Genomic DNA, 57,671 nt, shown 5'->3' on the forward strand with positions numbered 1-57,671 from the left:
TTGCTCCGCCTTTCATTACCTCCCCATGCGGCAAGGTAAATTATCCGGTATTAGCTACCGTTTCCGGTAGTTATCCCAGTCTTACGGGCAGGTTGCCTACGTGTTACTCACCCGTCCGCCGCTAACTATCAGGAGTGCAAGCACTCCATCAAGTCCGCTCGACTTGCATGTATTAGGCACGCCGCCAGCGTTCGTCCTGAGCCAGGATCAAACTCTCCAATAAAGTGTTTGACTTGCTCATTTCAAAACTGACGAGAAAATTATTTTCTCTATTTAATACTCACTCGTTGTTCAGTTTTCAAAGATCAACTTTGCGATGTTATTCGCTTTTTCGCATCACTGCGCTGTCTCAGCAGCGACCTTTATAATATAACATGTTCGCCTCTTTTAAGTCAAGAACTTTTTTTCAAGCCTTTCAAACCAAGTTCGAAACCGCTATTTTGAAGCACCTTGCCTTTTAGGGGCGAGATATAATTTATCATAGAATGAACCAGCCAGTCAACACCTTTCGCTGCAATTTTTCCGCTGGAAAAACATACCTGAAAATATAGAGCTACAGCCAGTAGCGAATTTCGCGTCCTTCCCCCAATCGTTCTTCAGCACGGGCAGAGGTCTGTCTGACGAATGAACGGTATACCAGCTTTCTGATCAATAAAGGGATGTCCTCACGAATGTACTTTAATTCAGGGTGTTCTGTCAGCTCTTGAATTCTCCACGGTTCCTTCCGGCTGCCAATAATGTGCAGCAACGCCTGACAGCACTCCTTCATTCTGGACGTCACAAAAAAATCGCACGCAATCAAGACAAGCTCAATCCGCTGTTCCAGACTCTCCTTGCTGTCTGTCAACTCATCGAAAAGCTTATACACTTCCGTGTTAAGCTCCCGGATTTGCTCCCATATACTGTTCTCCGGTATAATTCCCCGGCTGATCAATTCAATGCGTGCGTAATGCTTCAAGGATTGCAGCATGTTATAGTAGGCATCCATGTAGTCGTGTTCCCGAGCATACTGCTTTGCTTGAACATAGGTTCTTAAAAATCCGGAAAACTCCTTCAGTTTCCGATGGTCCCACATGTCCGCTTCCAAGGCGATCATGCGGCTGCGCAATTCTGTCACCTTGCCATGCTCCTCCCAAAAGATTTCACCGTGCAGAAAGTATCGGATAAGCTCCCGGCTTTCCCCCGAAATGCTCCACTGGAGTAAATCTTGCTGAGCAATATATTTAATCTGATAACGAATGCTTCCGCTGATACAATGCTCGATCTGGACGGAATCAGGATCCATTCTGTCGCAGATCACCAATACGATCAACTCAAAGTCATGAAGCAAGGGCCCATTAAAGCTAGAGCCCTGCTGTCGGTACCCCACAGCTCCAATAACCTGATGATTGCTCGTCTCTCTATCTGGAATTGAAAAAACGCTCTGCTTCACAGCACCCTCCTGCCTTGGCGTACAACCGCCAATTCGTTATAATATAGTTCTACACAGCCAGAACGTTTCCTTCTTCATTGGCGATATGAAATTTCATAGAGAATTGAGGTTGTTATGGATGCTCTTTAAATCCAGCAAAATCAACGAATTTCGTCTGTGGGGACTGCTGCTTACCATGGGCGGAATGGGACTGATGATCTTGGGAACAGCAGGAATTGTATTTTGGGGACAAGCTGGCAAGGTGGCAGCCGGTATTGGTCTTGTCATCGGCTTGATCCTCATGCTTGGGAGTCTAGCCATCTATTTCTGGGCCGGGATGCTGTCTACTTCCGCAGTCCAGCTGGACTGCCCGGAATGTGGAAAGCTCACCAAAATGCTGGGTAAGACAGACCGCTGCATGTTCTGCAAAACCATCCTTACCCTGGATCGGGAACAAGCTACTGTGACAGCCGATGAGTTGGAGCAGAACCACCTCCAGCAGAATTCCACAGCTTCAACTCCGAAATAAGGAATACATTGAAGCCACGGGGAATTTAACCGCAAAAATAACCGCAAAAAGGCAGACCGTTCATTCGGTCTGCCTTTTTGATTACTCTATAATTTGCTTAAGCACATCCCATGCTTCAGCTGATGCAAAGCTGCGGGTCCATGTAGCGACTCCGGCAAGGCCCAGCGATTTCGCCAGATCCACTCTGCTTTGCAGCGAAACGGCATCCTCCAGCCATATCCGGTTCAGGACATCTCCCTCTTTATACTCCACATAATTTTGGCCCGTATCTGCTGAAAATTCCGGTGTAAGCTTATAAGTTTCAATGATTTCTTTCGCCTTTTTCATCCCGATCGCTTTGGACTTCACTTTAGTCTTTCCGTCCACTTTGGTCTCGCTCCAGACCCGGGTATACAACGGGATTCCGAGAATCATCTGATCCGGATCGACCCCATCCTCCTGTAAAATGCGATTGACAGATGCTTCCACCCATGGCAGAGAGGCTACCGAGCCTGATACCGGGCTAGCAGCCCAATGCTCGTCATAAGCCATCAGAATCAAATAGTCAACCACAGGAGCCAGTGCTCGGCGGTCCAGAAAGGCCGACCACATCTCACTATTTGATTTTGGGGTTACATCAATGGATACAACAAGACCATATTCGGATGCCAACGGACGCAATTCTCTCATAAATTGAGTCAAATTCGGTCCATCCTTCGTATAGACATTTTCATAGTCGATATTAATTCCATCCAGGTCGTATAACTTGGCATAATGGAGCATCTGCAAAATCGTGGTCATTCTTTTATCAAAACTGGACAGCGCCTCAGTGGTTAGATCGGGCTCAAAGCTGTTGCTGAACAGCCCCCACACCTGCATGCCCTGGTTATGGGCCCAGTTCACATAAGCAGAATCAGCCTTCGATTTGACATTCCCTTCCCCGTCAATCAGCGAGAACCAGGTTGGGCTCACCACATTTACACCAGGTAATTCACCGATCGAAGCAGGCTTTGGCGCGACCTGGTATACGGCCTCCCAGGTTAAATTCACTTTCTTGGATTTCCATTTTTCTTTTCCTGGAGACAAGGCTTGTTCCAACTCCGGCACCTGGCGGCTGTCGCCTTCCACGGTAGAGGCCTTCTTCACAAACCCTGTGTATCCATTATATAGCTGCACATAATACCATTCTTCCTGTTCTCCCAGAATACGCAGCTTCGTCCCTGATTTCATATCTTGAAGAATCGGAGCATGAATGCTTCCTTCTTCCCTTAAAGCAACCGTAAAATCCTTCTTGCTCGACTCTTTGACCGTCACATGATTCAACTGCTCTCCCGGCGTCATAAGCAATACCGCTCCAGATGCGCTATCCTCATGGACTTCGGCCCCGTAAAGCTCGGTCAACAGGTCAGCAGGAAGATAAATCACCTCGTCTTGCTTCTCGGGGGCAAACCGCAATTCTACGGGCTTATTATTGATTTGGCCGGTTTTTTCATCGGTTTTTAGAAGAACCAGCTTGCGCGGAGTCGTAATAATGACAGATTGTGTCTCTTCTTCATAGAGAATCGTATCGTCAATAATCTGCTGAATGACCGGAAGCGGCAGCTTGAGACTCTCTCCTTGGCCGATCGCTGATCCCTCCAACAGCTTCCCATCAGAAAAAATCGGCTTTTCATATTTCCCCAGCCATTCCGGATCCGTATGTTCCCGGTTAGGCAGCACCTCCGTGGATACCCACCACAATCCTGCAATCATTAAAACCAGGAACAGAAGCCAGCCTTTCTTGCTTTTTCGCCTCGCCTTCCCGTGTTTCATCCTTCTTGTATCCAAATGTGTTACCTCCGTCACGAGTAATCTATTTCATCTCTGATGCCTAATAATCTAACGGATGAAGCCAGATGATAGTTTCATATATTATAGCATACTAGTAATCGGCTCCAGGGCAGCCAACACAAAGAGACCTCCCTTGCCCATGAACCCGGGTAGAGAGGTCTTATGAAAGAGAAATCAGGCCTGCTCCTGGCAGGATTTACATATACCATGCAGTTCGAGCCGGTGTCCATGAACGACGAACCCGGTTTCCTCTTCTGCACTCCGCTCAATATCCTCTAGAGAAGGATAAGAGAAATCCTTGATTTTGCCGCATTTTTCACACACGATATGATAATGATCCGATACATCCGCATCAAATCTGCTGGAGTTATCGCCGTAAGTCAATTCATGTACCATACCTGCTTCAATTAGCATCTTCAAATTATTATAGACCGTAGCCACACTCATATTAGGAAAACGAGGCTCCAAGGCACGGTAAATTTCATCTGCCGTAGGGTGGTTCATCGTCTCCATCAAATAGGAAAGAATAGCGTGACGCTGGGGCGTAATCCGTACACCAGTATTTTTCAGCTGATCTAATGCATGCTGTACGCGAGTAGCCATAAAGTCCACCGCCTTTAAAAAATGTAAATTAGAATGTTTATAATTTCATTTTACGTTTACCCATTTATTTTTGTCAACGAATGAACGAGCCTTGATCCGGTCCATTCATGACAATCATAAGAATTTTAACGATAATTCACGATAAGGTTACTATTCCCGTCTACTTTTATCATATGCTCTCCATTACCTTGAATACCAGTTATTACTTTATCTTCGATAGGGAAGGGCAAATCAGATTGAATATCGCCATAGCCGCTCGAGCCCTCAAGTGTATAATCACCCGTCACAGGGATTTCCAGCTTGACTTCCCCTACGCCGCTGTACACATCCCAGTCTCCTCCAACCAAATTGCTTGATACCCGGATCTTTCCGTTCAGGGACTCTGCTTGCAACACTTGCGGTACGCCGTCGATGACAATATTGCCGTTTCTCGTTCCGGCCGTGATCTCCCCTTCGGCATTCACCAGTGAAATATCTCCTACCTTCGTAGACAAGGCAGCATCTCCGTCAATCCCGTTCGCCTTAAGATTCCCTCCCTGGGTATCGATGGTCAAATTCCCAAAGATGCGATAGAATTCAGCGTCCCCGTTCAGCACCTTGGCTGTCACATCGCCGCCGATCTCCCAAAGCCTCAGATTACCGTTGGCCGTCTGCAGCTTAATCTGCTTCAGAGCCTGCACATTGGTCAGCTTAATCGAACCCTCTGTCGTACTGATATCCAGATCGAGGAAGCGGTTCTCCGGTAATAATATGGTAAGATTCACCCTTGGATGCCGCTTGCCGGAAGCTCCGTAAAGTTGATTTTTCACAGTTAAAGTCAGAGATTTCCCCACCGTTGCAGCAATTTCCGTCTTCTCCGCAATAGGTGCAGCCTCCTCCTCAGACAGCTCATCCACCCAGACCATTCCCTGAATCTGAATTTCCTCCGTCGTGGCACGCTTTATATCGATATCCCCATTCACGCCGTTAATGACTACTTGCTCCGTATCCAGCTCAATAGGCACCCGGACAACCGGCATTTTCAGGTGATACCCTTCCGCCTGGCTGAATTCTGCGGCTGAGGATGCCAAGTCAAGACTCACGCGGTTCCAAAGGTGCATGTAATGATCCTGCTGGGTCACAGCAAATACTGAAAGTGCAATCGCTACCGATAAAATAATGCCTTTAATATCGACTCGAATCCGATATGTTCGCCGCCCGGACGTTTTAAGATACCAGAATAGAACTCCGATATAATCCACGCCGAGCAGTATTAGCAGCAACGGCCACCATTTGGGAAGCTGGAAGAGATGATTCTGACCCGTTATTCGGTCCGATAACAGTACGAGCCCTACTGCAGCAATCAATGCCGCAGCTGTAAAGCGGCCAGATCGGACGAACCGGCGCCTTCCCTCTCTCCCGATCATAAGCAAGCCGCCAATAGTCAAAACGGCCGAGGCTAAGTAGCCGGAGAACCAATACAAAAAGGACTCCAGCCAAAACGGGTCCATGCGAAGCAAAAATATGACGGCTCCGCTGCCGATCAGCATCAGTCCAGCGATTACCCCTTCACGCACATTTGCATCCTGGGGCTGAGAAGCAGGAGCGTCGATGGACGCTTCTCCTTCTTCCCTGTGCGCCTCTTCATAACGAATTCTGGCATTGATCAGATCAACCGCCTGAAGAACGGTATATATACTATAGAAATAAATGATCGGGATCATCAGCCCAAGCAATACAAGCAACGGGAGGTTCAAGGCAGCTCTGACCGAGGAAAAATAAATGAGAGACGATATATCCAGCAAAAACAAGCTGATCAAAGCCGTGCCTTGTACAGGAAGCTTCAAATATAGATGTCCAAGTCCAGGAAATCCCGCCGCAAGCAGGCAGGCAACAACCTTCCGCTTCCTGCGTCTGGGACGGAATCCCCGGTTAGCTGCGCCGCCGGATCGAATAGACGCTTGACGTGGCTCTTTGCTCACAGAAATTTTCAGCGTCACCCTCTCCTCTCTGAAGTAAACATGTATACCTATATCATACCCTAATCCGGACCTACTGTAATGTGGGATCGTTTGGAGAAAGGTCTCATCATGGCTTGAAAACCCCGCAAAAAAAGGCGTGATCTCTGCACAATACAGAGAATCACACCTTTCTTCGAATATAAATACCTTCAGTCAGGTCTGCGATAGTGGAACACAGTAAGCTGCGCACCTGCAACAGAACTAACCGTCTCACCCGGCTCAAAGCCGAATTTACGATACAGCTGCACAGCAGGAATATTCCCGGTTCCAGCAGTCACAGAAAAAGCATCTACATCAGGAAAGCTCCTCAAGACATGCTCAACTAATCGAGAGCCAATACCTTGACGCAGGCAATCCTGCCGGATCATAAGTCTGGTAATCTCCACTTGAGCCGGAGAGCCGGAGAGAAATACAGCGATTGCACCTAGCAGCTCCTCCTCTTCCGAGATCATTCCGAAAAAAAGATCACCGCTGGATCGCAGCGAGCCGAAGGTTTCAGGGAGCGGGGGAACATTTTTCAGTCCCATCGCAGACGCCTCCATACGATAAGCCGTATGCTGAAGACTCCAAATCTGTTCAACGATATTCGGATCCTGCAAGGACAGGCTTGCGATCATTTCGGGCTCCCCCCTTTCCTGACCAGCGAATCAAGGCTTAATTCTTGAGCACATCCAGCAGTAGCTTATTGACCAACCCAGGGTTAGCCTTGCCCTTGCTCTGCTTCATGACCTGCCCGACGAGGAAGCCGATCGCCTTATCCTTACCGGCCTTGTAATCCTGTACCGAAGCCGGATTATTCGCCACAACCTCTTGCACGATCGCCAGAATAGCACCCTCATCGCTGATTTGAACCAGACCCTGCTCCTCCACAATCTGCTGAGGGAGCTTGCCGCTTTGAAGCATTTCCTTAAATACGGTCTTGGCAATCTTGGAGCTGATCGTTCCTTGTGCAATCAGATTCACCATCTCACCCAAGCCCTGCCCGGTCAACTTAATCTGGGATACTTCAAGGCTGTTCGTATTCAGATATCCAAGCAGCTCACCCATCACCCAGTTGGAGACTGACTTGGCATCACTCGTAAATTTCAAGCTCTCCTCGAACAGATCCGCCAGCGCCTTGGATGACGTAATCACACCCGCATCATATTCAGGCAAGCCGTACTCTGAGGCATAACGTGCTTTACGGGCATCCGGGAGCTCAGGGATCGTGGCGCGAACGGCATCCTTCCATTCCTGGCTAATTTGAATTTTGACCAGATCTGGATCCGGGAAGTAGCGATAATCATGCGCTTCTTCCTTCCCGCGCATGGAGAAGGTCTTCCCTTGCGCTTCATCCCAGCGACGGGTCTCCTGCACAACAACCCCGCCGTCATCAAGAATCTCGGCCTGCCGGATCTCTTCATATTCCAGACCGCGCAGCACACCGCGGAACGAGTTCATATTCTTGAGCTCGGCACGGATGCCAAATTCCTTCTGTCCGCGAGGACGAAGACTAATGTTAGCGTCACAGCGCATCGAGCCCTCTTCCATCTTCACATCGGACACGTCGCAATATTGCATGATCGCCCGCATCTTTTCCAGATAAGCGCGAGCTTCTTCCGGAGAGGAGATGTCAGGCTCCGACACAATCTCAATCAACGGAGTTCCCACGCGGTTAAAATCGACAAGGGAAGCGTAGCCGCCGTCGACATGCGTCAGCTTGCCGGCATCCTCTTCCAGATGCACACGTGTAATTCCGATTCTTTTCGTCACTCCGTCTACTTCAATGTCGATATAGCCGTGTTCCCCGATCGGCTGGTCAAATTGTGAAATCTGATAAGCCTTTGGCGAATCCGGATAGAAGTAGTTCTTCCGGTCGAATTTGCTCACATCGCCGATCTGGCAGTTGAGCGCCATCGCCGCCTTCATTGCATATTCTACCGCCTGGCGGTTCAGCACAGGCAGCACGCCAGGGTGCCCGAGACACACCGGGCAAGTATGACTGTTCGGAGGAGCGCCGAATTCCGTGGAGCAGCCGCAAAAGATCTTTGATTTCGTATGCAGCTCCACATGCACTTCCAGTCCGATTACTGTTTCATAATTGGATGTTGACATGTTGACCCTCCTGATTAGCCCGTCTTACAGCACCGGGCGTTGTTTATGGTGGTCCGTATGAGCTTCAAACGCATGGGCTACACGGAGAATGGTGCTCTCATCGAACGCTTTGCCGATCAATTGCAGCCCGACCGGAAGTCCCTCGGCAAAGCCGCACGGAATGCTGATTGCAGGTACACCGGCAAGGTTGACAGGAATCGTCAAAATATCGTTCAGATACATCGTAAGCGGATCATCCACTTGAGATCCCAACGCAAAGGCCGTGGTAGGAGCTGTAGGCCCCAGAATAATGTCGAATTTATCGAAGGTCTGATCAAAGTCCTGCTTGATCAAGGTCCGCACCTTTTGCGCCTTCAAATAGTAGGCGTCATAATAACCCGAGCTTAGCGCATAGGTTCCCAGCATAATCCGGCGCTTCACTTCCGGCCCAAAGCCTTGGCTGCGAGATTCCAGATACAGATCAAGCAAGCCTCCGGCATGGTCGGCACGCACACCGTAGCGGACGCCGTCGAACCGGGACAGGTTGGAAGAGGCCTCCGATGAAGCAAGCAGATAGTAAGCAGCCACAGCATATTCCGTATGCGGCAGCGAGACTTCCTCCCAGACGGCACCCAGCCCTTCCAGCACGCGAAGCGATTCCATAATGGCATCCTTAACCAGCGGATCTACACCATTCAGGTATTCCTTAGGAACGGCAATTCGGAGTCCCTTAATATCACCGGTCAGAGCTTGTACATAATTAGACGTATCCACATTGGCGGAAGTCGAATCTCTGTGATCATGTCCGGCAATCGCCTGCAGAACATAAGCGGCGTCTTCCACATTTTTTGTCACCGGACCGATCTGATCCAGGGAAGAGGCAAACGCCACCAGCCCGTAACGGGACACCCGTCCATAGGTTGGTTTGAGTCCGACAACGCCGCAATAAGAAGCAGGCTGGCGAATCGAGCCGCCGGTATCCGAACCGAGAGCAAAATAAGCTTCGCCCGCCGCAACAGCCGCTGCCGAGCCGCCGCTCGAGCCGCCCGGAACCCGGGTCAGGTCCCAAGGGTTGCGAACCGGCCGGTACGCCGAATTCTCGTTGGAGCCGCCCATGGCGAATTCATCCATATTGAGCTTGCCGACAGTTACGGCCTCGGCCTCCTTCAGCTTCGAGACGACCGTTGCATCATAAATCGGATTATAGTTGTCCAAAAAACGGCTGGCACAGGTGGTCCGAAGCCCCTCTGTTACCATGTTGTCCTTGATTCCGACAGGCAACCCGAAGAGCAGCCCCTTGCCGCCTCCCTGAACCAGTTTGTTATCCAGCTTTGCCGCCTCTTGACGGGCTGCTTCCTCATTAAGCGTTAAATAGGCGCCGATGCGCTCATCACGCTCTGAAATTTTGGCGAACGCCTCACCCACCAAATCGGTCACCGACAGTTCCTTCTTGTCCAGCCGATTATGTATCTCCTGCAAACGCAAATCAAACAGCGTCACTCACGCGTCCTCCTTCCAAATTCACCAATATCTATATAAGTTGAACTAAAGATTGTACACTGGGGGCAACGTGTGAAGTGTTCTTGCGATCGCTGTTGTTCACGGATTTCTTTGACTGAACTAAGCCATCATAGAGTAGAAATCCGCTCACAAAGGCGAACGCTATCCGAGCCTATGCTCCCGAAGTAGCTTTCTTTCAGAAAGCTTTCACTTCAGAAAACTCCTCACTTATGCCCTTTCCGTGTACTTTTCTAGTTCAACTTATATAATTCCGGCCATCGTTATTGCATTATTGCATGCTGCTTAATCCAATACCGCCGGCACTTTAAATTGTCCGTCTTCCTCCTCCGGCGCATTCCGGAATACCTTCTCCTGCGGCAGGCTCTCTCTGACCTCATCCTCACGCATCACATTGCTGAGATGAAGCACATGAGTCGTCGGCTCCACTTGATCCGTATCGAGCTCGTTCAATTTTTCGGCATATTGTAAAATCGCATTCAGCTGTTCCGTAAAAGTCTCACGTTCTTCTTCGGTGAGATTTAGTCTGGCCAGCTTGGCTACATGCTCCACATCATTCACCTGGATACTCATTTCACGCTTCCTCCCTCTTCTTTACATGAATAAAATTATATTGTAGATTAAGGCGGAGTTCAATCCGTTAAAGCACGAAAAAAGAAGAACGGCGCCATCCCAAAAGGAATATGTTTCCTTAGGGGACCGATCCTTTTGTAGTGAAAAACTAAAAACAGATAAACGTTTCAGTTTATCTGCAGCTGGAATCCTTAGCGGGATGGAGTACATTTGCCATATTTTAGTGCCAAAAGGCATTAAAATTCGTTGCTGGGGCTGGGCCGAGCACATTTTAGTGCCAAAAGGCATTAAAATAAGCTGCTGGGGCCGGGCTGAGCATATTTTAGTGCCAAAAGGCATTAAAATCCGCTGCTGGAGCCGGGCTGAGCACATTTTAGTGCCAAAAGGCATTAAAATCCGCTGCTGGAGCCGGGCTGAGCACATTTTAGTGCCAAAAGGCATTAAAATTCACTGCTCGGGCCGGGCTGAGCACATTTTAGTGACAAAAGGCATTAAAATTCGCTGCTGAGGCCGGGCTGAGCACATTTTAGTGCCAAAAGGCATTAAAATTCACTGCTCGGGCCGGGCTGAGCACATTTTAGTGCCAAAAGGCATTAAAATCCGCTGCTGGAGCCGGGCTGAGCACATTTTAGTGCCAAAAGGCATTAAAATTCACTGCTCGGGCCGGGCTGAGCACATTTTAGTGCCAAAAAGCATTAAAATTCGTTGCTGGAGCCGGGACGAGCACATTTTAGTGCCAAAAGGCATTAAAATTGCGCCGACGTGGCTGGGTGGAGCAATTATAGGTAAAAGAATAGGGGCCCCTTCATCATCCATGTGACTTTTGAAAGGGCCCCATTCATATTTAGAAGATTCGATTCTATATCCAGGCCCGCAGATTTACTTGCTTAATAAACTCTGCCGTAGACATGGCTTCCTTTGTTGGTTCCTTCTGCTCATCCACATCATGGTCCTCGCCATTTAGCACATGCAGAAACAGCTTCTCGTTATGCGTAGCCAATGCGTAATCAATCAACGCCTCCTGCAGCGCCCGTTCTGCTTCCCATTCTATCAGCACTGCTTCCGATTCGACATCTTCGGCAGGAACATAATAGTTCCGTCCTGTCTTCGGAGAGCGGATCACATAATCAAAAGCATTATCCGGATTACGGTCATAAGCAATCACGTAACCATATTCCCCAACAGGAAGATTCTGCTCAAAGGCATCACCGACGAATACAATCTTTTCTCCCAACTGCAGCATCGTCTTCCTCCCTGAAATTAAAATGAGTGTTCAAAAAGTCAAATTTTCAGCACCGAGAAGATTGGATAAAGCCAGGGACTGAGTAGCGGAGCTACACGGTTTCGAAGAAATTGACTTCGAAAGCATGTGCTTGACAAAGCCACGCGAGTCAAATGCTCCCCAAGGAAGCATGCCTCGTAAGCAATTGCTCGGAAGTCCCGGCTGAACTCAAGACTCGACATCGAGTCTGCTTCATGATCTACTTCGTGATCAAAAGATGACCTTTAGAACTACCTCTTAAAGTTATTATATAATCCTACTAAAAAAAATAAAGAAGGGCAACTATACCAAGTTGAACTAATGTTTGAACGTTGGAGCAACGTGTGTTTGAACGATGGGGCAACGTGCGAAGTGTCCTTACGATTGTTGTTGTTCGCGGATTCCTTTAACCGAACTAAACTATCACATGTAGAAATCCGCTCTTAAAGGCGCACACTAACGATCAATGCCTCCAAAGCAGCTTTCGAAGCAGCTTTCTTACAGAAAGCTATTAACATTTTACACTTATGCTCTTTCCACGCTGTCTCTTCAGTTCAATTTATATAGTTAAAAAGTAAAAAAAGAACGCAAACCGGGACAGGCCGCAGCTTGCGTGCTTCGCAAAGGTTACAATTAATTAATGATTAAATATTAGCAAAGCGCTGACAGCTTGTCCAGCCTTTTTGCATTTTTCGCACAGAAATTTGTTGTAAATGCAGAATACCCGTCGAGAAAGCTTAAGATACATACGGATTGTTCTGCTTTTCAAACCCGATCGTCGTTGCTGGGCCGTGGCCGGGATAGACCTTCGTACCCTCAGGAAACTGGAACAATGTGCCTCTGATAGAGTTATACAGATCCGCCTCTCTGCCTCCGGGCAAATCGGTACGGCCGATGCTCATTTTGAACAGGCAGTCCCCCGAGAATAAATGCTCTCCGCACAAGAAGCTTACACCGCCCGGGGAATGTCCCGGTGTATGGAATACTGTAAACTCATGCCCCGCCAGCTTCAGCTTCTGACCTTGCGCCAGATCATACTCGGCTTCAGCCGTCGCGATCGGACCGGTCACATTCGGCCAGAGCAGGGAGCCATTAAGCTTAGGGTTTGTAAGCCATTCCGCTTCCGAAGGATGGAGGTAAACCGGGCAGCCCTTCAGCTTCCGGATTTCGTCCACCCCTCCAATATGGTCGAAGTGGGCGTGTGTCAGTAAAATGGCTTCGATCTCCACATCCTTGATCCGCTTAATCAGGGCACCGGGGTTCATGCCAGGATCGATAATAATCGCCTTCTGCTTATCCTCACCATAGATCAGATAGGCATTGGTCTGCAGCGGGCCAAGCGAAAAGCTCTCTACGTTCAACATGCTAGATTAACCCGGAGATCAATTTACGCAACTCGGTCACGACCGATCCGTTCACTCCGGCTCCTTCCTCATATTTCACGGCCATCGCTTTACGAACTTCGCCGATCTTCTCTTCGTAATCCGGTGCCTCTCGGTCGGGATTCTGACGCTTGAACTCGATCATCAGCGCCTGCACATGCTCCGGTCTTGGTCCCCATTGCCCCAGCACCTGACCCTGATCGTCGGCGAAAATGATGATCGGAACGGAGCGTCCTCCGTTGGTCAGAAAATGCTCCATGAGGTCCTGATGCTGCTCTAAGATAAATACTTCCGCCGTTAAGCCCGAAGCTTCAAGCGCTTGAAAGACAACGGGTACACTGCGCACCACATCCCCGCACCAATCCGCGGCAAGAATCAGTACGCGCAGATTACTCTTGCCTTGCAGACCCTCGAAAAAGGCACGGTCCTCTTCGCTCTGCCAGGCAAATTTGTCATAATTGGCTTGAAAAGCCTCCTTATTCTTCTGCATGCCCTCCATAAATTGAAGAGGCGTTATTCCAGCTCCGAACTTATACGCAACATTTACGCTCATCTTAGGCATCCCCTTTCTTTTTTGAAGCTCCATACCATTTTACGAGAATATACACAATGAACAATGCGGCGGCAACCAGCAAAATCGGAATAACAAGCGGGCCGGCCTTTTCGTCTACATGCTGCCAGCCTTCGCCCAGCTTGAGTCCCAGATAGACAAACAGCACGGACCAAGGAATGACCGCGAGCGTTGTCAGGCCGACAAATTTGCCTAAAGGCATTTTGGCCATACCGGCGGGAATCGAGATCGCATGTCTGGCCACCGGAATGAATCGAGCCGTAAAGATCACGCCAGGGCCGTATTTTTCAAACCATGCCTCCGAGACATCGATATGCTTCTTTTGAATCAAAATATATTTCCCGTAGCGCTCCAAAATGGGCCTTCCCCCATAACGGCCGATCCAGTAAATAAATAATTGAGCAATCACGCCGCCGATAACACCAAAGATGACAGCTCCTATAAAATTAATATACCCGCCGTATACCAAATAACCGCCATAAGCCAAGACAATTTCGCTCGGAATGACTTCAATCATCAATCCGAACATAATTCCGAAATACCCCATCTGCTGAATCCACTCCAGCAGCACGCTAATCAATTGATTAATCCATTCCACTGCGTTTGCCCCGCTCCCTGATTTCCTTTTCCACCAGTCTATTCTATCACAGCCCGGGACATGCATTCTACTTAAGCAAACAGATCCATTTAGCTTCAGGGAATGTGCCCTTTCATCATTCGAAGGCATATGCTGGAGAGAAGGAGGGAAGCAAGATGATGCCCAAACCCGGGAAACACACTTCACCGCTGCCCACGCCTAGAAAAATCCGCCGCAGCTGCAGCAAGGAGCTGTATCGTACAATCAAGCGGCTGGACACCTATATTCCGGAGGAGCGCATTCGGCAGGGAGAAGACCTATATTACCGCAAGGTCATCGGGAATCTGCTATGGATCGCGGAAAATATAAGTAATCGGCGGCTGCTCTCCGATTGGTGGGATGAAGCAGTTAGTGCAGAGCTCGCCGAGCTGTGGCAGGTGGATCGAGAGACTCTGTCCAAGGCCTTCCGGGCCGCATTTGGCGGTTAACGGCTAATACGGATCAGGCTGGCAGGAGGATTCTGAAACGGGATTCATTCGTAAAGCCGGCAGCGACTCTCTCATTCTCCGAAGCTGTTCGCCAAGCCGAATCACTGTCTCCTCCCCTCCAAAATTCAGATCATTTCTCCGCCAGGGCCCTCCCGCTGTTAATTCCGTATAACGAGCGTAAAACTCCGCTCCGGCGGCGAGCGTTTGCCAGGCTGCCTGCTGCTGCAATTCACGTTCTGCCTCCCGGTCCGCCATCTTCATCGCTGCCAGCCGGGAGGCTTCCGACATCGCGGTAACCCACGTCATGTTACTGTAGCGATTCAGCTCGGTTGCCCGCCGCAAATGCTCCAGAGCGGCCAAATCTTCCCGCTCGGCAAGCAGCTTGCCAAGCGCCAGTTCCAGCTCCGGCCGCGCTCGCTCATAGCTAAGTCCGCGCTGCAGCCAGACGGCAGCCTCCTCGGCATCGGAGCGCGCAGCAAGAGCAAGGTACAGCCGGTGCCTTGCAGGTGCCAAGGTGCTTGCCTGCCGGAGCAGCTTTTCGGCTTCCTGTGGATACTGAGCCTCTACGGCAAGGGCCAGACGCTCCCGCCGCAGGCTCTCTGCCTGCCCCAAACACAAGACGGCGGCGCAGAGCAACGCCAGCGCAGCAGTGCCAGGCAGCAGAACACGAAAGAAGCGGATGCTTCGGCAGTAAGCGAGCAGGACAAGCCAACGCCGGAATAGAGGTTCAGACGGTGGCGCCAATTTTGCCGGCAGAGATAATGGAACCTTACCATCTGCTGCAGCGGCCTCCGCCTTGGCCCAGCGGAACAGCCAGATGAGGAGCAGCCAGACCAGACCATAGCTAAGATCAAAGTCGATGAGGCTGTGAAGCAGGAGAAGCAGGACGCTGGGCAGCAGCCGGCAGCGGCTCTGGAAGGCGGAGCGCAGGGCCGGGATGATCCAGGCGAGCAGCACAAGTACGCCCGCGAGCCCGAGATCCATCAGCAGGTCGAGATAGCCGCTGTGCACCTCGCTGCCCGTATAAGGGCTGCTCTGCACACTGCGATAGACGCTGCGCCAGGTGTCGCCGCCCTGACCGAGCCAGGGCGCACCGCCGATGACCCGCAGGGCATCGGCATACATATCGCCGCGCGCGAGCAGCGTCGCGGCGCCCGTAAGCCGCTGCGGCAGCGCCAGCAGCGCGCCGGGCCATGCCGCCGCCAGCGCCAGCAGGCCTGCGGCCGCGGCGAGGGCGGCAACACCGGCAGCGCAGCGCTTGCCGGTGATAAGGCGCAGCGCGCGCGGGCCCGCGGCGGCGAGCGCTGCAGTGGCCGCGGCCCAGCCGCCGAGGACGGCGGCAAGGGCCGCATGGCCCTGGAGTGCGGGCGGGGCCAAGCCCGCACGCATGAGCGGCGCCGCCAGCAGGGCGCCGGCGCCAAGGGCGGCTGCGCTGTGCAACGCGAAGCGCAGCCGCTCCCCGCGGCGCAGCAGGAGGGCGGCGATGGCCCAGGCCGCCGCAAGCGCCGCAAAGGCGCCGCGCGACTCCGTCAGCAGCAGGCACAGCGCAAAGACCGGCGCCAGGGCACCGGCCTGCTGCCCCTGCCAGCGTCCCGCGCGGGTGAAGGCCTGCCGGGGCAAGGCCGCAAGGGCGGTCAACCGCTCCAGCAGTGCAGCTCCCATCACGGCTCCGAACGTGTTCGGATACTGGAGCAGACCGCCAAGCCTTGCCCCGGCAGCAGCTACCTCGCGATCCGCTGTGCGCAGGATCGCGCCAGGCCACGGCAGGCAGCCGTAGACGACGGCCAGTGACGCAAGCGCCAACAGGCCTGTGGTCAGCAGCCAGCCGGACTCCAGAAAGCGGACAGCCGTTCCTCCGCAAGAGGCTGCCTGCAGCGCGGCTGCATAACCCGCCGCAAACAGCCAGAATACCGCGGACAAAATAGTCGCTTGGACAGAAGCAGGCCCGAGACCCAAATGCAGGATATACAGACAGGCTAGAATAGCTGGAGCCAGGGCTGCCTGAAGCGAGGGATGCATCCATGCGTCCGCTTGAAGGACTGTTCGAGGAGATATTCCTGAGCTTTTCCGGATCAGCCCATGCCCCAGAACTAACGCGATGCCCGTCAGCCAGAAGGCAACAAGCAGAAGGGTTCCAATATTTTCAAGAAAGAACATCCCGCCCAATGCGCAGGTGACAAGCAGAGTAAATACGAGTGCGGATTTTAACCCCGCAACAGCCCACCCACGCACCCCCGTCTTCATCTTCATTTCCCTCCCTGTTTCTTCTGCTTTATTGTGAAACCCTGCAATCATGACCACCATTGGGCGGGTGGCTTGCTCTTGGGACATAACTTCTGCTGAATGGTTCGACTGTTGGTTGCTTCACCACATTTGTACCTATTGTCACTGATCGCTGGATAAACTTCATAATAATTGCAAAAATGCAACTGAAACCTCAACATTTCCAAAGTTCAAAGGTTTAAGTGTACCTCATTCAGCTAAGAGTCTGCTCTTTTTTAGAATGGCTGAGTTTTTGCGAATCCAGCTGTACTCCATACAGTTATTTTTGATTTCGGAGCCAAAGCTCAGAATTTAAGTGTCTCATGTACAATTAAACCGGCACCATAGGTTGAATATACATTGGAGCATTGATCCTGTTGGCTTAAGTCCCGTCCTCTCAACCGCATAGCAGGAGGTTTTATGTCGGATGTTTTCTTCAGATGGTTTCAAAATCGGGTGGTTTCTATCAGGTCGTTACTGTCGGGTCGTTTTCTGTTTCGAACACCTCGCATGCTCAGTTGGCTGAAATCATGCAAAAAAAGCCAACACGATTAAGAGGTTGTTCAAAAAGTCCCCTTTTGATCACGAAGTGTTTCAAGAGGATAACTTGACGCCGAATCTTGCGTTCATCCTTCTCTGGATTCTCGCAACTTTCTCGGTGCTGATAAGTTGATTTTCTGAACTCGCTCTATAAGTGTTGACTTCCTTCACCCGGAACAAACCGGAAACGCTCTAATGTTTCAGGATCACTCTATTGATTGCAGGATCACTCTAAATGTTTGCAGGTGCCGGCACGAACCGGCGTCCTAGGAACGATTACCTTAGCCAGCGTCCTATAATCTATGACGATTACATCATGGGAAGCAAATCACGGCAGGCTCGTTCCAAATAAGGGGAAGCCCCGAGGAAATCCCGGAACACCATGTATTCCTGCCATAATCTGTCGCGGTCTCCGCTTTCCGATCGAACCGCACGGATCAATATATTTTTCGGGGTATGCTCCATATCAATGAACTCCAGCAGCTGTGTCTTGTAGCCCATCAGATCAAGCAGCTTGGCCCGAATCGCATCGGTTGCCAGCGCCGAGAAGCGTTCCTTGAGAATGCCATGCCCCAGCAACGGATCCAATACAGGCTGCTGAATCTGTTCAAACAACTCATGCTGACAGCATGGCACCGAGAGAATGACGGAGGCGTCCCAGCGGATTGCCTTTTCCAGTGCCGCATCGGTTGCCGTATCACAGGCATGCAGCGTAACTACCATATCCACCCGCTCTAATTCATCATAGTCCGCAATGTCGCCGACAAGAAACTTCAGGTTTTGATAATCCAGCTTTTTCGCCAGCAATCCGCAATGTTCGATGACATCCGCTTTCAAGTCGAGTCCGACAATATTCAACGCTCTATTCAGCTCGATCGACAAATAATGATATAAGGCGAAGGTCAGGTAGGACTTGCCGCAGCCGAAATCAATGATGGTTAGCGGGCGGTCGGCAGGTAAATGAGGGAGCACATCCTGAACCATTTCTAAAAAGCGATTGATTTGTCGGAACTTGTCATATTTCTTGGCCAGCACTTTACCTTCCGCGTTCATAATTCCCAATTCTACAAGAAAGGGTACAGGTGTGCCGTCATCCAGGATATACCTCTTGGTCCGGTTATGAGTAAGCTCCCCGGGCTTTTTAGTAGCTTGCTTTTTCAGAATGGACACCTTGAACTTTTTGCTGATCAGGATCTGATAATCAGCTTCAGACGTATAGATTTGCGCTTGGCGGAAGGTTTGCTCAAACAACGGCATGACCTGTCTGCAGAGCGAGCCCGCCGGAACATTCTCATGTGTGACCTTGTTTTTATAATGATAAGTCAATTGGTAATTCAGCTTCTGCTTCAGCAGGACGGGCTTAATGACGACTTTGGTGTAGCTCTCCTCGTCAGCTTTGCGCTGCTGGCTTAATATAGCCGTAATCAAATTTTCCTGCCGGTCCGTATGCTCCAACAGTTCAATCAGCTTGTCCAATCCTATCACGCTCGCTTTCTATTACACTTCATGCTCCCAAGCGGCCAGCCAGGCCAGTTCTCCCTCTTGCACCTCTTCGGGCGACAGCCCTCCGCGGATCAGTTCTTCCGGAGAGAGGAGCGACAAACGCCGGTAAAAGAGGATGCCTTCTTCCCTGGTTATAGCCTGGCTCTTCAACAACCGAAAGAGTGTATCCTCCGCCTGGTCATACCTGCGAAGCTCCTCCTGATAGTCCAGAAGCAGCCGTTCGGTATCGGCAGGAAGCACATAAGGCTTCAGCAGGGTGCGCAGCTCTTCTACAGAAGCCTCCAGATTCCATAATTCACGTTGGGTGCCGTACTGGCTGGCCGCCAGGAAAAGATGCAGGGCTTTGATCTGTCTGCGAATTCCCTGATCAGGGTCTCCGGAGGAAAGAAGAATATCCCCCTCCTCCTTGACCAGCTTGGCCAAGCTTTGCAGCTTATCGGATTCGACGGCTCCTCCCGATCTCATCAGTTCCACAAGATCTCGGGCAGACAGTCCTCCGATCAGATCCGAGTTAAGCCTGAACAAACGCCGGTACAGATCATCGATCTGCCAGAGGGCGTCGATCCATTTACGCTGCTGCTTCAGGTCAAATATCTTTCCGATCATTTCCGTCATTTCTTCAATCATACGAACCAGATAATCCTTGCGCAGCATAAGCTGTCCATCCTCCCAAATCCGGCGCTTACTGAAGCCCGCTCACAAACTCCTTGATGATATCGGCGAGCCGCTGCGGCTCCTCATACATACTCATATGTCCAGCCCCATGAATAACTGCCTTGGCAACATGCTCTTTATCTGTTGTGAACGTTCTTTCCGGAGGGATAACCCCGTCTTTCTCCCCGGCGACAAGAAGTACCGGAATCGGAGCAGAGGAGAGCACATCTCTGCGGTCTTCCCGCTCACGCATCGCCATCGCCGCTCCAATGGCTCCTTGCGGTGGTGTTTTATAGCCGAGTTCCTTCACCCGGTCGACAGCCGCGGACAGCTTATCCAGCGACTTCGGAGCGAACAAACCGGGAACCAGCCCGTCAATAAAGGAGGTAATCCCTTCGGAGTTAATGGTCGCTACGGCCTTTAGGCGTTTTTCTTTAGCCTCATCACTGTCCGGATAAGCGGTAGAATGGACAAGGCCAAAGCCGCTGAGGCGGCTGTTGTACCGTTGCGCTAAAGAAAGAGCGATATATCCGCCCATGGAATGGCCGAGCACCGCATATTTCTCCACGCCAAGCGCTTCCAGCAGCAGGGCGACATCGTCCGCCATTTGTTCTATAGTATACGCGCCCAGCGGCGCATCCGAAGCCCCATGTCCGCGAAGATCCGGCATAATAACACGGAAGGAATCCGCCAACAGCGGAGCGACATTCTCCCAGTAGGCCGAGCTTCCGCAGAAGCCGTGCAACAGGACGAGAACCTCTCCTTCTCCTTGCTCTTCATAAGCGATCGTCAAGCTGCCAACTGTCACTTTCTCCATTTCAAGCCCTTCTTTCCGTTTAATTACTATTCATCTCGGATCAAACTTGCACGATTAAAAGTAAGTGTTCAAAAAGTCAGCTTTTCAGCACCGAGAAGGTTTATGGTTCTTTTCCATATCATTAAGCTTGATTAGCCTCTTTGAAACCCTTCGGCGGCTGCGAGCGCAATCTGCTCCGCCATTTGCATTACCAAATGAAGAGATGTCATCTGCAGCGTCCAGTAAGGCTTAGGACTATTGACATTAACTACGGCAGCCACACTATAGTTGCCTACCGCCGGGAGCTTTATCCCCACGGATCTCGCAGGGTGCAGCGGCTGCTCCGACACAAGGAAGGAGCCTACCGAGGCTGAGGCTCCGAGGCAAGCGTCGATAGCAATAATAATACTATCCGGCGGAATGTCGAGAATAAGACGCTCCAGATTGGCCGCATCGCATGGTTTTGGCATGGTCCCTATTACATATTTGAAGCCAAGCTCCATAAGCCGCGAGCCTACCAGCGGACCCAGCGCATCGCCGGAGGAGCGGTCGGTTCCCACACACAGAAACACGATATGCTCCCCGTGATGGCGCCGTCTTATTCCTCGAAAGAAGTCCGCCAGTTCGTCTCCGGACATTCTCTTGTAATCCGAGCCGGATGCGGACAGTTTGCGGTTATCTTCGAGCAGCATATTCTCCCCCTTCTCCTCAAGCCTTTTCCAATATCCAAGATAGTATGATTGTATCGCAAGAGTTCAGGGACCGCAAAGCATTCGGTTGTGCGATTCAGTCCATAACATGGTACAATAGCCGGGATAACACGATGAAGGGAAGAAGTGAGGAATGGATCTAAGCCAGAGAAGCCAAGAAAATGTGGAGTATATGATTGAAGCCATTAAGACCAAGCTGAAAATGGCAACCGGTGCCGCAATGAACGCTTCCGCCTTCCACGTTGGCCAATATGATGACATTATGGATATTTACGAGCTCGTTATGAACAAAGAAAGGCTCAGCATCTCCGAGGTGGAGGCGCTGGCCCAGGAACTTGGTCATCTTCGAAATAACAGCAAAGCTTAAGAGGTCGAAATCCCGGTCAGGGCATCTCGATAATCAATAGTTCAGCCGGGTCTTCACCTGTTTTGCTGATACTGATTGTTTCCTTACTTTGAATGCGGGCCGCATCTCCAGGATGCAGAGAAAATGTCTGTTTGCCGCAACTGAAGTCTGCGTGTCCCGCTATCAAAAACAGGTGTATCCGGCGTCCGTCCGGTGACAGATGAACCGGCTTCCGGTCCGTTAGAACCGGAGCATAGATCATGACGTCCTGACGGATTTGCAGCTTCTCTCCTGTACCAGCATCGCTGCTGATGACAGGCTCCATTCTGCCAACCCGCTGCTCCTTCGGAAAGCATCTATGGCTTAATTTCGGCTCCAGGCCCCGATCCTCCGGCAAAAACCACATCTGCAGATATCGCACAGGCTTATCGCCAACCGGAGCATGCTCCGAGTGGGTCACGCCCGTCCCTGCACTCAGCACCTGAAAGCTTCCTTCCTCCAGCAATTCCTCGCTGCCTGCGGACTCCAGCTTATGCAGCAGTTGTCCGGAAAGCACACAGGTTACGATTTCCAGATCCTGATGAGAGTGAGACTCCAGGCTATGTCCGGGAGCCATCCTATGATCATTCAGAACCAGCAGACAGCCAAAATGGGCATTTCCCGGGTCGTCATAGTCGGCGAAGGAAAAGCTGTATTCACTATGGACAGGGCCTTCTTTGGCCGTATGGCGCTCTGCGGAAGTTACAACTTTTATCATCCTGATCCTCCTACCTCTCTTTTAACCTCTGACTGGGATTTATATGTTTTTACCCCTATCGCCGTTCGGTTAATCAAGGAACACAAGACCGGACTAACTATCTATTCCAACACGAATGCCGCTTCCGAGCTCCCGACTTCCCATCCTTCATCATTATGAATGATCCCGCCAAACGATTCTTTCAGGCGCTGAAGCGTATCGGTATTTTGATACCCCAGCTGCCGCAGGATTTCCTGCACGATCAGGCCCCATTCCTCCTCCGAACCGTCCATGATTTTAAAGGCAATTCCAAGACGTTCTTTGCGCAAGCTGAAGGCATAGACCCCTTTGAATCCGCCCTTGGCCACGATGTTGTCGTCCTCCAGCAGCAGCGTATCAATACGGCCGCTACCGCCTACCATCTCAGGATGCTTGTTCATCGCCGCTGCAATCGACCGGGCTGCCTCAGCCGTCTGCGGATCTTCAATTCGGTCCGGGCAGGCAAGCTTCATATATGCGGTTGCCAGCGAGGAGAGCGGCAAATTGAATACAGGTAAGCCGCAGCCGTCCGTGGCAAGCCGGATGTCCTCCGCAGGATAATCAGCCAAATCCGCAAGCACCGCCAATATTTCCCTTTGAACCGGATGTGCCGGGTCGTTATAGTGATCCTGCGTCATGGAGGCCATCTTGCAATAGGCCTGAATCCCAAGATGCTTACCGGAGCAGTTATGATACAGCTTTCTTGAACCTCCGCCTTCACGCAGCAACCGGGATCGCGCCTCTCTGTCCAACGGCAGGGCAGAAGCACACACTAATCTCTGCTCCTGCAGGCCGGTCTTCCGAAGCAGGCTCTCCAGGGTCTCCACATGGGGCTGCTGGGCGCGATGGGAAGCCGTCATAATAGCAACCTCAGCTTCATTTAACCCATAATGCGGGATCAACCCGGCGCGAACCCCCGGTATCGCCTGAATCGGTTTGGCTGCCGAGCGAGTAAACACCCGAAAACGCGGATCTCCTGCCTGTTTTTTTATGGCTCCGTACTCATCAACAATACATATATGTCCATTATGGATACACTCCAGCATGCCGCCGCGATATTCCTTCACAAGCAATGCTTCCCTTATCAACGTAATCCCCTCTTTGCATTGATGTACTCCAATAACTATCCGCCACTACAGTATAGTACAGCGTCCCTCCAATCGCCACATCCCTTTGTTTCACCCCATTCCCTCACGTTTATATACCAAGTAACAGCCTGTAAATATCAAGGCGCTATATTCATTAAACTTTATATAAAAGGAGCGGATTTCCATGAACGAAGCGGAAAAAGAATACCCGGTGCATAGTAGCGCAACCTTCACGAAAGGACTTGTTATCGGTGCCTTGCTCGGTGCCGCAGCGGCCTTGCTGTGTGCTCCAAAGCCAGGACGCGAGCTTCGCAGCGATCTGTCCGAGAAACTTAGTGCTGCAACGGACAAGACCAAGGATCTGGCTGCCGTAGCTTATGATAAAGGCTCGGATTTGGCCAAGACGGCCGTGTCCAAGACAACGGATCTGGCAAAGAGTGTAAGCGACGGTGCAAGTTCGATTGTATCCAGCCTGAAGGAAGCCTCCTCGGATGTAGCAGAAGATGTGAAGAGGGAAGCGAAGGATGTATCCGAGAAAACAGAGGATACGGTAAAGGATTTGAAGAATGAAGCCATGAAGACGGCTGACGAGACCAAGCGCGAATTTGGTTCATCATCTAATTCCCTGTAACGGGGCTGTCTTTAAAAGCGCCAGCTGCCGGCTGGCGCTTTATCCGTTTTCCCGGAAAATCTACCGCCAGGAGGTACCCATGGCCCAATTGAATCCCTATGATACAAAAGAGCATCCCTTTGAGCTCCGGCATGAGGTCAAACGCCTGAACGGACGGCTGGATCAAATTGCGGATATGCTGGAAAAGTCAGAATTCAAGGATATTCTCGAAAACTATACGAACCCTAAAAAGCGTGTCATTTCTAACTTTATGGCAGGCATGTCCCGCGGATTGGGATTGAGCATCGGCACCTTTGTTGTTCTCGGTTTGCTTGGGTGGCTGCTCTCCCTATTTGTAGATCTGCCGATGGTCGGCAACTACATCAAAAATTTACAGGATTACATCCAGTCGCAGCCTTAGGCTCCATGGAACGCAATTCTTAATGAAAGGAGGCCCCTCTGATGCAAAAACAGCCGGGCAAGGAACAGATTGGCGCTTATACCGAGCGCCAGATTCATGAAGCGGATCAAGGAGAGTATCCTGGGCATAAAAGCATCAAAACCGCTGAGAACGGCTCCATGGTGAATGATATGGAGGATTTGAAGCAATTAGGTGAGGATATGGAGGAGATGCATACCTCCAGTGAGGATCACAAGCAGGGAGTTCATGTTGATCCGGAACAGTAAATGCAAAAAAACCTGAATCTCTGCCCAGGCAAGATTCAGGTTTTTTTATAAGTTTTCGTTTTTCCTTTTTGCTCTTAGCAAATCACCGGTCCAGCCTTTGGCTCGAATCCAGAAGTACATCCCGCCTGTAAGCAACAAAATAATGCCGCACATCAACGCAAACCCGACAGACCCCAAGTCGTCCCAAGGAAGACGCTGAAAATTCATTCCCCACAACGCTCCGATCACCGTGGCAGGCGTAAAGACAGAGGTCACAATGGTTAATGTCTTCATGATGTCATTTCCGCGGAAAGCAGTCACGGCATCATCAATGGAGATAAGGGTATCCATCTCTTTCTCGTAATGCTCAATCAGCTCTTGCATCCGATTCCCCCGATACAAGAACCGCAGGTAGATCGGGCTTTCTTCAATCTCCTGCAAATAAGCTTCCTTTACTGCAGCAGCGATCTCCCTGCAGGGGATGAACAAATTCGACCAGTACAGAAGCTCGAAGCGAGCGGAGATAATTTGATTCATTAAATATTTATGATTATTTTTCTGCATCGTTTCTTCAACTTCACGCAGCTTTTTTTCAAATTGATCCATGCCGGAATGCAAATAATGCATCAGCATTCGAATGATGACCAGCAGTCCTTCTGCAGCAAGCGGAGCGGATTTCAGCATATTCAGATGCCCCTGCTGCTCCAGATGCCTTCTTGTCTCATCATCCAGGTTTATCGTAATCAGCTTGTCCCTGTTGACATAGAAATGAAGCAACAGACAAGAATCTTTTTCCGGCATTTCTTCGGAATTTGTATAGAGCAGAGAACCGAACAGAACAGGTTCTCTGCCATCCGGGAAGCGAACCGTTAAATAATTGGTCTCCTGCTTTGAAATCATATCCAGCCAAGTCCGGACATCCGGATGTTCCCGGCGCAATTGTTCAATCCCAGAGGAATCTCCCTCGTCATCCTGGAGATCCAGCCATATCCAATCGTGATCCGTAGTGACTTGTTGCAGCGCTCCTATCTTCTCCAATTCCAGTCTCACCTCAGGTAAATTCAGAATTAGACATGATCAGCTTCAGCTTCTCGGTTGCCCGTTTCTGAATACGGGATACACTCATTTGCGAGACCCCAAGCTTCTGGGCGATAGCCCGTTGGGACTGCCCCTCCTGGAACGCAAGAAGAAGAACTTGCTGCTCCTGATCCTTTAGTTGACTAAGCGCCTGCTGCAAATCCATTCGTTTTTCTACCGTATCATAATCATCCGCATCGGAACTGATCAGTTCACCGAGCGTTGCGGCACTCTCCTCTTGAGATAACGGGGAGTCCAGAGATACATAGTGATAGCATTCTCGCCCTGCCAGCACTTCCACAGTCTCTTCTGCCGATAGATCAAGAAATTCTGCGATTTCCTGCACATTAGGCGATCGCTCCAGCTTAACGGTTAGTTCATCAATGGCTTGTTGAACCAATGCTCCCTTTTCCTTGATTCTTCTTGGAACCTGTATATACCAGGACTTGTCCCGAAGAAAATTCTTCATATGCCCGATCATGCTTTTCATGGCATACGGCTCAAAGGGAATTCCCATCTCGATATCATACTGCTGAAGCAAACGAATTAATGCCATTTGCCCCACTTGGTATAAGTCCTCATAGAGATCCGGGCGGTTGCGGGCGATTTTCCCTGCCGCCATCTTGACCATAGGCTCATATTTTTGAATCAGGACGGTAGCAATTTCATTGTCCTTTGTCTGCTGGTATTCCCAGATCAGACGGGTTGATTCATTCATGGACTCAGGGGGAGTCACTTTATCGGTCATACCCTTTCCTCACTCTTCACGAGGCGTCTTGTCATCACTACCTTGGTGCCTTTACCGGCTTCATTCACCACTGAAACGTCATCCATCAGCGCCTGCATTAGATAAAAGCCAAGTCCGCCAATTTGCGCATCGCTAAGATCCTTGTCATGCAGCGCCGAGCGTTCTCCCCACGACTCAAAGCTCTCCCCTTCATCCTTGACCGTAATGGACAATGCATCATTCTGAACTTCAAAGACGACCTCCATCATTCCAGCTCCACCCTTATAGGCATAGAGCACGGAATTATTACACGCTTCGGAAACAGCAACCTTCATATCCTCTATCTCCTCGTAAGAAAAACCCATCTTTGATGCAACCCCGTACAGGTTTAGCCTTACGATATCGACATACTCTGCATGTGCCGGCAAACTGATAACTATCTTCTGTACCTCATCAATCATGTGACTCTTTCCTTTCCTATTGGGTGTTCTCCTGAGCGGCAAAGAACTTGGCGATTCCCGTCATATCAAATAGTTTCTGGATTTGATCGGGTACTTCTGTTACGAGAAATCCGGCAGCCATTCCATGTCTTGTTTTGAGAATGGACAGCAGAATACCAATGCCTGTGCTGTCGATGTACTTCAAATCCTTCAGATTCATCACAAGGTCTTGCTTCTCATTTACAGCGAGAGGTTCCATTACCTGGCGGAAATCCTGTGCAACGGACAGGTCCAGTTCACCGCGCAGATACACGGTGCAGGTTCCATTCTCCACTTGCGTTGTAGCGGTAAACTTCTCATTCTTATTCATATTCATAGACACTCTCTCCTGAAATATGTTTTCTTTATAGATAACCCGCCAAGCAGGGAGTTGAATCAACCAATTCCTGCCTCTGCCTGAAAAGCATTGCTGTACTGAGTCAGCACAGCCTTGACAGAGCTTAGCTTTAACGGTTTGCTGATATAGTCATTCATCCCTGCCTCTATACAGCGCTCTCGGGTACCATCCATGACATCTGCGGTCATAGCTACGATCCACGGGCTTTTGCCCGACACCATCTGATTGGCGCAGGACCTAATCTTCTTCGTAGCGCCAATTCCATCCAGAACCGGCATCTGCAGATCCATGAAGATCATATCGAAGCCCTGCTCACTCTCCAGAGCCATTTGAACGGCCTGAAGCCCATCTTCAGCAACCTCAGTCTCATATCCCAGCTTGCGCAGCATACTGACCATAAGGCGCTGGTTAACCGGGTGATCATCCACCACCAGCATCGTGCTTTTAGGCGAAGAGGATCTGGCGACGGCTGTCTCCAGCGCAGCTGATGATGAATCATTCGTCTCTTCCTGAAAACGGGATACCTCGATGTTGAAGACAAAGGTCGCCCCCTTCTCTTCCAGCAATTCAGCTCGAATGCTCCCGCCCATCAGATGCACCAGGGTCTGGCAGATCGCAAGCCCCAGGCCTGTCCCGCCATATTTTCTCGTCATCGAAGAGTCCACCTGGGAGAAGGGCTGGAACAGACGCTCGATTTTGTCGGGGGCAATTCCAATGCCTGTGTCCTTTACCGTAAACTCGATGATATGACTATTCCCTCGAGTCTCCTGCATCGTAACAAGCAAATAAATCCCGCCCTGATCCGTGAATTTGATACTGTTGGCGATCAGATTTATCAGCACCTGGCGCAATCGGCCCATATCTCCGAACAGCACAGGCGGAACCTGGTCATCGATGAAATGGACCAGCTCCAATCCCTTTTTCCCCGCTTCCACCGAAAAGAGGCTGATCACTTCCTTAATCACCGAGCTTAGCTCAAACGGAGTCTCCTCAAGCTCCATCTTGCCGGACTCCATCTTCGTAAAGTCGAGAATATCATTTATAATGGCGACCAATGTATCCGCACTGTTGCGGATGATCTCGGCATACTCCATCTGCTCGCCCTTCAGCTCCGTCTCCATGAGCAGATCGATCATTCCGATGACTCCGTTCATCGGGGTCCGAATCTCATGGCTCATCATTGCCAGAAATTCCGTCTTGGCTTTAGCTGCAATTTCAGCCTCTTCCTTGGCCTGAACGAGCTCCTCGTTAATTCGCTCAAGCTCCATCGTCTTTTGCTGAAGCAATGCGCTCTGGGTCTTCAAACGCTGGTTCGTCAAATACATATCGACAAAAGCGTCAATTTTTGAGCGGAGGATCTGCGGAATGAACGGCTTGACCATATAGTCAATGGCTCCCGCAGAGTACCCGGCAAATAAATGCTCCGCTTCCTTGCTGTTCGCTGAAATAAAAATGATCGGTATGTCCTTCGTGCGGTCTCTTGCCTTAATCAGCTTGGCTGTCTCGATGCCATCCAGCCCGGGCATCTGAACATCGAGTACAATAACGGCAAAGTCGTCCTTGAGCAGACGTCTCAAGGCTTCCTCGCCCGAGGTTGCTTTGACCAGTTCGTAATGCTCGCTTTCCAGAACCGCTTCCAAGGCCATCAGGTTCTCGGGACGGTCGTCAACCAGCAAGATATGAATGGACTCTTGGATTTCCATAGCATCCTCCCGTAGAGTTCATTTTATTTTCCGATAGATTTTCTCCACCCGGTCCAGCGGCTCATAACTATCCGAATAGTCTGTAAAATGAATGGATTCTTTCGCACCTAATACCAGAACGCCAAAATGACTGAGACTCTCATGAAACAGCGAATGCACCCGATTACGCAATTCATCATCGAAGTAAATCATCACATTTCGGCAGAAAATGACATTAAACTCATTGAACGAGCGGTCTGTAGCCAGATTGTGCTCTGCAAAAATCATGTTCTTGCGAAGAAACGGATTGAAAATGACAGAATTATACCTTGCCGAGTAATAATCCGAAAAAGATCGGGTGCCTCCGGCCTCCAGATAGTTTTTCGTGTACTGCTTCATCTTCTGAATGCCGAATATCCCTTCCTTGGCGAGCTGAAGCGATCTGGCATTCATATCCGTCGCATAAATTCTGGATTTCTCATAGAGTCCTTCTTCATGAAGGATGATGGCCGTCGAGTATACTTCCTCGCCCGTAGAACAGCCAGCATGCCAGATGCGGATATAGGGATAGGTTCTGAGAATCGGCACGACCTTTTCCCGGAACACTTTGAACAGCGGAGGATCTCTGAACATTTCAGTAACAGGGATCGAAAGGCTGTAGACAAGCCTTTCGAAGGCATACCGATCATGCAGCACCTTTTCCTGAAGCCCGGATATTGTTAATACATGCTCAGCATGCACCTGGTGCCAGATCCGACGGCGCAGAGAAGGAAGGGCATAGTTGCGGAAATCATAGCCGTAAAGACGGTGAACCCCCTCCAACAATAGCTCAATTTCCAGAAGCTCTACCTCTTTGTCAACCGTGGGTATGAATGTATCATTATCCGAAAAATCACTAGGTGCCATAAATTCATCTCCGATATTGAAATTCTCGTCCTCGTCCTTAAGTTCAACTTATATATTACTCTTTACCCATTATCTACACTACGAATACAGCCACACACGCATCAACGAGAGAAGCTGATCCGTCTGAATAGGCTTCTTCACATAATCGGAAGCACCTGCTTCGATACACTTGAAGCGGTCATCCTTCATCGCCTTTGCGGTCAAGGCAATGATCGGCAGTTTGTTGAATTCCGGCATTTGCCGAATTTGCCTCATCGCCTCATAGCCGTCCATTTCCGGCATCATCATATCCATCAGGACAAGATCAATATCCCCGTTCTCCTGCAGCATTTCAATGGCCTCACGGCCATTTTCCGCATAGATCACATCCATCCGGTACCCTTCCAGAACACTGGAGAGCGCGAAAACATTCCGCACGTCATCATCCACCAGCAGAATCTTCTTGCCTTCGAACAGCTCTTCTTTATTATGAAGCTTCTGCAGTATCCGCCGTTTATCCTCCGGCAAATCCGCCTCAACGCGATGGAGGAACAGGGTCGTCTCATCCAGAAGCCGCTCCGGAGATTTTACGTCCTTGATAATGATAGACTCCGCATATTTCCGAAGCCGGGTCTCCTCCTGCTTGTCCAGATCCTTGCCTGTATAAATGATGATCGGCAGATCCCTCAGATCCTCATCGTCACGAATTTGATCAAGCAGGTCAAATCCGGTAATATCGCTCAGCATAAGGTCCAGCACCATACAGTCATAGCGCTTCTCGCGCAATTCCCTAAGCGCCTCGCCGCCGGTCGACACAGCCGTAATGATAACATCATCATGACCGATCAGTTCGATGATCGAATTACGCTGGACATCGTCGTCCTCAACAACCAGCAGATGCTTCAGACTCTTCTCCGTGAAGGACTCAATGTCTGTAAAGGCCTGCTCCAAATGTTCGCGGTCGGATGGCTTTCTCAGGAACGCAATCGCCCCCATCATCAACCCATGCTTCGCCTCATCCACGACAGAAATCACATGGACGGGAATATGCCGGGTTTCTGCATTCCCCTTCAGTTCATTCAGAATCGACCAGCCATCGATTACAGGTAACTGGATGTCCAGAATGATCGCATCCGGAATGTACTTCTTGGCCATGTTCAGTCCGATATCCCCTTGAACTGCCACCAGCGTCTTGAAGCCGTGGGCGCGGGACATGTCCAGCAGAATTTTAGCAAATTGAACATCGTCTTCAACAATGAGCATCCATTTCCCGCCCGCTTCTTCAAGCTGCTCTCGATCATCGTTTAACGGATTGTCAATGACAACCTGATGCTCGACAGGACGGGCAAAGCTGCTCTTAGGATAGAACGGGCTCACGGTCGAACTGGTCGTCACTGCCGCCTCCTGCTCAGCCAGAAACAGATGAGACGGGGCCTCTTTAGGCAAGTATAGGCTGAAGGTGCTTCCTTCCCCCTCTACAGAGGTCACGTCGATTCTTCCTCCCAGCAAACCGGCAAGGCCCTGGCTAATAGATAGTCCCAGACCTGTACCGCCATATTTGCGGCTCGTCGTTCCATCCACCTGCTGGAACGCTTCGAATATGATATCCATTTTATCCGGAGGAATACCAATACCCGTATCCTTAATCGAGAGCTTTAAGTATTCCCGCTCCTTGTCCAGACCGTACGGAAGCTCTTCTCTCTTAGCGGACTGAATAATCAGCGATACCGTTCCCTGCATGGTAAACTTAAACGCATTCGACAGCAAGTTGCGCAATATTTGCTTCACACGGTGTCCGTCCGTCACAATTTCTCTTGGGACACTGCTCTCCACTTCGGTAGACAGCGTGATATTTTTGCTCAATGCAACCGGCTCAAAATTCTGGCTGACAAACCGCGTTACTTCTTCCAGCTTCACGGTTTCCCGGCTGATCTCCATCTTGCCGGCATCAACCTTGGACAGATCAAGGATTTCATCGATCATCTTCAACAGATCGGCACCGGACATATGGATCGTCTGGGCGTATTCAATCTGCTTGGCGGATAGATTATCCTCTTTATTCTCATACAGAAGCTGGGACAAAATCAGCAGACTGTTCAACGGAGTGCGCAGCTCATGGGACATATTCGCTAAAAATTCCGACTTATATTTACTCGTAACTGCCAGTTGAGCGGCATGCCGTTCCAATTCACTCTTGGTCTGCTCGATTTCCCTGTTCTTCTCTTCCACTTCTTGAACCTGTTCCTCAAGCGCTCTTGTCTTGGCAATTAATTCCGTATTAAAATGCTCCAGTTCCTCCTGTTGACGCTGAAGCAGCTCTTCCGAGCGTTTGAGCGCCACCGTCTGCTTCTCCATGCTTTCATTCGATCGGCGCAGCTCCTCCTGCTGGGACTGAAGCTCCTCCGACTGAACCTGCAATTCTTCGGTCAGCGCCTGCGATTCTCTGAGCAGTTCCTCCACCCGCAGCCGGCGGTTAATATTGTTCAGAATGATGCCCAGGTTGTCCGCCAGTCCTGCCAGCAATTCCTCCTGCGCCGCAGAGAATCCCTCAAAGCTTGCAAATTCCAGTACGGCCAATACTTCATCCTCAAAAACCGCCGGGTAAATTCGAATGTGGTTCGGAGGAGCTTCGCCAAGAGCAGAACGAACCGAAATATACTGTTCCGGCGCCTTATTTAGCGAAATCGGCTTTTTATCCAGCGCAACCTGGCCTACAAGGCCCTCGCCAATATGGAAGGTCGGCGGCGCATCAAGCTCACCTTGGCCCCCATAAGCAGCCATCAGCATAAGCTTGTCTGGATCCATCTGCTCCTGCTTGAGATAGATGGCCCCATATAGCGCCCCTAAAACAGGAGTAAACTCACTGACAAACATCTGAGAAATCTGCTGCAGTGAATTGACGCCATGGAGCAGCTCCGTTACCCGAGCCAAATTCGAATTCACCCAGGCCTGATTCTGCTGAATCTCCAGATATTTCTGCTCCGCGGCCTGCTTTTCCTCCAGATCCCGAGACATCTCCTGAAAGATCACAGCTACCTCTCCGATTTCATCCTTGGTCCCCACAGGTACCCGTTGAATTGCATTAAGCTCACCCCTGCCAAAATACTGCATCATGGCGTTTACACTGCCGAGTCCTCGAGCGATACTTGGCAAGACCCACAGAATAATGGCAAGTCCCAGCAGCAGGCCAACTGCCATAGTAGCTGTTGTCAATTGAATGGATCTTTCATAAGCCGCATTGGCAGAGGCGAGGGCTTCGTCAATTTTTACATCGTAAAAATCCCTCATATCATTCAGCTTATCAAGCAAATTATCCTGGATGTCCTGACCGGCGCCTAATCTGAGATTGATTGCCTGTTCAAACTGCTTATTGTTGAGCAACGACACAACCTGATTCTTGTAATCATTAAAAAGATCGATCTGCCTGTCGACTTCTCCAATTATCCGCTGCTCATCGACCTCGCTCATCTTATCTCTGATCGAATCATAATATCGGAAGGCCTCTTCCATCTTGCTTTCCAGCTTTGGAAGCTGGGATTCAATTAAGGAGTCCTCGGGCTCCTGCAGAAGGTTGGTCAGAATGCGAGCCACATCATTGAATTCACCCCGCATACTGGTTGCTTCTTTAATAATGGTATAGTGGTTTGAATAGATTACATCCAGTTCCTCGTTCATATACTTCAATCTGTCGTAGCTGATAAACGTCAGCACGAGCAGAATGGCCATCAGTGAACTGAAGCCGATTACAAGCTTATTCCTTATCTTCATCCTTGCTCGTTTCCTCCCTCTAATGTAATCCATACCATACACTTGTCATCCTCACGGTCTTGAGGCTGTTCCTCTGCAAACATTAGCTCCCTCATATTTTCCTTGGGAAACGCATGATCTCCTGCAAGCTGACGCTCCAGCCAATCCAATTGTTCTTCCTGGGCTCCATCAACACTTTCGGTTAATCCGTCCGTGTAGAGAACCAGATGACCCTTACCTTCATAGGTTATCGTCTGTGTAGGAGCTTCTATTTTGTCGAACAGGCCGACAGGCGGGCATACCGTCCCCAGCTTCACTACTTCCCCATTCTCCTTGTAGAACAAGCCCGGGGGATGTCCTGCATTTACATAATCTATTTTTTTGTAGCGGGTATCAATAACCAGATAGATGGCGGTGAAATAATACTGTACAAGTTGATTGTCAATATAGAGCATATTAAATCGCCGGTTCAGCTCTTGAATGACCTTCTCCGGTTCCACATAGGTGCTTACCGTATCCTTCAGAACAGAAGCAATAAACATGCAGAACAACGACGAAGAAATCCCATGTCCCATCATATCCAGCAAAATCACACCATATCTGCCCTCTCCAAGGGAATACCACGAGTAGAGGTCACCCGCCAATTCAAAGGACGGCTTATAGAGTGCATCAATTTTGAAGAGCGGATCGGAAATCGGCAAGCTCAGCACTGCGTTTTGTATCAAGGCAGCGAGCTTTAGCTCCTCCTGAATTCTTTGATCACGCTCTTTATGCCAATCCTTCTCCTGCTTCAGACGTAAAGCCGAACGGATTCTGGCCATGAGTTCCACTTTGTTGATCGGTTTCGTGACATAATCGACCGCTCCGGCATCCAGCGCTTCGGCAAGCTTCTTGGAATCACCAACCGCTGTAACCATGATGACGGGAATATCCTTCATTCTTTCTCTTTGCTGCAGCAGACGGCAGGCTGAGATTCCATCCATCTCCGGCATCATCATATCCAATAAAATCAGATCCACATCTGATTTTGAGGCTGGACTTGAAGGGGAAACATCATCGTAGTAGCCCAGCCGTTCCAGCATTTCTCCGGCCGAATTCATGGACTCCGTATTTCGATAGCCCTCTTTCTTCAATATCTCGCGAATAATAATAATGTTGGTAGGATTGTCATCAACGATCAAAATTTTCATATTCTTCTCCTCAAAATCACTTGAATTAAGATAAGCTTCATTCCATTTTCAGCGCCAGCATCCATTTCCCTTTATTTCTGGGTGAATTTATAGGGTATAGATTAAAACGTAGATAAGGAATGGGGACTCGTCCCATTCCTTATCTATGCTTTAATCTGCTAGGTTATCGGCATGCTGTATGCCTGATCAGGATCTTCTTGCAATAACCAATACTTTGCCGAGATCCAGTTCCTTCTCATAAAAAGCGGCTTCCGCCTCTGTAAAGCCCAGTGCTTCTATTGTCGCACGAAGCTCATCTCCACGCGAACGGAATAAGTTGGCAATGGAAGTGAACACGCCCTCTTCCTTGATCCCGATGCCGCCTGCATCAGCCGCCTCGGTAATCCGGTCCGTCCTATCCTGATTATGGGCCAGAACATGAATATCTTCCTTGCGATACCCGGCAGCGTGAAGCTCGTGAACCGTCTCTACAGCCTGCACACCATTTTGCACAACTTTGGCATATGCTTTGTTATCGATTATGCTCATCGTTTCTCGCTCCTTTGTAGTTAAGTTCGAGTTCAAAAAGTCAACCTCTTCAAGAGGGGATATCCTTCAATCATTACCCATCCCTATCCCTCATGAAACAGTATCGTCGAACAGATCCGCTGCAATGATAGAGCCTGAGTCATCACGAAAGAGCTTAAGCGCCGAATATCCCCGGATATAGACATCCCCATCCTCAGCTATGAAATCCGGCTCGCCCAAATAATAGCGAAGCCAGAATTCCTTTAACGGAATGACAATCCCGTTCAGGACGATCTCGTCCGGCCGTTTATCTCTACTTATATAATAGATGCTTTCCTCATACATTCCGACTACGAGGCTTCCATACCGATACTCCGTAAATCCGGTATAGGGATCTCTAATCGCCGAATCGGCCTCGCCTAATTTTGTAGTGACATCCTCGAGGCCATCCGCCAAAGAGATCCCGTCGAAGGTCGAGAAGGTCTCCAGCTGCATATTAGGCGAGGCGTCCGGCACATGCATATCCGGCGTCCCCCCGGCCCAGGGGGAGAGAAGACTCCATAGAAGCAAAGTAATCTGTATCATTCTTCTCACCCTTTCAGCAAGTTGGTTGGACGAACGAGGACATCCTCAGCTTACTGCTGCAACCGCTATGCGCGGTACTTTTGCCAGACGCCGGCTGCTATGTCTACCCATTTCATCCAGCCAGGAACAGCGGCAGCGGATGAAGCGGGGGCGGCATAGGCTGTCGCTTCAGGCGGAATCTCGCTGCCCGTTACTACAGGTACCGTATTGCTGCTGACTTTGGATGACTTGCTTTTGGAAGGACTTTTAATTTTATCGATCAGTGCCGTGGATACCTGCTTCGTTGCTAAAGTAACCTCATTCAGAATTTCGCCGACGTTCTTCACGGATTCCAGTACAGGATCGATTTGCTCCATCTTATGTTGAAGATCGCCTGTAATCTGATTGGCCTGTCTGACCACGCTCTTCACTTCATAACTCAATTCATCGATTGTCTTTTGAACTTCTTGCAAGGTCTGTGTTGTTTTGTCCAATGAATTTTCGGCCGCTTTTAAGGTTTTGACCAGGAACACCACCAGTACGGCAAAAGCCACCGCGATCACTGCGACACTAATTTCCCAAATCATTCAAGTTCCCCTCTTTCTGTCCGGTTTCTGCCTTCGTTAATGGATAGTTACCCTGACCCAGCAAGCCCGAAACAAACCCACACCCCTTGTTATACTAAGGTTTTCCAGTCTGTTTCAAGCCAAATTGCAGAGGTTAATGGTAGCTACAAGCTCGAGGGGCTATGTATAATTCAGCCGCCCCTATATACACACTATACCTTATTTTATTATGAAAAGGAGATGGATCTCATGTTGAGATGGGCTTTGATTTTTCTGGTAATCGCACTCATCGCTGGCATTTTCGGATTCTTCAATATTGTAGCGGCTGCCGCTTCCGTGGCTAAGGTTCTATTCTTTGTCTTTATCGTTCTGTTTGTCATATCCTTGATTACCGGGCGCCGTCGATCGATGTAACATTCGTATCACCCGCTTCTAAATTTATAAAAAGGCCTTGGCACACGCATATCGTTTATGCGGCGCCAAGGCCTTTCTATTGTAAATCATATTAATTTAAGATAACGGGCCACCTCAAGCCAATCCAGCGAGAACTTGAGCTTGATCGATTTGCCGAGAAAATCGATTTCTTGTACTTTGACCACATCAGGAAGATATTCCTGCAGATCAATCGCTACCGGTTCAAGTCCTAAATTCTCAGGAGGCAAGGAGATGCCTTTTACAGCCAACGATTCCGGATAAAGTTCAAGCTGTCCCGAACTGTAGTTCAATCTAAAGCTGGCTGAGACTGCCGCATCAAGAAATCCCCGGGTCACATTCAGCTCGGAAGTGATCTGATTCCCGTAGAGCCGAAAATCCGCTCCGGTCACTTCCACTGGGAGTGTATGTGCCGCCAGATATTCAACCAGCTCCTTCTTGGCCAGCTGATTCACTTCCTGTTCCGTAAGAATGATCTCCGCACGTCTCGTCTCTGCCATCCCTTGAAGCTTATCCTCCCAGGATATATTCGTATACGACAAGGTATGCTGCTCCGTCGGCCGGATATAGAGTATTACGCTTGTGATGAGCACAACCAGCAGAAGAAGAAAAAGTCCGATGAACAGCCTGCTTTTCGACAATCGTAGTCCTCCCTTATCTAAATATTTTTAATTTAATGATTCTTTGGCTGCTTGTCTGTGTATTACATAAATAGACTAGTAACTACTAACCGATTCAGAGGAGGAGAAGCTTTATGAAAAAGTTTACCGCCATTTCCGCATCCCTTATTCTGGCCGCTGCACTCGGAACATCCGCTTCCGCTGCTACATTAGAGGAGCCAGTAGTTCCAGTTCTGGAAGAACCCATCATTGAAGCAGGGGATGTCTTCTTTGCTCCAAATCCGATTACCCTTCTAGAGATTACTTATTTCTACAATGCACCCAGCGGGTCGGCAATTAGCGCGCTTGCACCGCAGGACGTTCATCCGACTGGCGAAGTTCTTGGAGACTGGGTTGAAATCTATACTTGGCTCGGTAAAGCCTGGATCAATGTTCCCGGCTATATTCCATCCTACTTCTAATTTATAAGAGAATACCAGAACTTCCGCACTCAAACAAGATCGCTCTACGAACAGGATATCCCTGCCGCAGAGCGATTTTGTTGTGGAATGAATTGTTCTTACTTGAGCACGCTTCCTCCATACAGGAAACGATGCTTCCAGGAACCCGTCAGCTTGTCTTTCCGCACTCCTCCTGAGGAATTGGAATAGGTATGCAGTATCTCGCCGTTTCCGAGATAGATTCCCACATGCGTAATCCGTTCGGTATTCGGGTTCACCCCGGCATAGCTGGAAGCGGATGAGCCTTTGTAGCTCATGAAGAATACCAAGTCACCACGCTTTAAACTATCCATGCTATACACCGCGGTCCCATTATCCCGAATCCATGCCCCTTGCTTTCTTGAATCCGCCGGAAGGACAATGCCGATCGACTCCCGGTAGGCCTGTCTTACGAAGTCAGAGCAGTCGAAGGTGTCCGTCGTGTTTCGATCCGATCCATATTCATACGGTGTTCCGAGATACTTCTGCCCCGTCCGGATCACTTGCTCAATCTTTGCACTATCCGATGTCCCTGGCGATGGAGAAGGTGTCGGCGATGTCACCTTGCCGTTGATCTTCAGATACTTGGAAGATGTGCTGACGTATCCCTTCAGCCCATTCTCCGTCTCTACTTTATAAAAATAGCTATTGCTCTGATCCACGATGGTTACCTTGGTACCCTTGGGAAGCATCTTGATAACCTTCCCGCTAGTTGAAGGCTTATCCCGCAAATTGACTCCATAGATGACAACCCCTGCAGCTGTGCTGCTCCCGGCCTTCTGCACACTTATGTACTTGTCGGCCGCACTGAGATATCCGGTCGTACCTTCCGAGGTTCTTACTTTATAGAAATAATCGTTGCTCTGCTCCAGAATCGTCACTACAGATCCCTTGCCGACAAAACCGATGATTGAGCCGGATAGTGAAGGCTTTGAGCGCAGATTTACACCGCTAATAATTTGGCCTTGCTGTACAGTCTGGACGGCAGCCTCTGCTGCATAGGCTTGTCCCTGCCACGTAGGTAATGACGTAAATATCAATGCTCCCATGACCAGTATCGACATGCTCTTCTTCATTTGGTATACCTCCAGTTGTTCTTCTTGATGTCAAAGGTGGATCCTTGCCCTCCCTCCTTTCTTTGGCGCTCTTCCCATTATAGTCCATGTCGAATTGTGTCTAAATCGGTCATTTATCATATTGTGACTAGTAAAATATTCCTTAAAATTGGTTCTATGTACCTATTTTGTGAAAGTAAGAGAAAGTTCCACAAACTTTCACATAACTGTGTAAATATCATTATTTTTCAACCGATAAAAGAATTAGCTTACATATAATGACTAGTTTCTGGAGGGTTAGGAATGAAAGGAAAAAAGGGTTTACTCAATTCGATTTATGTAAAATGGACGGCACTTCTTCTGGCGATCTCGATTCTCCCACTACTGGCTTCAATCTATTTCTTTACAACTTACTTCGGCAATCTTCTTCAGCAGGACAATGAGCAAATCGCCAACCAGGCACTGGAATTCAATCTTGAACGGGTGGATGAATGGATCGGCACCAAAGTCGGAGCCGTATCTGATTTGATTGCCCAGCACGAAGAGTTCCGGACGATGGATTCAGACACGATATTCCCTATACTGAACATCCTAGATCAGAGCGACAATCAGTCTGAAGGATATAGCCTGATCGATAAGAACGGCCTGCTGCAAAATATGCTCGGCATGAGCTCCGATATGAGTACAGCAGATTATTTTTTGAAAGCTAAAGAAACAAAAACTTACTCCGTGGCCGATATGTCCTATCTGGAGGCTCTTGATCTGCATATCATCCCTCTCATTGTACCGATCACCGATGCAAACGGGGAGTTTCTGGGAGGGGTAGCCTTCTCAGTAACTCCTAAAGTCCTTGGGGATATGGGCAATAAGATCAAGCTGGGAGAGACAGGCTATGCCTACTTCATCTCCGGTGATGGTGTTTATTACTCCCATAGCGATATGAGCCGAATCGGCAAAAATGTTGCGGAATTCGAGGATACACCGGAGCAGGCCAAAGCGTTCCAGACCATCCTCGAACAAGAACAGGGCATGGTGAGCTACAAGGAGGAAGGTAAGGCGTTGCTCAGTTACTTTGGGACTGTTCCGAATACGAATTGGAAGCTTATCATTACTGTACCTGAACAAGAAATCACAGGTAAGCTTACCCAAGCCAATCAGCTTATTACGATTATTCTCATAGCTTCCATCATTGTTGTTACCTTCATTGCCCTCTTCTTCTCACGCAGGATCGTCAGACCGATCTTGCGCATCTCGCAAATTGTCCGCATCGTTGCGGAAGGAGATTTGAAGCAGCATGTTGAGGTCAAGTCGCGCGATGAGATCGGACAAATGAGCGAAGGCATTAATCTGATGATTTCGAACATGGCCGGTATCGTGCAGCAGATCAATACTACGATCGGGCGGGTCTCTGCTTCTTCCTCCGAGCTGCTTCAATCGGCTAATCACTCTGCACAGGCTGCCGGCGAGATCGCAACTTCCATCCAGGATGTTGCGGCAAGCGCAAATACTCAATTGCAAAGTGCCGAGCAATCCTCCAGAGCTATGGAGGAAATGTCCGTAGGTGTTCAGCGCATATCGGAAACCGCATCAGGCGTATCCGGACAGTCTGAGCATGTAACAAGCGAGGTTGAAAGTGGCTTCACTGAACTGCAGACTGCAATCACACAGATGAATAAGATCGGTCAATCCTCTATGGAGACAGCTTCAAAAATCAAAACAATGGAGGAGCACTCCGAGCAAATCGGTCAAATCGTCGATGTCATTTCTGAAATTTCAAGACAGACCTCCTTACTGGCCCTGAATGCTTCCATTGAAGCGGCCCGTGCCGGAGAACAAGGGCGAGGCTTTGCCATTGTCGCCAGCGAAGTGAAAAAGTTGGCCGAGCAAACCAACAATTCAATCGAGAGTATTTCAGAGATCGTTAAAGAAATTCAGAGTTTCTCCTCTGTCATCGTGGACGCGACAGAGCGCAACAATGAAGAGATTACCAGCGGAATTGAGCATATCCGGCAGGTGGGCGAACGGTTCCAGCATATCCGCCTCTCCATTCGCGAGGTATCGAATCAAATGCAGGATGTGTCCGCCACCACACAACAGCTATCGGCCGGCTCCGAGGAAATTACGGCTTCCGTGGAAGATATGTTCAGTACGGCGAAGGAGTCTGCAGGAAATGCACATGCCGTATCTGAAGCCTCCGAGCGCCAGAACGAAATTATGGATAGCTTCGTCCAGTCGTTCAAAACCCTCGATGAAATGATGACCGCCCTGAAGCAGCAGATTCAGGTTTTCAAATATTAGAAATTTATTGATAACACATGAGGCCGACCCCTGGAAGATATCTTCCGGAAGGGTTGGCCTCTTGGCTTCATTCTATTAAATTCCATCTGAGCTTGGTTCGACATGAACATGCACATGCATCACATTCTTCACTTTCCTCATCTGCTCTTCTACCCGGTCGCTAATCGCATGGCCTTGAATGACTGTCAGTTCAGGAGCTACCTCGATGACAACATCAACTAGTACATGATTGCCATGAACCCGCGCCTTCAGATCACGAATGCTCTCCACGCCTTCGGTCCGGGCAATCATTCTTTTCAGGTCGCTTAGCTCTCCCTCATCGAACCCATCCGTAAGGTTATGCGTGGCATCCCTGAAGATGTCCCAGGCCGTCTTGCAAATCAATATGCCGACCGCAATAGCCGCCGCCCCATCAAGCCACGGCAGCCCAAATTGGGCACCAATGATACCGACAGCAGCTCCGACACTGACCAGCGCATCGGATAAATTATCCTTGGCCGCTGCCATCAGTGCCTGATTGTTGATTCTTCTGGCTAAGTTACGGTTATACCAATAGACACCGCCCATAGCGGCCGCACAGACCAAGGCCACTCCTGCAGATATAACATCCGGCGTTCCCTTCTGACCTGCAAATAAAGATTCCACTGCAGTAATGATTACCTGGATGCCGACCATGGCCATAATGAATGAAGCCACCAGCGCGGCAATCGTCTCAGCCCGGAGGTGCCCGTAGGCATGATTAGAATCGGGCGGCTTCTGGGATATTCTCAAGCCAACAAGTACAGCTACCGAGGCAACGATATCCGTCAAATTATTAAACCCGTCCGCAAGCAGCGCGCTTGATGCAAACCAATAGCCGCTGAACAGCTTAAAAGCGGATAGCAGCAGATAAGCCGTGATACTGATCCAGGCACCGCGCTCTCCTTTTCGTATATCATCGTAAATGTCCATCCATCCCACCTCCAAAGCCTGTCGCGACAGTTGCTAGATCCCTGTCCCACGGAAAAACTCAACTCAAATCATTATTCCCGTTGTAACCCCTTTTAAAAACGTATATGATAAGGGCAAGCCCCTTTTCAACAACGAGGAGATGATTTTTGTGTCTGATAACACTAACGAACCGCGTAAAATTGACTTGGCCGAGGCCATGCGGCAAAAGCTGCAACAAAAGAAAGAGCAGCAAAAGAATGCTTCCAAGCCGGGAATGAACGGCAGCCTGCAGACAAAGGCATTGAGAACCCAGAACAACAAAAAACCTAACAATCAGCGTCGTCGGACCGGAGGATCATAATCCGGAAAGATGAAGAAGCTGCTTCTGCCTAATGATGGCGGAGCAGCTTTTGTTATTTAGCATTGAATTAAGTTGCAATCAATATCCCCTATTCCTAGTATATAAAATGACCTTGGTTCGGGTGACACCGAACCAAGGTCATTTATTTCAAGTAGTGTATTTATTATTGTTCCTCCGGATACATGCTCTTGCGGAGTTCTTGAATTTCTTCACTCTCTAAATATTCGTCGTATGTCATGACCTTATCGATAATGCCGTTCGGCGTAATCTCGATAATCCGGTTGGCAATCGTCTGAATGAACTGATGGTCATGGGACGTAAACAGAATCGTACCGTCAAAATCGATCAAGCCGTTATTCAATGCCGTGATCGATTCCAGGTCCAGGTGGTTGGTCGGCTCATCAAACAGCAGCACGTTGGCGCCGTTCAGCATCATTTTTGCGAGCATGCACCGAACCTTCTCGCCCCCGGACAATACGCTTGCCTTCTTGAGCGCTTCCTCACCGGAGAATAGCATTCTGCCAAGAAAGCCGCGCAGGAAGGTCTCATCCTGATCATTCGAATATTGACGCAGCCAATCCACCAGATTCATGTCCACGCCGTCAAAGTAGCTGGAGTTATCCTTCGGGAAATAAGCCTGCGAGGTAGTAATCCCCCAGCTGTATTCACCGTTATCCGCCTCAAGCTCACCCATGAGCACCTGGAACAACGTCGTCTTCGGCAAAGAATTCGGGCCGACAAACGCGATTTTATCGCCTTTATTAACGACAAAGCTGAGATTATCCAGCACCTTCTCGCCTTCTACGGTCTTGCTCACGTTGTCCAGAGTAAGCAATTGCTTACCTGCTTCACGCTCAGCCTTGAAGTGCAGGAACGGATACTTACGGTTGGAAGGACGGATATCCTCCAAAGTAATCTTATCCAGTTGTTTCTTCCGGGAGGTCGCCTGCTTCGACTTGGAAGCATTGGCGGAGAAGCGCTGAATGAACGCCTGCAGCTCCTTGATCTTCTCTTCCTTCTTCTTGTTCGCGTCCCGCTGCAATTGCAGGGCAAGTTGACTGGACTCATACCAGAAGTCGTAGTTGCCAACATACATTTGAATCTTGCCGAAGTCGATATCGGCGATATGGGTACATACTTTATTCAGGAAGTGACGGTCATGGGATACCACAATAACTGTACCTTCATAATCCATCAGGAAGTTCTCCAGCCATTGGATAGACTCCAAATCCAAATGGTTGGTAGGCTCGTCAAGCAGCAGGTTGTTCGGACGGCCGAACAATGCTTGCGCCAGCAAGACACGAACCTTCTCATTGCCGCTCAGCTCAGACATTTTCTTATCATGCAGGTCACGCGGAATTCCGAGGCCGATCAGGAGTGCAGCCGCATCAGGCTCAGCGTCCCAGCCATTCAACTCGGCAAATTCGCCCTCCAGCTCGCCGGCACGCATCCCGTCTTCTTCCGAGAAATCAGCCTTCGCATACAAGGCATCCTTCTCTTTCATAATAGAGTACAGGCGGCTATGGCCCATAATGACCGTCTCCAGCACCGCATAATCGTCATATTCGTAATGGTTCTGCTTGAGCACGGCCATGCGTTCGCCCGGCGTCATGCTTACTTCACCCTGATTCGGCTCAATTTCTCCGGCGAGAATCTTCAGGAATGTTGACTTCCCCGCCCCGTTCGCCCCAATTAAACCGTAGCAATTTCCTGGCGTAAACTTTATATTCACATCTTCAAAAAGTGCCCGTTTTCCATAGCGGAGCGTCACACCACTCGTACTGATCATTGAAATAATCCCATCCTTTATGAGTTATCACACTACTGACTCCGTATTATAACACATATTTCCCGGGAAGTTGAGCCTTCTCGGATATTGGAGGTGTACGAGCCACGGTCTTTGTCCTCAGAGATGGCGGGGCTGGAGCGCTGGGGTTTCGGGACTTGAGTGCTAGAGTCTTGGGGCTCGGAGTGCTGGGGTACTCGGGACTTGAGTGCTAATAGTATTGAGGCTCGGAGTGCTGGGGTTTCGGGGCAGTGTCGGAGTCTCGGAGCAGTGCTGGAGTCTCGCTGGAGCTCGGAGTGCTGGAATTGCGGGCTTTGTGGGGAAGCAGGGTGTACTTACTTTCAGCAGTTCTCGCCGCAGCAGTATCTTCGTGGTAGTGGTTGTGCTGGTTGTGGTTGTGGTTGTGGTTGTGGTTGTGGTTGTGGTTGTGGTTGCGGTTGTGTTGTTGCGGTCGTTGTGGCCGTTGTGGTTGATTGAGGAGGTTTGCACGAAAAATCGTATAAAATTCTCGGAAGAAGGGCGGTTATTGAGATTTTATACGATTTTCCATACAAATTATGCAAACTAGAGGCCTCCGGGCTACGATTTATACGAAATTTCGTATAAATTGCTGTGTTAGCAGGTTTTCGCATTCATAGTTATACGGAATTTCGTACAACTTCCTTAGAAGCGCGGCAACGATTTGTGCGGTTGTGTAGATTGCGATTGCAACACAACAGATTCTTGATTCTTATAAACCAGTAAAGGCGGTGATCGATAATACAAAAGAGATCAATATTGTGTATGCACTGGTCAGTAATAAGGAAGGAGAAAGGGATTACACGGGATGATCTGGCCCATTTTATCGGGGTATCTAAGTATCCGTGTCCAAATGGGTAGCGGGCAAAGTTATCCGGATGTGCCCTTGCGGTAGCTAACGGCTGCTTTCTGTTGCTGGTCGCGGGTGCTGCTGCAATATTCAAGAAACGGCTCCAACATTTAAGAAACGGCTCCAACATTCAAGAAGCAGCTGCTATAACAGCAGCCGCTTCTTTTCCACACACAACATCACTTCGCAGGAAAGCCGAAGGCGGCTGACCCGATCCCGTCTAAAACATCGCCTCCGTCATCAAGACATCAGCATCGCGCTATGCGTCAGATCAAAAAGATGTGTATCCCTCATTGATTTTCTTAATGATATCGAGTGGAACCTTCGGCTCCCGATTCCAGGTGAGCAAACCGCAAATTTCCGTCTCCGTATCGGTCAGTTGAGTGTAGCAGTAGCCTTGAACCAGCTTTGAGGAAACGTACGGATGAATGACATCCACCAATTGCTGCACAAATTCCTCCTGATTCTCCGCCTTTGGCTCTACGATCGGAGCAGTCGGCTCGCAATGGTAGTTCACTCCTCCAAATTCAGTGCAAAGAACCGGCTCGCCTTGATAGGAGAACCCCGGGTTATAAATAAACTTCTTCCCGTTCAATCCAGGCATGTCAGCAATGATGTTCTTAATATCCGAGTACCGTTCACGCAAAACTTCAGGATCCTTGCAGTAGTCATGCACGGTGCATAAGTCCGATTTGCAATGCTCCCAGCCGTCATTGGAGATCACCAGCCTAGTGGAATCCACCGACTTCGTAAAGTGATACAGGGACTGGGCATGATGCTGCTGCTTCTCATTATAATAAATGTCGGCAACTCCCCAGCTTTCATTGAGCGGCACCCAGACAACGATAGAAGGATGGTTATAATCACGCTCGATGACTTCTTTCCATTCATCCATCATCCGATGGGCGTACTGCTCAGTGTATATATAAGCGGCTGCCATTTCTCCCCATACCAGAGCTCCCAATTTATCGCACCAATACAAATAGCGCGGATCGGCAACCATCATATGCTTTCTGAGTCCATTGAAGCCCATCGCTTTCGCGAGCTCCACATCCCTGCGGATCGCTTCATCCGTTGGTCCTGTCAACAAACTCTCCGGAAAATAACCCTGATCGAGTACAAGCTTCATCTCATATGGGCGGTTATTCAGACTTAGCTTGCCATTATCAACCGAGATTTTCCGCATTCCGAAGTAACTCTCGATCCGATCAACAATAATTCCGTCCACCTTTAATTCAAAGAACACATCATATAAATTGGGATGTTCCGGCGACCACCATCTTCCCATTCCATGATCGTTGAAGTCGCGCAGGTTAATTCGCCAGGCTTCCACACTAGCATGCACAACTCTTTGTTCTTCAGAGATAGCTTCTCCATTAAATTGAATGATCGTCGAAAGCTCGAACTTCTGAACTTTGTTCCAACCCTCGAAAAATGGCTGTATTTCGATTTCATTCGTATCAAGATGCGGAGTGAAACGGACTTTACTCATATGGACTTCATCCACATACTCAATCCAGACAGACTGCCAAATGCCTGTCATATTTGTAAACCACATGACTTCCCCTTTTTCTTTCCAGTATTGCTTGCCTCTCGGGATCGTCAAATCGTCCAAATAGTCATGAGCCATCAGTGTAATTACCGCCTGATGCTCATGGATTAGTTCGGTAATGTCCAGAGAAAAGGAAGAAAATCCTCCTCGATGGCTTCCGGCGCGCTGTCCATTTACCCAGACTTGGCATTCATAGTCCACGGCCCCAAAATGCAGTACAGCACGTTTATTGCTATATTCCTCCGGAATGCTGACCGTTCTTTGATACCAGACCCGTTCATGGTTGCTTTTATCTTCAATGCTGCTTAACCCGCTTTGATAGCTGAAAGGGACGGTAATCTCCATAGGAAACGTTTCCTTGCCCAGGTACCACTTCTGCTTCAGTCCTATTTTACGATCGTCGAATGCAAAGGACCAACTTCCGTTGAGACTCTGCCAGGAATCCCTGACGAACTGAGGTCGAGGATATTCAGGTCTAACACTTGTCATGGTTTCCCCCCTATTCAAAACTTACCTTCATTAAAGTCCCTGATCACGGCCAACGGAATTTTCGGTTCTCGGTTAAAATCCAGTAATCCGTTGATTTCTTGCTCTACATCCGTCAATTGAGTATAGCAGTAGCCCTGAATTAGCGTTGAATCATACATAGCTTTGATAACGGCCCGCACACGTTTCTTGAAATCTTCCGTATCGCTAGCCCCCGAATATCCCCAGCCGGTAACGTCACCCTTTTGAAAAGATATCCCTCCAAACTCAGTCATCAGAATCGGTTGTCCATCGTATTGGAATCCCTGCACATATACATCACGATTCTGGGGAGCGTCCATAGCCGATTCAATCTCGCTGTATTTCATGACCAACTTATTGTAATCCCATTGATAATCGTGAATGGTGCACAGATCCGATTGAACATGCTCCCAGCCGTCATTTGAAATGACCAATCTGGTAGGGTCAAGCGACTTCGTCAAATGGTACATTGCCATTGCATGAGAACGCTGTTGCTCATCCACCTTGATATTCGGGATTCCCCAGCTTTCATTTAAAGGAACCCACACCATAATGGACGGGCTGTTAAAGTCGCGATTCACCGCTTCAATCCATTCAGCCGTAAACTTTTGAACATAATCCTCGCTAAAGGCGTATGCGTTAGCCGCTTCTCCCCACACAGCAACTCCAAGGTGATCGCACCAGTATAAAAATCGGGGATCTTCAATCTTTTGATGCTTTCTCACACTGTTAAAGCCCATCTGCTTGATTAATTCGACATCCCGTTTCAATGCCTCGTCAGAAGGAGCGGTGAGGATACCTCCAGGAAAATAACCTTGATCCAAGACCGACTTCATAAAGAAAGGCCGGTTATTCAGACACAGCTTCCCGCTATCTACCGAGACCTTCCGCATCCCGAAATAGCTTCTTACCACATCCGTTTCAATCCCGTTCACAGTTACCCGGTACTCTACATCATAGAGATTCGGCTTGTCCGGACTCCACCAGCGCCCCATACCATGGTCGTTAAAATCATGAAGCTCTATGCGGCGTTTCTGCCTGGAAGAAATCATTTGATATTCTTCATTTGCGATGACCTCTCCTTGGAAGGACACCCGGGTATTTACCCGGATATCCGCTTCACCAGTCCAGTTTTCAACCACATATTGAATTCCGATTTCATTACGATCAATATCAGGGTAGTAGCTTACCCGGCTTAAATGAATCGGTTCTACTGCTTCCATCCATACAGATTGCCAGATGCCCGTAGTAGAAGTATAAAAGATCAGCTCTGATTTCTCCTTCCAGAACTGTTTGCCCCGCGGCAACGTTACGTCTGTGCTGTAGTCTTGTGCCTGAACCGTAATGTCGTTTGATTCATCCGGACGAAGGAATTCCGTAATATTTGCCGAAAAAGGGGTGTGGCCGCCTATATGAGTTGCTGCCAGATGCCCGTTAACCCATACTTTTGAGGCGTAATCAACGGCTCCAAAATGCAAAATGATCTCCTTCCCTTTCATTTCCAAAGGGATGCTGACTTTTTTCTTATACCAGACAGTATCGTGAAATTCGGATATCCCTATTCCGCTCAGTTCACTCTGGTAGCAGAAGGGAACTTGGATCTGACGATCCAAAGCCACTTCTCCATACCAACGCTCTGTCTCCCCAATCTGAGCATCGTCAAATTGGAACTGCCACTCACCGTTTAGGCATACCCATGCCGTACGCTCAAATTGCGGCCGCGGATACTCATTTCTCAAATAACTATTATTCATCGTTATAATCTCTCTCCTCTACCTATCACACTTTACAGGCTTAGGCCTACGGCTTTGATTTCCTTTATAAAATTCTCTTCCATTTCATCCAGCGCATCCTGAGGAGACAATTCTTCTCTCAGTACGGCTTGAATCGCGTTTTCCATAATATCGTTCAGCTTAGGAGAAACATATGGAACGTCCGGATCCACTAAAATCTGAGCAGCCGACAGGGAATCCAGCAGCGCCGGGTACATCGGGCTAGAATTCAGAATTTCCGGCCGATCGTAGTTCGACGTCCGGGTTGGATCCATCGTATAGTCGATTTTCAGAAGCTCTCCATCTTTTGAAGTCACATATTCCAAGAACTTATAAGTCGCATCCGGGTATTTAGCCGATTTGGTCATCGCGATGGCCCATCCGCCCATTGTAGGGGCTCCGCCCGGCGTTACACCGAAACCAACTTTTCCCTTTACCTTAGATTGCTCGCCTTCAATCGTGCTGTATAGTCCCGGCCATTGCTCCATCATGGCAACATCGCCGTTTGCGAACAGGGTATTGGCTTCATCCCATCCCAATTGCAGCCATTCGGAAGGAGCATACTTCTTCAATTCCAGCATCGTTTCCATAGCTTTCAGTCCGGCTTCATTGTTAAAAGCAGGTTCGAAATTTTCGTCGACGTCTTTGCCGCCATAGGCTGCCAACCGATTTTGCCAAATCAAACGACTGTTTGTTTTGGAGGCCATGGAGCTATATCCATATTTAGTTGGAGAATCCGGATTGTATTTTTGAGTGAAAAATTCAGCAGTAGACAAGAAGTCTTCAACCGTAGTAGGAACCACTAAATCCTTTCCCGTCTTTTCCTTATAAAGCTGTTGAATCTCCGGATCCTCGAACAAGTCCTGACGATAGAAGAATAATTGCGAATCCGGCTTGTAAGGGAAGGCAACCAATCTATTTTGGAACAAACCGTAGCTTTTCAATAAGCTCGGAATAAAATCTTCAAGATCCAGATTCGGACTGGCGATTCTGTTAATGTACGGCTGCAGGTCCTGAACCAGCCCACCTTCAGCATAACTATGAATATTCGCTACCGGCATTAGGACAGCATCAAACTGTTGTCCGGTATTCAAATCCAACTGGATCTTCTCAATGTCGTTGCCTGCAGGGAAGCTCTGAACCTCTACCGTTGCCCCTGAAGCTTCTTCAAAATACTTTGCGGCATTCTTCAATGCATCCGCAAAGTCTCCTGTCCGGGTAGCAACTACAATTTTTTGCCCTGCGTACTGGCCTCCCAGGGTTCCTCCCCCGTTCAAGTCAGTCAGTTTAATGCCTAATACATCCGGCGCATTCACGGTCGCTTCTTTAAACTCCGCTAGCGATTCGGCGGGCTCGGACGATGATTCATTTTTGCCGCCGCATGCGCTCAGCACGAATGAAAGTGATAATAGACCAACAAGAATAAGGTTGAATTTCTTCTTCATAGGTTTTGACCTCCTGGTTTAATAAATTGAACTGGTATACCTAGCTGGGGTTAACCCTTTACAGCCCCTGCCGTAATTCCTGCCTGGATGTATTTCTGGGTCGTCAAGGCTAGAATAAGCGCTGGTATAAAGGCTATAGTTCCAGCGGCTGCTAAAGTGCCAAACGGTGTATCCTTTTGCAATTGGATCATTCCGCTAATGCCCAAAGGCAGCGTCTTATTCTGGTCGGTAAAGATAAGAACCAGGGATAAGCTGAATTCATTGTATGCAGCCAAAAAAACAAGGATAGCTGCCACGACAATTCCGGGAACGATAAGGGGAAGCGCGATTCTCCAATACGTATTGAATTCATTGCATCCGTCTATCTTTGCCGCTTCAAAGATCTCCGTCGGCAATTCATCGAAGAACCCCATGAACAGCCAAATGGCTAACGGCAAGGCTGCTGTAACGTAAACGATAATGAGGGTAAATAAAGTATCCAGAATGCCTAACTTCTGAAAAATGATGTAGTAAGGAATAATGAATACAAGACCGGGCACCATTCTCATCACGATAATCGCATATTGCCAGAAAGCTCGTCCTTTAAATTTGAAGCGCGAGAATCCGTATCCGGCAAATGTAGCCACGATAATTGCACATGCAGTACTAGTAATCGCTACAAACATACTATTGAAGAAATACGTACCGATTTGATGCTTTGTAAAAACTTCAATGTAATTCTGCAGGACCCATTTCGAGGGGATGAATTCCGGCGGAACCTTCATGATCTGTCCGGTCGATTTAAAAGAAGTCGTAATCGCCCAGTAAATCGGGAATAGGAACAAAATTACAAAAAAAGCAAGCAGCAAGTAAAGTACTATTTTTTCTACGCTATTTTTTTTCAAAGTTACCCCTCCTTGCTACTGCCGATCATTTCGGATTAATTTCATAAATATAAGCGTAACGAAAATGATAATGATAAAGAATATGATGGCGCCTGCTGAACCAGCGCCTACATTCATATATCGAAATGCAGTTTTGTAGATCATTGTGCCCATGGTCTCTGTACTGTCTCCAGGGCCCCCGTCCGTCAAGATCATAATCGAATCGAATATTTTCAAAGCGTCCATGACCCGTAAAGAAACAACCAAGGCAATAAAGTTCCGAGTAAGCGGGAGCGTAATTTTGAAAAAGACCCTCACACGGTTGGCCCCGTCAATGGCTGCACTTTCATAGATATCTTTTGGCACCGTTTGCAAAGCCGCGATTAAAATCAACATACAGAAGGGAGTCGCCCCCCAGACGTCAATAAGGATGACTGCGATCTTTGCGGGCAAAGTCTCCCCGGTCCATGCGACAGCCTGCAAGCCAAGCGACTCGAACAAATAATTGATCGGGCCGTAAATAGCTCCAAACATAATCTTCCACATGGTCGTCGAGACGACCGGTGCGAGCATCATCGGCAAAATAAATAGACTCTTGAAAATTTTTGTTTGTCTGCTGACCTTTTCGTTATTTAAAATCAGGGCCAGAATCATTCCCAGCGTCACATTCAGCAATACGGTAAAGAAGGTGAACACCAGCGTCCAACCAATAGACTTCATAAACGGGCCATTAGTCAGCATATATTTGTAATTATCTAACCCAGTCCATCTGATCATCGAATTCGGCAGCGACAAATTATAATTTAATAGACTTATATAGATGGAGTAAGCCAGCGGCACAATTGCTAATAAAACGATAAGTATGACGGCCGGCCCAATAAATAAGTAGGGCGTAGCCCTTTCCGACAGCTTTTTGACAGCCCCTGCTCCTGATTTCATGAAATTTCCACCTTCATTCCTCTCTGGATAACGCTTACACTTAAATGACGAATACTACTGCTTCTAATCCCCTTTCGATATTCCCAGCTCTCCTTCCCTAAAGTCGTTTATTAGTTTGAGATCCATTAGATTAAAGTTGCATTTTTATACTATTATATTTTTTCGGATTAATATATACTAAATACAGTATAAAGTATATTAAATATATTAAGATAAATTATCCTCTTGTCTTTAAAGGACTTTTCATATACTAATAGCGGTTTAATTTATAGACTTAACTGATTGTGAAATATATAATCTACTTGGTATAAAAAATATTATGTCGTAGGTGTGATCATTCAATATGAAAGAACAACCGCTGTACAAGCAAATCCAAGAGAAAATCAAGGAACAAATACGCTTGGGGATTCTTCGCCCGGGGGATCGGGTAGGTTCGGAAAAGGAACTGTCGCAGCTGTATTGTGTCAGCCAGATCACAACAAAAAATGCCCTAATCGGGCTTGCTGAAGAGGGATGGGTGGAACGTGTTCAAGGGAAAGGGACCTTTGTATCTTCGCAGTCTTCTGAGGTGCATCCAGTATCTGCACATCCTGTATTAATTGGGGTCATCCTTCCCAGCATGAAGAACATGATTGACCAGCAGTTGCTTAACTATATTGAACAGTACACCTATGAGGAAGGATTTCAAATCCTGCTGCGCATAACGAGAGAATCTGTAGAGAAGGAGACCCAATCGGTCAGGGATCTGCTGGAACTCGGAATCAAGGGCTTAATTATTTTCCCTACAGAAGCAGAAAACTATAATGAATCTATCATACAGTTGTCTTTTGATAAGTTTCCTATAGTCCTTGTTGACCGCTTCTTCAAGAACATTCGTGTCCCCCATGTTATCTCCGATAACGTGACGGGAACCTTCGAGGCAATTAGGCACCTGCTAAATAAAGGGCATCGCCAAATCGCTTATATTTCACCTGAAATCACAAATTCAGTTACTGAAGACCGCGCAGCCGGATATGAAAAGGCTTATCTGGAGCATCACATTCCCATCGATAAATCGCTTTGGTGTCTTCTCAGCTTGAATTCAATTCAGCAAAATACTGCGGAGCAAATGATCGCGGATTTTTTAGAGGCTAAAGATAATGTCACCGCAATTTTTACCGTCAATGTCCGGCTGGCCCATATGGTACATGCCTATTTGCGGAAGCACGGATTATTGGATCGGATTGAGCTTATGACATTCGATATCCCGGACATTCCCGGAGTATCTTATGTGGCTCAAAACATAGAATCCATCAGCCGGAAAAGCATTGAAATGCTGAAGGCCCAATTAACCGGGGAAAATGTGCCTCAGCAGCACCTGGAGCCGGTAAAGCTATGTTTGCCTTCCAACTAAAAAAGTAGCGTGAGCATCAAATATTCGAACTTGTGCTCACGCTATTTGCTTATCTACATAAGCCGCAATGTCTCCCCGTGCAGCAGCACCTTAATTGCTTCCTCGGGAATCCCGCGCTTTGCCCGGTCCGCCTCCAGCCGATCCAGCGCCTCCCTTGCAGTATCATCGGCAAGCCGGAATGTGCCGTAATGCATAGGCACCATCAGCTCCGCCTTCACATCGAGAAAAGCCTGAACGGCTTCCTCCGGGGTCGTGTGCTGGCTGGTCATGAACCATTCCGGCTCATACGCTCCGATCGGCAATAGCGCCACCGAGATATCGAAGCGTTCGCCGATCTGCTTGAAGCCGGGAAAATATCCGCTGTCTCCGGCAAAATAGATGCTTCGCATCGAGCCTGAAGCATCCTCCAGCACAAACCCGCCCCAATGCGAGGTGTTCGTATCGAAGGGCGTTCTCCGCGTCCAGTGCTGGGTCGGGACAAAGGAAATCCTGGCGTCTCCAATTTGCATACTTTCCCACCAGTTCAGCTCGCGGACACGCCGGAAGCCCTTGCGAGCCATCTTGCGGGCTAATCCGATCGGGACGATCAGCTGCGTATTCTCGCGATATAATCTCCGGATGGAGGATACATGCATATGGTCGTAGTGCGAATGTGAAATGAGAATCACATCCACCTCCGGCACATCACCGATCGGCAGTCCCGGCATCCCCAATCTCCGCTGAAATCCCATCCGCATGGCCCAGACCGGATCTGTAACGATATTAAGACCGGCGAATTGGATCAGAAAAGTGGAATGCCCGATCCATGTAATCGCAAGCTCGCTGCGGTTGGAGCTTAGATAGTCGAGCTGCGGAGGAGAATTGGGAATTAAGTATGAGTAGTCCTTCTTCTTCCGGCGGCGTTCCTCCCGCCATTGCCTGAATTGCTTCAAGGTCTTATCCGTACTGACATTGTCCAGATTGGTATAACGCGTCTTCGGCATTTAAAGATTCCTCCTTCCAGCCCCTGCTCTATCTCTTTTTTCATTGTAGGGCACCTCGACCGAATTTTCCAACATTCCGGTTCCGGTGGTACTGGACGGCCTCTCTCATTCGAGCTCATCGGCCCGGGGTTTCGATTTTGCCGCATATACGAACAAGAACACTATCGCCGCTACAATGACCAATTCAGGAGCGATCATGATAATAAAGTGCTCCACCGGCTTCTCATCCTTTCTTCAGCGGACTGCCGCTTACATATTTAGCATCGAACAGGAACAGGCGCATCATTAAAATCAGCGATGGAATCAGCACGAGCAAGCCGGCGAGAAATGCGGCAATCAGCGCGCCAGCCATCACATCGTTGGTAATACTGTCCGCCGTACTGATCTGGTCATACAGGATATAGGGAAGATGCGATCTTCCGTAGCCATACCAGGCAAACCCGAACTGCAGGATGACCAGCAGGAATGACCAACCGAGATTTTTCTTCTTCCATATAAAATAAACCGCCAGTAAAAAACAAATCAGCGAAGCAATGAACATCCAGGCCATATCCAGCATGTTGCTGAAATGGGCCGGGTTCTGCCGGTTGATCTGAAAGAATGCGAACAGGCAGGCCAGAATGGTCGGTCCGCTCCAAGATAGAGCATATGTGCGAAGCACGGAAAATGCTCCTTCATCCCCTGCCTTTTGAGCGTAGAAAGCAAGAAACATCGCGGAAATGTACAATACGGACACCAGCGCCAAAATGATGACGGACCATGTATACGGATTTGTGAGGAACCGGGCCCAGTCGAGCACAACCTTCCCGTTCTCTTCCCGGATAATTCCGCCTTCGGATATCGCCAGGATGGTAGACAGGGCCGCCGGAATCAAGAGGCCCGTCGCCCCGTAAATCGCCATATAGGTTATATTATCCTCCTTGCTGCTTCCGTAAGTGTTATAGGCGTAATAAGCACCGCGCAGGGCAAGCAATACCGTGACGAGACTGCCCGGCACCAGCAATGCCGTTCCATAATAATAAGCCGAATCGGGAAAGAAGCCGATCAGCCCGACGACAAAGAAGATCAGGAAGACATTCGTCACTTCCCACACCGGCGATAAGTAACGCTGAATAATCGTATGCACCTTATTATTGTGCCCGGTGATCTTGCTGTAATAGCTGAAAAATCCCGCACCGAAATCTACCGAGGCCACGATCAGATAGCCGAACAGAAACGTCCACAGAACAGTAATACCTATGATTCCGTAGCTCATGACCGTCCTCCTTCCGGGATCCCCAGCTGCTTCATCTCATCATTGACGTCTTTGCCTCTGAACAGCTTGACCAGCACGGCAATGCAGGAAGCACACAGCACAATATACAGCAGCACGAACAAAATCAGCATATAACCTACACTGGTAGAGGTGGTTGCCGCTTCCGATACTTTCATGTAACCTCGCACGATCCACGGCTGTCTTCCGATCTCCGCAAACATCCAGCCAAGCTCAATCGCCGCCATCGCTAAGGGGCCCAGCGCCACCACCCCCAGCAGCAGCCAACGGGGATAGCCTTTACTTTTCCCGCGAAATCTTCTTCGCAATAAAAATAAAAAAGGAATGGCAAGCAGGACAACGCCAATCGTTACCTTTAAATCAAACATATAGTGAATGAGCAATGGCGGGCGCTCATCCACCGGGAATTCCTCCAGACCGATCACCTTCGTATTCGGCGAATTTCCGGCCAAAATACTGAGTGCGTACGGAATTTTCAGGGCATAGTGAACGTTACCGTTCTCATCACGCACACCGCCAAAGATCAACGGAGCCTGCGTCATGGTCTCAAAGTGCCATTCAGCCGCCGCCAGCTTCTCAGGCTGATAGTGCGCCAGAAATTTTCCGGAGAAATCTCCGATAATAGCCGTGCTGGCAGCAAAGATAAAGGAGGCCATGACGGTCAGGTTTAACGCCTTTCTGAAATAAACCTCCTTGCGCCCGCGCAGCATGCTGTAAGCGGCAATGCCGGCCAACAGCCCGGCGCTCAGCGTATAGGATGAAGCTAACACATGAGACACCTTGGTCGGGGTGGCCGGGTTGAACATGGCTGCCAGCGGCTGCACGTCGGTGAATACTCCGTTTCTTAAAGTAAAGCCTTGCGGTGAATTCATAAATGCGTTCAGACTCGTAATGAAGAATGCCGATGCCGAGGAGCCGATCGCCACAGGGATGAGCAGTAATAAATGAAGCATTGGCTTTTTGAAGCGGTCCCAGGTATACAGATACATCCCGAGAAAAATCGCTTCGATAAAAAAAGCGAACGTCTCCATGAATAGCGGCAAGGCAATCGCATGACCGGCCACCCGCATAAAGGTAGGCCAGAGCAGGCTCAGCTGCAAGCCAATCGCCGTCCCTGTTACAACGCCTACCGCAACAGAGATGACAAAGCCCCTTGCCCAGCGGCGGGCAAGCAGCGTATAGTGGGGATCCTTCGTTCTGATCCCTCTCCATTCCGCCAGCGCGATCATCAGGGGGACTCCCACGCCGATGGAGGCAAAGATAATATGTACAAATAACGTGAGCCCGGTGAGTATCCGGCTTAAGGTAACAGGATCCATCGATAGCATCGGAATTTCACTCCTCAAGGATAATATTGCATGAAGCGAAGCGTACTTCGGACAAATGCCGCCAGCATAATGACAGCGATGACAAGACAGATGATGATTAAGGTCTTTTCCTGCTTCTTGAACATGCGCTCTCCTTTCTTTATCCAACACTTCGTGATCAAAAGCCGACTTTTTGAACTACCTCTTAAAATGCGTGTTCAAAAAGTTGGCTTTTCAGCACCGAGAAGGTTGCGAGAACCCGAAGAAGGAGGAACGGAGTG

57 protein-coding genes and 1 rRNA gene are annotated in these 57,671 nt (G+C 49.1%); 14 read left to right on the top strand and 44 right to left on the bottom strand.

Annotation, left to right across the window (positions count from 1 at the left end; all coding sequences use genetic code 11):
• Positions 1–223, bottom strand: a 16S ribosomal RNA gene (locus KI362_RS14915); the annotation flags it as partial.
• 330 nt (positions 224–553) lie between these two features.
• Positions 554–1,432: a nucleotidyltransferase-like protein gene (locus KI362_RS14920; protein ID WP_301628203.1), complete on the bottom strand. Its 879-nt coding sequence runs from the start codon at positions 1,430–1,432 to the stop codon at positions 554–556.
• A gap of 118 nt (positions 1,433–1,550) precedes the next feature.
• Between KI362_RS14920 and KI362_RS14925 the strand changes: the two genes are divergently transcribed.
• Positions 1,551–1,940, top strand: a complete 390-nt coding sequence (locus KI362_RS14925; protein ID WP_301628206.1) for a YgzB family protein — start codon at positions 1,551–1,553, stop codon at positions 1,938–1,940.
• Between the two features lie 81 nt (positions 1,941–2,021).
• Here the strand turns inward: KI362_RS14925 and KI362_RS14930 are convergent, their stop codons facing one another.
• The 7 genes from KI362_RS14930 to gatC form a co-directional block, all read right to left on the bottom strand.
• On the bottom strand, positions 2,022–3,671 hold the full coding sequence (locus KI362_RS14930; RefSeq protein ID WP_301628208.1) for a glycosyl hydrolase family 18 protein: 1,650 nt from the start codon (positions 3,669–3,671) through the stop codon (positions 2,022–2,024).
• A 252-nt stretch (positions 3,672–3,923) separates the two neighbouring features.
• On the bottom strand, positions 3,924–4,352 hold the full coding sequence (locus KI362_RS14935; protein ID WP_301628210.1) for a Fur family transcriptional regulator: 429 nt from the start codon (positions 4,350–4,352) through the stop codon (positions 3,924–3,926).
• 125 nt (positions 4,353–4,477) lie between these two features.
• Entirely contained in the window at positions 4,478–6,313 is a 1,836-nt protein-coding gene (locus KI362_RS14940; protein WP_301628212.1) for a DUF4097 family beta strand repeat-containing protein, read from the bottom strand.
• A 188-nt stretch (positions 6,314–6,501) separates the two neighbouring features.
• The gene (locus KI362_RS14945; RefSeq protein WP_301628214.1) at positions 6,502–6,969 is read right to left on the bottom strand and encodes a GNAT family N-acetyltransferase; all 468 of its coding nucleotides are present in this window, start codon (positions 6,967–6,969) and stop codon (positions 6,502–6,504) included.
• Positions 6,970–7,006: 37 nt separating this feature from the next.
• On the bottom strand, positions 7,007–8,446 hold the full coding sequence (gene gatB / locus KI362_RS14950) for an Asp-tRNA(Asn)/Glu-tRNA(Gln) amidotransferase subunit GatB (RefSeq protein WP_301628216.1): 1,440 nt from the start codon (positions 8,444–8,446) through the stop codon (positions 7,007–7,009).
• Between the two features lie 24 nt (positions 8,447–8,470).
• Entirely contained in the window at positions 8,471–9,925 is a 1,455-nt protein-coding gene (gene gatA, locus KI362_RS14955) for an Asp-tRNA(Asn)/Glu-tRNA(Gln) amidotransferase subunit GatA (RefSeq protein ID WP_301628218.1), read from the bottom strand.
• Between the two features lie 303 nt (positions 9,926–10,228).
• Entirely contained in the window at positions 10,229–10,516 is a 288-nt protein-coding gene (gene gatC / locus KI362_RS14960; RefSeq protein ID WP_301628220.1) for an Asp-tRNA(Asn)/Glu-tRNA(Gln) amidotransferase subunit GatC, read from the bottom strand.
• Positions 10,517–10,715: 199 nt separating this feature from the next.
• Between gatC and KI362_RS14965 the strand changes: the two genes are divergently transcribed.
• On the top strand, positions 10,716–11,024 hold the full coding sequence (locus tag KI362_RS14965) for a hypothetical protein (RefSeq protein WP_301628222.1): 309 nt from the start codon (positions 10,716–10,718) through the stop codon (positions 11,022–11,024).
• 351 nt (positions 11,025–11,375) lie between these two features.
• On the opposite strand, the gene KI362_RS14970 is transcribed toward KI362_RS14965, so the two are convergent.
• The 4 genes from KI362_RS14970 to KI362_RS14985 all read right to left on the bottom strand — a co-directional run bounded on the left by KI362_RS14970 (position 11,376) and on the right by KI362_RS14985 (position 14,328).
• Positions 11,376–11,759 (bottom strand): hypothetical protein, encoded by a 384-nt coding sequence (locus KI362_RS14970; RefSeq protein WP_044482212.1) that lies wholly within the window; start codon positions 11,757–11,759, stop codon positions 11,376–11,378.
• A gap of 755 nt (positions 11,760–12,514) precedes the next feature.
• A complete protein-coding gene (locus tag KI362_RS14975) occupies positions 12,515–13,141 on the bottom strand; it encodes an MBL fold metallo-hydrolase (protein WP_301628225.1) in 627 nt (208 codons plus the stop codon).
• A gap of 1 nt (position 13,142) precedes the next feature.
• Positions 13,143–13,712, bottom strand: a complete 570-nt coding sequence (locus KI362_RS14980) for a thioredoxin family protein (RefSeq protein ID WP_301628227.1) — start codon at positions 13,710–13,712, stop codon at positions 13,143–13,145.
• 1 nt (position 13,713) lies between these two features.
• Entirely contained in the window at positions 13,714–14,328 is a 615-nt protein-coding gene (locus KI362_RS14985; RefSeq protein ID WP_044482216.1) for a DedA family protein, read from the bottom strand.
• Between the two features lie 155 nt (positions 14,329–14,483).
• Here KI362_RS14985 and KI362_RS14990 point away from each other — a divergent pair, with 155 nt between their 5' ends.
• Positions 14,484–14,795 carry a dehydrogenase gene (locus KI362_RS14990; protein ID WP_374705670.1) on the top strand — a complete coding sequence of 104 codons (312 nt, stop codon included), beginning with the start codon at positions 14,484–14,486 and terminating at the stop codon, positions 14,793–14,795.
• Between the two features lie 3 nt (positions 14,796–14,798).
• Here the strand turns inward: KI362_RS14990 and KI362_RS14995 are convergent, their stop codons facing one another.
• Positions 14,799–15,920: a tetratricopeptide repeat protein gene (locus KI362_RS14995; protein ID WP_374705671.1), complete on the bottom strand. Its 1,122-nt coding sequence runs from the start codon at positions 15,918–15,920 to the stop codon at positions 14,799–14,801.
• A gap of 475 nt (positions 15,921–16,395) precedes the next feature.
• Here KI362_RS14995 and KI362_RS15000 point away from each other — a divergent pair, with 475 nt between their 5' ends.
• Positions 16,396–16,572, top strand: a complete 177-nt coding sequence (locus tag KI362_RS15000) for a hypothetical protein (RefSeq protein ID WP_301628534.1) — start codon at positions 16,396–16,398, stop codon at positions 16,570–16,572.
• 1,334 nt (positions 16,573–17,906) lie between these two features.
• Here the strand turns inward: KI362_RS15000 and KI362_RS15005 are convergent.
• The 4 genes from KI362_RS15005 to yyaC all read right to left on the bottom strand — a co-directional run bounded on the left by KI362_RS15005 (position 17,907) and on the right by yyaC (position 21,242).
• Positions 17,907–19,073, bottom strand: a complete 1,167-nt coding sequence (locus KI362_RS15005) for a class I SAM-dependent methyltransferase (RefSeq protein WP_301628228.1) — start codon at positions 19,071–19,073, stop codon at positions 17,907–17,909.
• Between the two features lie 21 nt (positions 19,074–19,094).
• Positions 19,095–19,754 carry a DUF6483 family protein gene (locus KI362_RS15010; protein ID WP_301628229.1) on the bottom strand — a complete coding sequence of 220 codons (660 nt, stop codon included), beginning with the start codon at positions 19,752–19,754 and terminating at the stop codon, positions 19,095–19,097.
• A 28-nt stretch (positions 19,755–19,782) separates the two neighbouring features.
• Complete coding sequence (locus tag KI362_RS15015; protein ID WP_301628231.1) at positions 19,783–20,571, bottom strand: alpha/beta fold hydrolase; 789 nt, start codon at positions 20,569–20,571, stop codon at positions 19,783–19,785.
• Between the two features lie 131 nt (positions 20,572–20,702).
• On the bottom strand, positions 20,703–21,242 hold the full coding sequence (gene yyaC / locus KI362_RS15020) for a spore protease YyaC (protein WP_044482224.1): 540 nt from the start codon (positions 21,240–21,242) through the stop codon (positions 20,703–20,705).
• A 151-nt stretch (positions 21,243–21,393) separates the two neighbouring features.
• Here yyaC and KI362_RS15025 point away from each other — a divergent pair, with 151 nt between their 5' ends.
• The gene (locus KI362_RS15025) at positions 21,394–21,627 is read left to right on the top strand and encodes a DUF1128 domain-containing protein (RefSeq protein ID WP_044482225.1); all 234 of its coding nucleotides are present in this window, start codon (positions 21,394–21,396) and stop codon (positions 21,625–21,627) included.
• A 16-nt stretch (positions 21,628–21,643) separates the two neighbouring features.
• Here KI362_RS15025 and KI362_RS15030 read toward each other — a convergent pair whose 3' ends face one another.
• Both KI362_RS15030 and KI362_RS15035 read right to left on the bottom strand, forming a co-directional pair.
• A complete protein-coding gene (locus KI362_RS15030) occupies positions 21,644–22,363 on the bottom strand; it encodes a pirin family protein (protein ID WP_301628234.1) in 720 nt (239 codons plus the stop codon).
• A 101-nt stretch (positions 22,364–22,464) separates the two neighbouring features.
• A complete protein-coding gene (locus KI362_RS15035; protein WP_301628524.1) occupies positions 22,465–23,466 on the bottom strand; it encodes an asparaginase in 1,002 nt (333 codons plus the stop codon).
• A gap of 187 nt (positions 23,467–23,653) precedes the next feature.
• Here KI362_RS15035 and KI362_RS15040 point away from each other — a divergent pair, with 187 nt between their 5' ends.
• The 3 genes from KI362_RS15040 (at position 23,654) to KI362_RS15050 (ending at position 24,766) form a co-directional block, all read left to right on the top strand.
• Positions 23,654–24,100 carry a YtxH domain-containing protein gene (locus KI362_RS15040; RefSeq protein WP_301628235.1) on the top strand — a complete coding sequence of 149 codons (447 nt, stop codon included), beginning with the start codon at positions 23,654–23,656 and terminating at the stop codon, positions 24,098–24,100.
• 79 nt (positions 24,101–24,179) lie between these two features.
• Positions 24,180–24,500, top strand: a complete 321-nt coding sequence (locus KI362_RS15045) for a DUF5665 domain-containing protein (protein WP_301628237.1) — start codon at positions 24,180–24,182, stop codon at positions 24,498–24,500.
• 41 nt (positions 24,501–24,541) lie between these two features.
• A complete protein-coding gene (locus KI362_RS15050) occupies positions 24,542–24,766 on the top strand; it encodes a hypothetical protein (protein WP_301628239.1) in 225 nt (74 codons plus the stop codon).
• 45 nt (positions 24,767–24,811) lie between these two features.
• On the opposite strand, the gene KI362_RS15055 is transcribed toward KI362_RS15050, so the two are convergent.
• The 11 genes from KI362_RS15055 to KI362_RS15105 form a co-directional block, all read right to left on the bottom strand.
• A complete protein-coding gene (locus KI362_RS15055) occupies positions 24,812–25,795 on the bottom strand; it encodes a magnesium transporter CorA family protein (protein WP_301628241.1) in 984 nt (327 codons plus the stop codon).
• A 1-nt stretch (position 25,796) separates the two neighbouring features.
• On the bottom strand, positions 25,797–26,570 hold the full coding sequence (locus KI362_RS15060; protein ID WP_044482230.1) for a sigma-70 family RNA polymerase sigma factor: 774 nt from the start codon (positions 26,568–26,570) through the stop codon (positions 25,797–25,799).
• The gene (rsbW, locus tag KI362_RS15065) at positions 26,567–27,010 is read right to left on the bottom strand and encodes an anti-sigma B factor RsbW (protein ID WP_301628243.1); all 444 of its coding nucleotides are present in this window, start codon (positions 27,008–27,010) and stop codon (positions 26,567–26,569) included. The genes KI362_RS15060 and rsbW overlap by 4 nt, the downstream gene beginning before the upstream one ends.
• Before the next feature lie 16 nt (positions 27,011–27,026).
• Positions 27,027–27,365 carry an STAS domain-containing protein gene (locus KI362_RS15070; protein ID WP_301628244.1) on the bottom strand — a complete coding sequence of 113 codons (339 nt, stop codon included), beginning with the start codon at positions 27,363–27,365 and terminating at the stop codon, positions 27,027–27,029.
• A gap of 59 nt (positions 27,366–27,424) precedes the next feature.
• Positions 27,425–29,089, bottom strand: coding sequence for a response regulator (locus KI362_RS15075; RefSeq protein WP_301628246.1), 1,665 nt, complete (start codon positions 29,087–29,089; stop codon positions 27,425–27,427).
• 18 nt (positions 29,090–29,107) lie between these two features.
• Complete coding sequence (locus KI362_RS15080; RefSeq protein WP_301628248.1) at positions 29,108–29,974, bottom strand: CheR family methyltransferase; 867 nt, start codon at positions 29,972–29,974, stop codon at positions 29,108–29,110.
• 78 nt (positions 29,975–30,052) lie between these two features.
• Complete coding sequence (locus tag KI362_RS15085) at positions 30,053–33,721, bottom strand: response regulator (RefSeq protein WP_301628250.1); 3,669 nt, start codon at positions 33,719–33,721, stop codon at positions 30,053–30,055.
• A complete protein-coding gene (locus KI362_RS15090) occupies positions 33,718–34,890 on the bottom strand; it encodes a fused response regulator/phosphatase (RefSeq protein ID WP_301628253.1) in 1,173 nt (390 codons plus the stop codon). The genes KI362_RS15085 and KI362_RS15090 overlap by 4 nt, the downstream gene beginning before the upstream one ends.
• A gap of 186 nt (positions 34,891–35,076) precedes the next feature.
• Positions 35,077–35,418, bottom strand: coding sequence for a general stress protein (locus KI362_RS15095; protein WP_301628255.1), 342 nt, complete (start codon positions 35,416–35,418; stop codon positions 35,077–35,079).
• A gap of 90 nt (positions 35,419–35,508) precedes the next feature.
• Positions 35,509–35,982, bottom strand: coding sequence for a hypothetical protein (locus KI362_RS15100; protein WP_301628256.1), 474 nt, complete (start codon positions 35,980–35,982; stop codon positions 35,509–35,511).
• Positions 35,983–36,047: 65 nt separating this feature from the next.
• Positions 36,048–36,548, bottom strand: coding sequence for a DUF948 domain-containing protein (locus KI362_RS15105; protein WP_044482238.1), 501 nt, complete (start codon positions 36,546–36,548; stop codon positions 36,048–36,050).
• Between the two features lie 228 nt (positions 36,549–36,776).
• Between KI362_RS15105 and KI362_RS15110 the strand changes: the two genes are divergently transcribed.
• Positions 36,777–36,941, top strand: coding sequence for a DUF1328 domain-containing protein (locus tag KI362_RS15110; protein ID WP_044482239.1), 165 nt, complete (start codon positions 36,777–36,779; stop codon positions 36,939–36,941).
• 86 nt (positions 36,942–37,027) lie between these two features.
• Here KI362_RS15110 and KI362_RS15115 read toward each other — a convergent pair whose 3' ends face one another.
• Positions 37,028–37,600, bottom strand: coding sequence for a hypothetical protein (locus tag KI362_RS15115; RefSeq protein WP_301628259.1), 573 nt, complete (start codon positions 37,598–37,600; stop codon positions 37,028–37,030).
• 113 nt (positions 37,601–37,713) lie between these two features.
• Here KI362_RS15115 and KI362_RS15120 point away from each other — a divergent pair, with 113 nt between their 5' ends.
• Complete coding sequence (locus tag KI362_RS15120; protein ID WP_044482241.1) at positions 37,714–38,040, top strand: hypothetical protein; 327 nt, start codon at positions 37,714–37,716, stop codon at positions 38,038–38,040.
• A 98-nt stretch (positions 38,041–38,138) separates the two neighbouring features.
• Here the strand turns inward: KI362_RS15120 and KI362_RS15125 are convergent, their stop codons facing one another.
• Complete coding sequence (locus KI362_RS15125; RefSeq protein ID WP_301628262.1) at positions 38,139–39,134, bottom strand: C40 family peptidase; 996 nt, start codon at positions 39,132–39,134, stop codon at positions 38,139–38,141.
• 282 nt (positions 39,135–39,416) lie between these two features.
• Between KI362_RS15125 and KI362_RS15130 the strand changes: the two genes are divergently transcribed.
• Positions 39,417–41,411: a methyl-accepting chemotaxis protein gene (locus tag KI362_RS15130; RefSeq protein ID WP_301628264.1), complete on the top strand. Its 1,995-nt coding sequence runs from the start codon at positions 39,417–39,419 to the stop codon at positions 41,409–41,411.
• A 75-nt stretch (positions 41,412–41,486) separates the two neighbouring features.
• Here the strand turns inward: KI362_RS15130 and KI362_RS15135 are convergent, their stop codons facing one another.
• Complete coding sequence (locus KI362_RS15135; protein WP_301628266.1) at positions 41,487–42,362, bottom strand: cation diffusion facilitator family transporter; 876 nt, start codon at positions 42,360–42,362, stop codon at positions 41,487–41,489.
• A gap of 139 nt (positions 42,363–42,501) precedes the next feature.
• Between KI362_RS15135 and KI362_RS15140 the strand changes: the two genes are divergently transcribed.
• A complete protein-coding gene (locus tag KI362_RS15140) occupies positions 42,502–42,702 on the top strand; it encodes a hypothetical protein (RefSeq protein WP_301628267.1) in 201 nt (66 codons plus the stop codon).
• Positions 42,703–42,865: 163 nt separating this feature from the next.
• Here the strand turns inward: KI362_RS15140 and KI362_RS15145 are convergent, their stop codons facing one another.
• Positions 42,866–44,491 carry an ABC-F family ATP-binding cassette domain-containing protein gene (locus KI362_RS15145; protein WP_301628269.1) on the bottom strand — a complete coding sequence of 542 codons (1,626 nt, stop codon included), beginning with the start codon at positions 44,489–44,491 and terminating at the stop codon, positions 42,866–42,868.
• 205 nt (positions 44,492–44,696) lie between these two features.
• On the opposite strand from KI362_RS15145, the gene KI362_RS15150 reads away from it, so the two are divergent.
• Positions 44,697–45,056, top strand: coding sequence for a hypothetical protein (locus KI362_RS15150; protein WP_301628271.1), 360 nt, complete (start codon positions 44,697–44,699; stop codon positions 45,054–45,056).
• Positions 45,057–45,627: 571 nt separating this feature from the next.
• Here the strand turns inward: KI362_RS15150 and KI362_RS15155 are convergent.
• From KI362_RS15155 to KI362_RS15175, 5 genes are read right to left on the bottom strand one after another with little or no spacing between them, the layout of a single operon-like run.
• Complete coding sequence (locus tag KI362_RS15155) at positions 45,628–47,397, bottom strand: glycoside hydrolase family 2 protein (protein ID WP_301628273.1); 1,770 nt, start codon at positions 47,395–47,397, stop codon at positions 45,628–45,630.
• Positions 47,398–47,411: 14 nt separating this feature from the next.
• Positions 47,412–49,169: a glycoside hydrolase family 2 protein gene (locus tag KI362_RS15160; RefSeq protein ID WP_301628274.1), complete on the bottom strand. Its 1,758-nt coding sequence runs from the start codon at positions 49,167–49,169 to the stop codon at positions 47,412–47,414.
• A 32-nt stretch (positions 49,170–49,201) separates the two neighbouring features.
• Positions 49,202–50,632: an ABC transporter substrate-binding protein gene (locus KI362_RS15165; RefSeq protein ID WP_301628276.1), complete on the bottom strand. Its 1,431-nt coding sequence runs from the start codon at positions 50,630–50,632 to the stop codon at positions 49,202–49,204.
• A 50-nt stretch (positions 50,633–50,682) separates the two neighbouring features.
• Positions 50,683–51,516 carry a carbohydrate ABC transporter permease gene (locus KI362_RS15170; protein ID WP_301628278.1) on the bottom strand — a complete coding sequence of 278 codons (834 nt, stop codon included), beginning with the start codon at positions 51,514–51,516 and terminating at the stop codon, positions 50,683–50,685.
• Between the two features lie 15 nt (positions 51,517–51,531).
• Entirely contained in the window at positions 51,532–52,434 is a 903-nt protein-coding gene (locus tag KI362_RS15175; RefSeq protein ID WP_301628280.1) for a carbohydrate ABC transporter permease, read from the bottom strand.
• A gap of 343 nt (positions 52,435–52,777) precedes the next feature.
• Here KI362_RS15175 and KI362_RS15180 point away from each other — a divergent pair, with 343 nt between their 5' ends.
• On the top strand, positions 52,778–53,827 hold the full coding sequence (locus tag KI362_RS15180) for a GntR family transcriptional regulator (RefSeq protein WP_301628282.1): 1,050 nt from the start codon (positions 52,778–52,780) through the stop codon (positions 53,825–53,827).
• A gap of 53 nt (positions 53,828–53,880) precedes the next feature.
• Here the strand turns inward: KI362_RS15180 and KI362_RS15185 are convergent, their stop codons facing one another.
• The 4 genes from KI362_RS15185 to KI362_RS15195 form a co-directional block, all read right to left on the bottom strand.
• Positions 53,881–54,810: an MBL fold metallo-hydrolase gene (locus KI362_RS15185; RefSeq protein ID WP_301628284.1), complete on the bottom strand. Its 930-nt coding sequence runs from the start codon at positions 54,808–54,810 to the stop codon at positions 53,881–53,883.
• A 105-nt stretch (positions 54,811–54,915) separates the two neighbouring features.
• Positions 54,916–55,026, bottom strand: a complete 111-nt coding sequence (gene cydS / locus KI362_RS25570; RefSeq protein ID WP_374705672.1) for a cytochrome bd oxidase small subunit CydS — start codon at positions 55,024–55,026, stop codon at positions 54,916–54,918.
• A 7-nt stretch (positions 55,027–55,033) separates the two neighbouring features.
• Positions 55,034–56,065: a cytochrome d ubiquinol oxidase subunit II gene (locus KI362_RS15190; protein WP_301628286.1), complete on the bottom strand. Its 1,032-nt coding sequence runs from the start codon at positions 56,063–56,065 to the stop codon at positions 55,034–55,036.
• A complete protein-coding gene (locus KI362_RS15195; protein ID WP_301628288.1) occupies positions 56,062–57,411 on the bottom strand; it encodes a cytochrome ubiquinol oxidase subunit I in 1,350 nt (449 codons plus the stop codon). The genes KI362_RS15190 and KI362_RS15195 overlap by 4 nt, the downstream gene beginning before the upstream one ends.
• Between the last annotated feature and the right edge of the window lie 260 nt (positions 57,412–57,671).

Origin of the sequence: Paenibacillus apis, from assembly GCF_018333295.1 — a bacterium.
Lineage (GTDB): Bacteria > Bacillota > Bacilli > Paenibacillales > Paenibacillaceae > Fontibacillus > Fontibacillus antibioticophila.

What these genes read in the sequence shown, in the direction of transcription:
- KI362_RS15025 (WP_044482225.1), top strand. Translation starts at nt 21,394, where the DNA reads ATGGATCTAAGCCAGAGAAGCCAAGAAAATGTGGAGTATATGATTGAA.
- KI362_RS15165 (WP_301628276.1), bottom strand. Translation starts at nt 50,632, where the DNA reads ATGAAGAAGAAATTCAACCTTATTCTTGTTGGTCTATTATCACTTTCA.
- KI362_RS14935 (WP_301628210.1), bottom strand. Translation starts at nt 4,352, where the DNA reads ATGGCTACTCGCGTACAGCATGCATTAGATCAGCTGAAAAATACTGGT.
- KI362_RS15070 (WP_301628244.1), bottom strand. Translation starts at nt 27,365, where the DNA reads ATGAATATGAATAAGAATGAGAAGTTTACCGCTACAACGCAAGTGGAG.
- KI362_RS14995 (WP_374705671.1), bottom strand. Translation starts at nt 15,920, where the DNA reads ATGTATGCCGATGCCCTGCGGGTCATCGGCGGTGCGCCCTGGCTCGGT.
- KI362_RS15125 (WP_301628262.1), bottom strand. Translation starts at nt 39,134, where the DNA reads ATGAAGAAGAGCATGTCGATACTGGTCATGGGAGCATTGATATTTACG.
- KI362_RS15090 (WP_301628253.1), bottom strand. Translation starts at nt 34,890, where the DNA reads ATGAAAATTTTGATCGTTGATGACAATCCTACCAACATTATTATTATT.
- KI362_RS15015 (WP_301628231.1), bottom strand. Translation starts at nt 20,571, where the DNA reads ATGGAGAAAGTGACAGTTGGCAGCTTGACGATCGCTTATGAAGAGCAA.
- KI362_RS15100 (WP_301628256.1), bottom strand. Translation starts at nt 35,982, where the DNA reads ATGATACAGATTACTTTGCTTCTATGGAGTCTTCTCTCCCCCTGGGCC.
- KI362_RS15030 (WP_301628234.1), bottom strand. Translation starts at nt 22,363, where the DNA reads ATGATAAAAGTTGTAACTTCCGCAGAGCGCCATACGGCCAAAGAAGGC.
- KI362_RS15185 (WP_301628284.1), bottom strand. Translation starts at nt 54,810, where the DNA reads ATGCCGAAGACGCGTTATACCAATCTGGACAATGTCAGTACGGATAAG.
- rsbW (WP_301628243.1), bottom strand. Translation starts at nt 27,010, where the DNA reads ATGATTGATGAGGTACAGAAGATAGTTATCAGTTTGCCGGCACATGCA.
- KI362_RS15145 (WP_301628269.1), bottom strand. Translation starts at nt 44,491, where the DNA reads ATGATCAGTACGAGTGGTGTGACGCTCCGCTATGGAAAACGGGCACTT.
- KI362_RS15075 (WP_301628246.1), bottom strand. Translation starts at nt 29,089, where the DNA reads ATGGAAATCCAAGAGTCCATTCATATCTTGCTGGTTGACGACCGTCCC.
- KI362_RS15045 (WP_301628237.1), top strand. Translation starts at nt 24,180, where the DNA reads ATGGCCCAATTGAATCCCTATGATACAAAAGAGCATCCCTTTGAGCTC.
- KI362_RS14925 (WP_301628206.1), top strand. Translation starts at nt 1,551, where the DNA reads ATGCTCTTTAAATCCAGCAAAATCAACGAATTTCGTCTGTGGGGACTG.
- gatC (WP_301628220.1), bottom strand. Translation starts at nt 10,516, where the DNA reads ATGAGTATCCAGGTGAATGATGTGGAGCATGTAGCCAAGCTGGCCAGA.
- KI362_RS15175 (WP_301628280.1), bottom strand. Translation starts at nt 52,434, where the DNA reads ATGAAATCAGGAGCAGGGGCTGTCAAAAAGCTGTCGGAAAGGGCTACG.
- KI362_RS14945 (WP_301628214.1), bottom strand. Translation starts at nt 6,969, where the DNA reads ATGATCGCAAGCCTGTCCTTGCAGGATCCGAATATCGTTGAACAGATT.
- KI362_RS15105 (WP_044482238.1), bottom strand. Translation starts at nt 36,548, where the DNA reads ATGATTTGGGAAATTAGTGTCGCAGTGATCGCGGTGGCTTTTGCCGTA.
- KI362_RS15155 (WP_301628273.1), bottom strand. Translation starts at nt 47,397, where the DNA reads ATGACAAGTGTTAGACCTGAATATCCTCGACCTCAGTTCGTCAGGGAT.
- KI362_RS15190 (WP_301628286.1), bottom strand. Translation starts at nt 56,065, where the DNA reads ATGAGCTACGGAATCATAGGTATTACTGTTCTGTGGACGTTTCTGTTC.
- KI362_RS14990 (WP_374705670.1), top strand. Translation starts at nt 14,484, where the DNA reads ATGATGCCCAAACCCGGGAAACACACTTCACCGCTGCCCACGCCTAGA.
- KI362_RS15010 (WP_301628229.1), bottom strand. Translation starts at nt 19,754, where the DNA reads ATGCTGCGCAAGGATTATCTGGTTCGTATGATTGAAGAAATGACGGAA.
- KI362_RS14930 (WP_301628208.1), bottom strand. Translation starts at nt 3,671, where the DNA reads ATGATTGCAGGATTGTGGTGGGTATCCACGGAGGTGCTGCCTAACCGG.
- KI362_RS14970 (WP_044482212.1), bottom strand. Translation starts at nt 11,759, where the DNA reads ATGCTGCAGTTGGGAGAAAAGATTGTATTCGTCGGTGATGCCTTTGAG.
- KI362_RS14980 (WP_301628227.1), bottom strand. Translation starts at nt 13,712, where the DNA reads ATGAGCGTAAATGTTGCGTATAAGTTCGGAGCTGGAATAACGCCTCTT.
- KI362_RS15060 (WP_044482230.1), bottom strand. Translation starts at nt 26,570, where the DNA reads ATGACCGATAAAGTGACTCCCCCTGAGTCCATGAATGAATCAACCCGT.
- gatB (WP_301628216.1), bottom strand. Translation starts at nt 8,446, where the DNA reads ATGTCAACATCCAATTATGAAACAGTAATCGGACTGGAAGTGCATGTG.
- KI362_RS14965 (WP_301628222.1), top strand. Translation starts at nt 10,716, where the DNA reads ATGGAGTACATTTGCCATATTTTAGTGCCAAAAGGCATTAAAATTCGT.
- yyaC (WP_044482224.1), bottom strand. Translation starts at nt 21,242, where the DNA reads ATGCTGCTCGAAGATAACCGCAAACTGTCCGCATCCGGCTCGGATTAC.
- KI362_RS15040 (WP_301628235.1), top strand. Translation starts at nt 23,654, where the DNA reads ATGAACGAAGCGGAAAAAGAATACCCGGTGCATAGTAGCGCAACCTTC.
- KI362_RS15180 (WP_301628282.1), top strand. Translation starts at nt 52,778, where the DNA reads ATGAAAGAACAACCGCTGTACAAGCAAATCCAAGAGAAAATCAAGGAA.
- KI362_RS14975 (WP_301628225.1), bottom strand. Translation starts at nt 13,141, where the DNA reads ATGTTGAACGTAGAGAGCTTTTCGCTTGGCCCGCTGCAGACCAATGCC.
- KI362_RS15120 (WP_044482241.1), top strand. Translation starts at nt 37,714, where the DNA reads ATGAAAAAGTTTACCGCCATTTCCGCATCCCTTATTCTGGCCGCTGCA.
- KI362_RS15085 (WP_301628250.1), bottom strand. Translation starts at nt 33,721, where the DNA reads ATGAAGATAAGGAATAAGCTTGTAATCGGCTTCAGTTCACTGATGGCC.
- KI362_RS15110 (WP_044482239.1), top strand. Translation starts at nt 36,777, where the DNA reads ATGTTGAGATGGGCTTTGATTTTTCTGGTAATCGCACTCATCGCTGGC.
- KI362_RS15160 (WP_301628274.1), bottom strand. Translation starts at nt 49,169, where the DNA reads ATGAATAATAGTTATTTGAGAAATGAGTATCCGCGGCCGCAATTTGAG.
- KI362_RS15050 (WP_301628239.1), top strand. Translation starts at nt 24,542, where the DNA reads ATGCAAAAACAGCCGGGCAAGGAACAGATTGGCGCTTATACCGAGCGC.
- KI362_RS15195 (WP_301628288.1), bottom strand. Translation starts at nt 57,411, where the DNA reads ATGCTATCGATGGATCCTGTTACCTTAAGCCGGATACTCACCGGGCTC.
- KI362_RS15140 (WP_301628267.1), top strand. Translation starts at nt 42,502, where the DNA reads ATGATTTTTGTGTCTGATAACACTAACGAACCGCGTAAAATTGACTTG.
- KI362_RS15135 (WP_301628266.1), bottom strand. Translation starts at nt 42,362, where the DNA reads ATGGACATTTACGATGATATACGAAAAGGAGAGCGCGGTGCCTGGATC.
- KI362_RS15130 (WP_301628264.1), top strand. Translation starts at nt 39,417, where the DNA reads ATGAAAGGAAAAAAGGGTTTACTCAATTCGATTTATGTAAAATGGACG.
- KI362_RS15095 (WP_301628255.1), bottom strand. Translation starts at nt 35,418, where the DNA reads ATGAGCATAATCGATAACAAAGCATATGCCAAAGTTGTGCAAAATGGT.
- KI362_RS15080 (WP_301628248.1), bottom strand. Translation starts at nt 29,974, where the DNA reads ATGGCACCTAGTGATTTTTCGGATAATGATACATTCATACCCACGGTT.